Genomic DNA, 56,447 nt, shown 5'->3' on the forward strand with positions numbered 1-56,447 from the left:
TCCTGGGCATGTGGGTGTGGTACCGCGGCATGAGCGCGATCGGGGTCGCCCGGGCCAGCCAGCTGCAGCTGGCGCAGCCGCTGCTCACCCTGGTCTGGTCGGTGCTGCTGCTCGGCGAGCACCTGACCCCCGCCGCGCCGGTGGCCGCCGTGGCCGTGCTGGTGTGCATCGGGGTGACGCAGCGGGCGCGCGGCTGACCGGTGGCGCGGCGTTGCTCCACCTGGCCGAGGGGCGGGCCATATACCGCCGGTCACCGTAGACTTGGAAGCATCCCAGCACACCTCGAATATCGAACGGAACTCGAACAGAAGGGGCACCGTCGATGCATGCGAGCAAGGGTGACCGCTTGGTGGTTCACGGACGGACGGTCGGCCAGGAGGACCACGTCGTGGAGATCGTGGAGGTGCTGGGACCCAACGGCAATCCGCCGTACCGGGTCCGCGCCGACAACGGCCACGAGACGATCATGTCGCCGGGCCCCGACGCCGTCGTCGACCACCGCAAGGCCTCCGGCCAGGGTTAGCCGAACGGGCTCCCCCTCCCGCCGCCGCGGCGCCCGGCCACCGCGGCGGCCCGTCCGGGCCCCGGGTCACTTCGGCGGGCGCACCCGCGCCGGGTAGTGGTCCCTGACCACCCGCGCCATCGCCCCTATCGGGTCCGCCACCACCTGCTTCGCGGAGAAGTACACGTTCCCGAGCACCTCCGGGTACTCCCGGCACAGCGTGAGGTGGCGCGAGAGCTCGGCCGGGTCCTGCCAGGGGGCGGGCTGCGCGGGGTCGCCCGCCCGGTACAACGCCTCGCCGATGTACAGCTGTACGTCCGTGTCCCGGACGGTCTCCGCCCACCACGGCACGAGCTTCGCGTAGTCCGCCGCGGCGAAGCCGATGTGCCAGTACACCTGCGGCACGATGTAGTCGATCCACTCCTCGCGGACCCACTTGCGCGTATCCGCACCGAGGTCGTCGTAGGTCTGGACGCCCGCACGGGTGTCCGAGCCGAGCGGGTCGGCGGAGCGGTTGCGCCAGACCGCGAACGGGCTGATCCCGAACTGCACGTGCCGCTTGCGCCGCTTGATGCGCTCCCCCATCTCCCGCACCAGCAGGTCGATGTTGTCGCGCCGCCAGGCGGCCCGGTCCGGGAACCCCGAGCCGTAGCGGGCGTACGCGGTGTCGTCGTCGAAGCGCTGGCCGGCCACCGGGTACGGGTAGAAGTAGTCGTCGAAGTGCACGCCGTCCAGGTCGTAGCGGGAGACGGCGTCGAGCATGGCGTCCTGGACGAAGCGGCGCACCTCGGGCAGGCCGGGGTTGTAGTAGAGCTTCCCGCCGTAGGGGACGACCCACTCGGGGTGGATACGGGCGGGGTGCGTGGGGACGAGCCGCCCGAGGTCGGTGTGGTTGGCGATGCGGTAGGGGTTGAACCAGCCGTGCAGCTCGATCCTGCGCCGGTGGGCCTCGCGCACGGCGAAGGCCAGCGGGTCCCAGCCCGGATAGCGTCCTTGAGTGCCCGTCAGGTACTGCGACCACGGCTCGAACGGGGAGGGCCAGAAGGCGTCCGCGGTGGGCCGGATCTGCAGCATGACGGCGTTGAGCCGGCGCTCGACGGCCGCTTCGAGGAGGGTGATCAGCTCCTCCTGCTGCCGTTCGGGGCTCAGGCCCGGCTTGGACGGCCAGTCGACGTTGACGACGGTGGCGATCCACATCCCCCGGAACTCGCGCTTGCGCCGGCGCTCGGCTCCGCCACCGGCCCCGGCCGCCCGCGGAGTGGGCCACGCCTGCCCCGCCGCCGCCCCAGCCTCGCCGGACGCCAGCATGGCGGACATCATTCCTGCGGCGGCCACGGTGAACCCTCTTCGGGTCATACGCCCCATATGCGGGACCTCTCTTCGCCGTCTCGTCGGATCGGTCACACCGTTCGAGGCCAGCATGCCCGCCCCAGCCCCATCAGGACCGCAGGGCGCGGAGTAACGTCTGGAACGAGGCGACCGCCGCGGCGAGGACGCGGCGCCCCGCCGGACGACCAAGATCAGCGAAAGGCACGATGTTGACGGACACTGTGGCAGACGTAGCGCGTGTCGGGGTGGTGGGCTGCGGCCAGATGGGCGCGGGGATCGCGGAGGTGTGTGCCCGGGCCGGCCTGGACGTCATGGTCGCCGAGACCACCGGGGAAGCCCTGGAGATCGGCCGCACCCGCCTGACCAATTCCCTCGGCAAGGCCGCCGAGCGCGGCAAGATCTCCGAGGAGGAGCGCGACGCGACGCTCGCCCGGCTGAGCTTCACCACCGACCTCGGCGAGTTCGCCGACCGCGACCTGGTCATCGAGGCCGTCGTCGAGAACGAGCAGGTCAAGACCGAGATCTTCCAGGTCCTCGACCAGGTGGTCACCCGCCCCGACGCGATCCTGGCCTCCAACACCTCCTCGATCCCGCTGGTGAAGCTGGCCGTGGCCACCTCCCGGCCGGACCGCGTCATCGGCATCCACTTCTTCAACCCGGCCCCGGTGCAGAAGCTCGTCGAGCTCATCCCGGCGCTCACCACCAGCGAGGAAACGATCAAGCGCGCCGACGCGCTGGTCGTCAACGTGCTGGGCAAGCACGCCATCCGGGCCCAGGACCGCTCCGGCTTCGTCGTCAACGCCCTGCTGATCCCGTACCTGCTCTCGGCCATCCGGATGTTCGAGTCCGGCATCGCCAGCCGCGAGGACATCGACAACGGCATGGAGCTCGGCTGCGCCCACCCGATGGGCCCGCTCAAGCTCTCCGACCTGATCGGCCTGGACACGGTGGCCTCGGTCGCCGACAGCATGTACCAGGAGTACAAGGAGCCGCTGTACGCCGCTCCCCCGCTGCTCCAGCGCATGGTCGACGCCGGCCGCCTCGGCCGCAAGACCGGCTCGGGCTTCTACACGTACTGATACCCGTACGGGCGTCACGTACCGTCACCGCCGCACACCCGTGTTCGCACGGGGTGTGCGGCGGTGACTCGCATATACCCCCCGCACACGCTCCCGTTCCGCGCCGCTACGCGATTGACTCGGCTCGTCGGACACACAGGAGTCATTCCGGAAGGGGTACGGACCGTGACCATGCATCCCGAGCAGGCCACCAGAACGGCTGAGCTCGCGGAGCTCCGTCGTAGCCTCGATGTCGGCGTCGTCCGCATCGACGGCCACCTCGCCCTCCTCACCCAGCGCAGCGACCAGTCGGAACGCGAGATCACCGAGATGGCGGACCGGGTAAGGGCACTGGAGCACGGCAGGTGGCCCCTGCCCTCACTGGCCGCGCTCACCGGAGTCGCCGCCCTGGCACTGGCCGTCTGGCAGGCGACCGGCCGGTGAACGCGGGACGTGCCGCAGCCGGGTGCGGGGCCGCGCGCTAGCCGAGCCTGATGTGGTGGAGCAGAAGCAGCGCCGCCGCCATGTTCGCGGCCGGCACCTCACCCCGGCCGATCATGTCGGGCACCAGCTTCAGCGGCACCCACTCGCGCCGGTCGGACTCGAAGTCGTCCTCCGGGTCGCCGATGTACTCGGCCTCGTCCGACCAGTAGATGTGGTGCCGGGCGTCGGTGAGGCCGTTGGACGGCTCGACGGACATCAGGTGCCGCAGCGGGCCCGGCCGCCACCCGGTCTCCTCCTCCATTTCGCGGGCCGCCGCACCGGCGAGGTCCTCGCCGTCCTCGACCACGCCGGCGGCCAGCTCCCAGCCCCAGTTGTCGGTGATGAAGCGGTGCCGCCACAGCAGCAGGACCTCATTGGCCTCGTTGACCACCGTGGCCACGGCGACGGGCCGCAGCCTGATGACGAAGTGGTCGAGGTGGCGGCCGTCGGGGAGTTGAACGTCTGCGAGATTGACCCGGAACCAGCGGTTCCCATAGACCGTCCGCTCCCTGAGATTCTTCCAACGCACGTGTTGCCACCTTCCGCCGAGGTGGCCACCTCCCCGGGCGCTGTCCTCACAGGGGCACGCGCAACGCCCCGTCGATCATCTCGGCGGCCTCGGCAGTGGCCGCACACCCGCTTTCGATCAGGTGCTCGCGCACCGCCCGGAGCCGGTCCCGTAAGCGCTGCGATTCCATGCCTCTCGCCTGCTCGGTCATCTCCCGTGCGGTGGCCACCGCCTTGTCCGCGTCTCCTTGACGCAGCTCGATGTGCGTGAGCATGGCGAGCCGGTGGACACGTCCCCGGTCGTGGGCGGGGGTGTCGACGGCCCGGTCCGCGTGCTCACGGGCGGGTCCGAGGTCGCCGAGGCTGAGGAGCGCCTCCGCCACCTGCACGTTCACCAGACCGGGCTGCACATAGCCGGTCTCGGCGGGCTCCTGGCCACGGCGGATGCGCTCGGCGGCGGTCTCGGCGCGGCGGATACAGGCGAGCGCGCCGGCGCCGTCGCCGAGCCGTGCGTAGGCCTTGGCCTGCATGGCGTAGAGGTCGGCCGCGAGGGCCGGGGTCAGCTCCGTGCCCGCGGCCCGCAGCGCGGACTCGGCGAACGCCACGGCCTGCCGGTACTCGCGCATGAACAGCGACTGGTTGACGAGCAGGGCGATGACGTAGCCGCCGAGGCCGCGGTCGCCGCTGGCCTTGGCCAGCCGCAGCGCCTGGTGGAAGTAGCGCTGGGCCAGGCCGTGCGCGTCGGAGTCGTAGGCGCAGATGCCGGCGACGGCGACCAGCCCGCCGGTGGCGCGGTGCAGCTGACGGCCCGTCTCGTCGGTGTAGCTGCCGCGCAGCAGGGGGGCCGCCTCGGCGTTGAGGAAACCCACGACGCGGGCGCGCGTGGCGATCCCGCCCGCCTTGCGGTACATCTGCTCGTAGTGGGTGCGGGCCGCGCGCAGCATCTCGATGTCGTCCATGGAGACGCGGGTGAGGCCGCGCCGGGAGACGTCGGCGTCCTCGGGAGGGTTCTCCCACTCCCAGACCGGGATGACGGCGGGGGTCCCGGTGACGGCGGGAGCGGTGACGACGTGCTCGCGCTGCTGCTCGTCGGAGCGCCAGAGGGCGGTGGCGCGTTCGACGAAGCCGGAGAGCGGGGTGTTGGGCAGGCGCGGGCTGCCCGGGGTGCCGAGGCCGATGTCGTCCAGGGTCAGCGCGCGGTGCAGCCGCTCGCCGAGCACTTCGCAGATCAGATCCGGCACCTGGCCGCGGGGCCGCTGGCCCTTCAGCCAGCGGGCGACGGCCGTGTGTTCGTAACGCAGCGCCAGACCCCGGGCCCGGCCTGCCGCGTTGATGTGGGCGGCGAGGCCGGCGTGGGATATGCCCGCTTCGTCGAGGATGGCGTCAAGGAGAGTGTTGGGCTCCATCCTGCCCTCCGCATACGCTCGGTGGGGCCAGCGTAATGGAGATCCCTTCGCACGGGGTGTGAACCGGCCGTGGCTGTGCGTCGAACGGCAGCGGGCCGCGGAGAGACGGATTCCGCCGGCCGCGGCAGCGCGCGCGTCAGCGGCGGGGGCGGCCCGAGCGGGCCAGACAGGGGCGGGATCCGGGCCCCGGGGCGGGGCAGCGGTCGTTGCTCAGCACCAGCAGGGCGATGTCGTCGGAGAGCCGGCCGCCGGTGTGGCGCAGCAGGGCGGACTGGACGTGCTCGATGATCGCGGCGGGGACGACGGGCGCACGGTCGGCGGCGGCGTCGTCGAGAGCCCTCGCGAGCGGAAAGAAGGAACCGGCCGCATCGCGCGCATCCTCCGCGCCGTCCGTGTGGAGCACCAGGGCGTCCCCCGGCAGCAGCATGGTCAGGGGGACGACGGGCAGCTCGGGCGGCAGCGGGAACAGCCCGAGCGGCGGCAGCGGATCGCCCCGGCCCACGGCGGCCGCGCGGGCGCCCTCACCGGCGGTGCCGGAGAGGCGGTACGGCCAGGGGTGGCCGCAGTTGACCGCGGTGACCAGGCCGTCGGGGCGGATCTCCAGCAGCAGGACGGTCACGAACTCCTCGCCCAGGCCGCGCTCCTGCTCCGCCCCGGGCCTGGCCTGTGCCTCGGCGCGGGCGCGCTCGCACAGATGGCGCTGCAGGGCGCGGTCCAGGCGGCGCAGCACATCGGCCAGGGCGGGTTCGTCGTGGGCGGCCTCGCGGAAGCTGCCGAGGACGGCGGCGACGGTGCCGATGGCGGTGAGGCCGTGGCCGCGGACGTCTCCTATGACGATGCGCACGCCGTACGGGGTGGCCAGCGCCTCGTACAGATCGCCGCCGACCAGGGCGCCCTCGCTGACCGAGAGGTGGCCGCCGGCGAGGGTGATCCCGTCGAGCCGGGGCGGCAGGGGCCGCAGGAGCACGCGCTGGGCGGTGGCGGCGACCTCACGGGCGCGCTCCAGCTCGCGCAGGAGACGCCGGCGGCGGCCGGTGACGGCGCAGCCCGCGGCGGCGACGGCGACGATCGCACAGCAGGTGCCGACGCGGACTCCGCCGTCCACGCGGGCCGACCCCAGGGGGACGAGGGCGAACAGCGCGCAGGCCCCGGCGGCCGTCACGCACTGGCGGCGGCCGCTGCCCGCGCAGGCGATGGCGGGCGCGGCCGCGAGCAGCTGCACGGCCTCGCCGCGGGGGCTCACCAGCTCCCACGCGACCACTCCCAGTACCCACAGCCCGGGGAGAGCGAACACCACCCCCCGCCGCCAGCGCACCGCTCTTGTCCGGATCATGCCGTTGGCCCCCCTAGCAGCAATGACGCGCTCGATTCTCGCGAGCGATCAGCGCTAAGTAACGACCCGGACCTTCATTTCCACCCTATTGAGTGATATTCGGACACTCTTGAGTGAGGAAACGCGAGAGGGGCGCATCCGGTTCACCGGATGCGCCCCTCGTTCAGGCCGCGATGTCCTGCGTTTTCCCCGGCTTCTTCCAGCTGCTTCCAACTGTTTTCAGCCGCGGCCTTCCGCCCGGCAGGCGGTCACGCAGTGTCACGTGGTGTCACACGATGTCTGCGACGTCAGGCGCCGCGCAGCACCGCGCCCGTGCGCTCGACGGCCGCGGCCACGGCGGCGTCGCGCGCGCCCGAGGCCTCCTCGGCCGTCAGCGTGCGGTCGGCCGCGCGGAAGCGCAGCGCGTACGCGAGCGACTTCCTGCCCGCGCCGATCTGCTCGCCGGTGAAGACGTCGAACAGGCGCAGCGACTCGAGCAGCTCGCCCGCGCCGGACCGCAGCGCGGCCTCGACGTCGGCGGCCGCCACCGAGGCGTCCACGACGAGCGCGACGTCCTGCGTGGCCACCGGGAAGGAGGACACCTGCGGGGCCTCGACGGCACCGGCGCCGGCCTGCTGCAGGACATCGAGGTCGATCTCCATGGCGCAGGTGCGCTCCGGCAGGCCGAAGGCCTTCACGACGCGCGGGTGCAGCTCACCGGCGGAGCCGGCGAACACCTCGGCGCCGTCGACCACGGCGTAGAACGCGGCGCAGCGACCCGGGTGGAACGGCGCCCGCTGGTCCTGACGGACGATCAGCTCGGCGCCCGCCTCGCGCGCGACCGTACGGCCGGCCTCGACGGCGTCCGCCCAGCCGGCCGGACGGCCCTTGCCCCAGTAGCCGTCGAGCTCGCGGGCCCCGGCGAGGACGGCGGCGGCGCGGCGCGGCTGCCGGGGCAGCGCGGCGTTCAGGCCGGCGATCTCCTCGTCGGTGGGACGGCGGTCGACGGGCAGCCGGACCGGGGTGGTCTCCTCGCCGGTGGGCAGGAAGACGAGGCCGGTCTCGAAGAGGGCCAGGTCGTGCTCGCCACGGCTGTCGTTGCGGCGCAGGGCCGTGAACAGGCCCGGCAGCATCGTGGTGCGCAGCGCCGGCTCGGCCTCGGAGAGCGGGTTGACCAGGCGCACCGTGGTGCGGCGCGGGTCATCGGCCTCCAGGCCCAGGTGGTCGAGCGCCCAGTCCCCGACGAAGGGGTAGTTGAGCACCTCGACGTAGCCCGCGCCGGCCAGCGCCCGGCCGACGCGGCGGTGCAGCCGCTGCCGGTGGGTCAGGCCGCGGCCGGCGGGGGGCGCCGGCAGGGTGGCGGGCAGGTTCTCGTAGCCCTCGAGCCGGATGACCTCTTCGGCGAGGTCGTTCGGGTCGGTGAGGTCCGGGCGCCAGCTCGGGACGGTGACGATCAGCTCGTCCTGCCCGTAGACGTCGCAGCCGACCTCCTGGAGGTGGCGGACGACGGTCTCGCGGCCGTACTCGACACCGGCGACGCGGTCCGGGTGGTCCGCGCGCATGGCGATCGTGCGCGGGCCGCTGGGGGCGGCGAACTCCGTCACGCCGGCCTCGGCGGTGCCGCCCGCGAGCAGCACGAGGAGGTCGGCGGTGCGCTGGGCGGCCGCGGAGGCCGCCTGCGGGTCGACGCCGCGCTCGAAGCGCTTGGACGCCTCGGAGGGCAGCTTGTGGCGGCGGACGGCGCGGGCGATGACGACGGGGTCGAAGTGCGCCGCCTCGATCACGACCTCGGTGGTGCCCTCACCGGCCGCGTGGTCGCCGATCTCGGTCTCGGCGCCGCCCATGACGCCCGCGAGCCCGATCGGGCCGCGGTTGTCGGTGATGACCAGGTCCTCGGGGTCCAGGACGCGCTTGGTGCCGTCGAGGGTGGTCAGCTTCTCGCCGCGCTCGGCACGGCGGACGCCGATCGGGCCGTCGAGGCGCGAGCGGTCGTAGGCGTGCAGCGGCTGGCCGAGCTCCAGCATCACGTAGTTGGTGATGTCGACGGCCAGCGAGATCGGGCGCATGCCGGCCTTCTGCAGGCGGCGCTGGAGCCAGATCGGGGAGCGGGCCTCGGAGTCGATACCGGTGACCGTGCGGGCCGTGAAGCGGTCGCAGCCGGCCGGGTCGGCGACCTTGACGGGGTAGCCGAAGGCGTTGGGCGCGGGCACGTCCAGCAGGGCCGGGTCGCGCAGCGGCAGGCCGTAGGCGGTGGCGGCCTCGCGGGCGATGCCGCGCATCGACAGGCAGTAGCCGCGGTCGGGGGTGACCGCGATGTCGAGGACCTCGTCCACGAGCTGGAGCAGCTCGATGGCGTCGGTGCCGGGCTCGTACTCCTGCGGCAGCACGATGATGCCGTGCGTGCCGTCGTCGCCCATGCCCAGCTCCTCGCCGGAGCAGATCATGCCGTGCGAGGTCTTGCCGTAGGTCTTGCGGGCGGCGATGGCGAAGTCGCCGGGCAGGACGGCGCCGGGCAGCACGACGACGACCTTGTCGCCGACGGAGAAGTTGCGGGCGCCGCAGACGATCTCCTGCGGCTCACCGGTGCCGTTGGCCGTGCCGACGTCGACGGTGCAGAAGCGGATCGGCTTGCGGAAGCCCTCGAGCTCCTCGATGGTCAGCACCTGGCCGACCACCAGGGGGCCCTTGAGTCCGTCGCCGAGGCGCTCGACGCGCTCGACCTCGAGACCCGCGGCGATCAGCTTGGCCTGCACGTCGCGACCGGTCTCACCGGCCGGCAGGTCGACGTATTCCCGCAGCCAGGAAAGCGGGGCGCGCATCAGATCTCCATCCCGAACGGCCGGGTGAAGCGCACGTCACCTTCGACCATGTCTCGCATGTCCTCGACGTTGTGGCGGAACATCAGCAGTCGCTCGATGCCGAACCCGAAGGCGAAGCCGCTGTACTTCTGCGGGTCGATGCCCGCGGCGGTCAGCACACGGGGGTTGACCATGCCGCAGCCGCCCAGCTCGATCCAGCCCTCGCTGGAGCAGGTGCGGCAGGGGCGGTCGGGGTTGCCGGCCGACTCGCCGCGGCAGACATAGCACTGCATGTCCAGCTCGGCCGAGGGCTCGGTGAAGGGGAAGTAGTTCGGGCGCAGGCGCGTGGTCAGGCCCTCGCCGAACAGCGAGCGCACCATGTGCTCGATGGTGCCCTTGAGGTCGGCCATGGTCAGGCCCTCGTCGATGGCGAGGAGCTCGACCTGGGTGAAGACCGGCGTGTGCGTGGCGTCCAGCTCGTCCATGCGGTAGACGCGGCCGGGGCAGATCACGTAGACCGGCGGCTCGCGGTCGAGCATCGTGCGGACCTGCACCGGGGAGGTGTGGGTGCGCAGCACGACGCCGGACGCTGCTTCGTGCCTGGAGGCCTGGGCCTTCGTGCCCGGGGCCTGGACGAAGAGGGTGTCCTGCATGGCGCGGGCCGGGTGGTCCTGCGCGATGTTCAGGGCGTCGAAGTTGAACCACTCCGCCTCGACCTCGGGGCCCTCGGCGACCTCGTAGCCCATGGCCACGAAGACGTCCTCGATGCGCTCGCTGAGGGTCGTGATGGGGTGGCGGGCGCCGGCCGGGGTGCGGTCGTAGGCCAGGGTGACGTCCACCGCCTCCTCGACCAGCACGCGGGCGTCGCGCTCCGCCTCCAGCTCGGCCTGGCGGGCGGCGAAAGCCTTGTTCACGGCACCGCGGGCCATGCCCATGCGCTTGCCGGCCTCGGCCTTGGCGTGCGGCGGCAGGGCGCCGATCTCGCGGTTGGCGAGGGCGAGGGGCGAGCGGTCACCGGCGTGCGCGGCCTTGACCTCGCGCAGGGCGTCGAGGTCGGCGGCCGCGGCGACGGCGGCGAGCGCCTCGTCCCGCATGCGCTCGATCTCTTCCGGTTTCAGTGCCTCGACCTCGACAGGGTCATACGACTTATTGGGTGCGGACATCTCTTCCCGTGCTTCCGGTTCTGGATGGCTTCGCTTCGCTGCGCGGCTTTGCCCGACGGATGGGTGCCAAGGTCGTGCCAAAGGTGCCAAAGGTCGAGTCTAAGGGGCGCATGGGGGTCGGTGGGCCCGCGGGCCGCCCGCTCAGGCCTGTGAGAGAAAGGCCGGGGCGCCCACGGGCAACGTAAATCGGAACCGGGCGCCACCGCTGGCGGCCCGCTCCACGGTGATCGTGCCGCCGTGGGCCTCGACGATGCCCTTGACGATATAGAGGCCGAGGCCGGTGCCGCCGCGCTTGCTGCCCCGCCAGAAGCGGGTGAAGACGCGGCTCATCGACTCCTCCGGGATCCCGGGCCCCTCATCGCTCACGGTGACCGCCGTTCCCTCCGTGTCCTCCGCGCGTGCCTTCAGCAGCGCCGGCGCCACCTCTATCGTGACGCGTCCTTCGCCGTGGCGCACCGCGTTTTCCAGGAGGTTGCCGAGGACCTGGTCGACCTTGTCGGGATCGGCCCAGAGCGCGGGGAGCGGATCGGTGACCTTGACCTCGAAGCGGTCGGCGCGGTGGCCGGCCGTGGTGTACGCCTGGACGTGGCGGCGGACGGCGGCGACGATGTCGACGGGCTGGCGGCGCAGCTCCAGCCGGCCGGAGTCGATCCGGGAGATGTCGAGCAGCTCGGCGATCAGCCGGGTGACGCGGTCCGCATCGGCGTCGACGGTCTCCAGCATCAGCCGCTTCTGGTCGTCGGTGAAGCGCTCCCACTTGGCGAGCAGCGTGGCCGTGAAGCCCTTGACGGACGTCAGCGGAGAGCGCAGCTCGTGGGCGACGGTGGCGATCAGCTCGGCGTGGCTGCGCTCGGTGCGGCGGCGGGCATCGGTGCCGCGCAGCTGGATCACCAGGCGGCGGACGGGGCCGGTGGGCCGCTCGCGGACGAAGCGCGCGGAGACCAGGACCTCGCGGCCGCCGGGGAGCAGAAGATTCCGCTCGGGCTGGCCCACGCGGGTGGCCGGCCCGCCGTAGGGGTCGGTCAGCGGCCACCAGCGGCGGCCGTCCAGGTCCTCCAGGGGGAGGGCGCTCTCCAGGGGGCGGCCGATCGCCTCGTCGGGCCGGACCGCGGTGATGCGGGAGGCGGCGGCGTTGAAGCAGGTGACGCGGCCGTCCTCATCGGCGACGACGAGGCCGTCGGGGAGGTCGTCGGGGTGCAGGCAGAGCCCGGTGAGCCCCTGTACGAGGGGGTCGTCCGGCTCGTGGGACCCGTGCGGCGCACCGGCCGCCGCCGGAGTGGCGTCGGCCACGCTTCCGGAAGTCCTGACGTTCATCATCCGCACCCCCTCCCGACTCCCCCCGGGAGGCAACCCTACTAGCTGAAGGTCACGGAGCGGCACCCTCCGGCTGCACGCTGCGCACGGGCGGAGGCGTAGAGGCACACCGCGGCGGCGGTCGCGAGGTTCAGGCTCTCGGCTTTTCCGTGGATCGGCACGCGCACCACGGCGTCCGCCAGCGCCCGGGTCTCCTCGGGCAGGCCCCATGCCTCGTTGCCGAAGACCCAGGCCGTGGGGCCGCCCATGGTGCCGCGGTCCAGCTCGGCGTCCAGGTCGCGGTCGCCCGCGCCGTCGGCGGCGAGGATGCGGGCGCCGACGCCCTGCAGTCCGCTCACCACCTGCTCCACGGGGACGCCCACGGCGACCGGCAGGTGGAAGAGGGAGCCGACGGAGGCCCGTACGGCCTTGGGGTTGTAGAGGTCCACGGAGGCGTCGGTGAGCACGACGGCATCCGCGCCGGCGGCGTCCGCGCAGCGCAGGACCGTGCCGGCGTTGCCGGGGTCGCGCACGTGGGCGAGGACGGCGACCAGCCGGGGCCGGCCGGCCAGGATCTCCTCGAAGGGCGTGTCCAGGAAGCGGCACAGGCCGACGATGCCCTGCGGGGTGACGGTGTCGGACATCTCCGCGATGACCTCGTCCGTCGCGGTCAGCACGGGCACGCCGGCGGCGAGGGCGGCGGCGACGATGTCCGCGTGGCGCTCGGCGGCGTCCGGCGTCACATAGACCTCGATCAGGTGATCGACGGCCTCGCGGACGGACTGCGGCCCCTCGGCCAGGAAGCGGCGTTCCTTGGCGCGGAAGCTGCGCTTGGTCAGTCGGCGGGCCGCGACGACACGGTGAGATCGCAGGGAGGTCAGCTCGGGGGCCGCCATGGGCTCACTTTCGGTTGCGGGTGTGCGCGGTGCGGTGCCGGGCCCGTGGGGCGCCGGCGGGCGATCAAGGCCCGGACGCGAGCGGACCCGCAGGCCTGGGGCCTGCGGGTCCGCGTCGCTACAGCCTCGGGGCGCCGGTTCAGGCAGCGGCCTTCGGGGCGTTCACGTCGGCCGGCAGGGCCTTCTGGGCGACCTCGACGAGCGCGGCGAACGCGTTCATGTCGTTGACGGCCAGCTCGGCCAGGATCTTGCGGTCCACCTCGATGTTGGCGGCCTTCAGACCCTGGATCAGGCGGTTGTACGTCATGCCGTTCTGGCGGGCAGCGGCGTTGATGCGCTGGATCCACAGCTGACGGAAGTCGCCCTTGCGCTTCTTGCGGTCGTTGTAGTTGTAGACCAGGGAGTGGGTGACCTGCTCCTTGGCCTTGCGGTACAGACGCGACCGCTGGCCGCGGTAACCGCTGGCCGCCTCGAGGATCGCCCGACGCTTCTTGTGCGCGTTGACTGCGCGCTTGACGCGTGCCACTTGTTAACTCCTTGTAGCGGGGCCGTGGTGGATTCTCACACGACCCGAATTCGATTGGGTCCCGGTGTGGACGTGCGGCCGAAGCCGGAACGTCACTTGCCGAGAAGCTTCTTGATCTTCTTGGCGTCGGCCGGGGCCATCTCGGCGTTGCCGGTGAGGCGACGCGTCAGGCGGGACGACTTGTGCTCGAGCAGGTGGCGCTTGCCGGCGCGCTCGCGCAGGACCTTGCCGGAGCCGGTGACCTTGAAGCGCTTCTTGGCACCGCTGTGCGTCTTGTTCTTCGGCATAGCGCCGTTCTCTCCTCGTCGTGGCACTCCCCCCGCCGTATCAGGGCGTACAGGAGTGTCATCTGTTTCGGTGGTGTCCGGGGCGGATGCCCCGGGGGGTCATCCGGGGCGCGGGGCGCCCCCGGATCACGCCTCTGCGGGCTCCTCGGCGGCGTCCGCGGACGAGGCGCCGGAGCGCTCCGCCTTACGGGCGGCCTGTGCCTCGCGGGCTTCGGCCATCGCCTCGGTCTTCTTCTTGTGCGGACCGAGGACCATGATCATGTTGCGGCCGTCCTGCTTCGGGTTCGACTCGACGAAACCGAGGTCCTGGACGTCTTCCGCGAGACGCTGCAGCAGTCGGTAGCCGAGCTCCGGCCGGGACTGCTCGCGACCACGGAACATGATCGTGATCTTGACCTTGTCGCCCTGCTTGAGGAACCGGACGACGTGACCCTTCTTGGTGTCATAGTCGTGCGGGTCGATCTTCGGCCGGAGCTTCATCTCCTTGATGACCGTGTGCGCCTGGTTCTTGCGCGCCTCACGGGCCTTCATGGCCGACTCGTACTTGAACTTCCCGTAGTCCATGAGCTTGCAGACCGGCGGACGGGCGTTCGCCGCCACCTCGACGAGGTCGAGGTCGTACTCCTGCGCAAGCTCCAGTGCCTTGGCAAGCGGCACGATGCCGACCTGCTCGCCACTGGGACCGACAAGTCGCACCTCGGGGACTCGAATCCGGTCGTTGATGCGGGGCTCGGCGCTGATGGATCCTCCTCGGTAGCACCACGCGGCGGCCTGGCGGGCGGCCACGTAACGTCTTTTCGTAAGACCAACCGCGCCGGTGCAACAAAAATGCCCCGACGGGACACAGGCGGGGCTCCATAAAACCGGAACACCGCCACGGCATGCCGCGGGGCGCATCGGGCAGCTCCATCGTCCGTACGGAACGATGGGCGCCGCCTGACCGGAGACCTGCCGGCCTTCAGGCCGGGCGAGGTGGGAGAACGGAGCTCCACTTGTGGGCCGGGCACGGGAGTGTCCAGCCGGTCGATCCACAACTCTAGCAGCTGTGGAGCAGGCGTGCTAACCGGTGACAAACCGATTCGGCACCGGCACGCGGGGCGGCCGGTCGCGCCACGTATCGTGGGCGCCATGAGCGACGCGAACCCCGCCACCCCCGAGAACCCCGACTTCGACACCATGACCCGTGACATCGCGGACGTCCCCGCGGTCGAGGTGATCACCACGGTCGCGGTGCACCTGATGAGCTCGGCGGCGGTCAACCTCGGCCTGGCCGAGGAGGGCGAGCAGCACAAGGACCTCGACGAGGCCCGCAAGCTGATCACCGCGCTCGCCGGGCTCGTGACCGCGAGCGCCACCGAGATCAGCAACTTCCACGCCGGGCCGCTGCGCGACGGCCTGAAGTCGCTCCAGCTGGCCTTCCGCGAGGCGTCCGTCGTGGCGGACGAGCCGGGTCAGGGGCCCGGCGAGAAGTACACGGGCCCCGTCTTCGGCTGAGCCCCCCTCTTTAGCGCCCCGGTTTTCGGCGCCCCGGTCAGGCGATGCCCGACGGGCCCGGCCGACCGGGGCGCTCCCCGCCCTCCCCGCCCTCGTCCCCGTCGTCGCGGTCCTCCCGCGGCTCGGGGCGTTCCTCCGTCGGGTGCGCGGCCGTCGTCGGCCCCTTCGGGTAGTGCGGAAGCGCCAGGTCGTCCGCCAGGTTGGCCGGACCCAGCGGCGGATGGGTGAGCCGGTGCGCGCAGGCCGCCAGTGCGCCGCCGATCAGCGGCGCGATGATGAACAGCCACAGCTGCGAGAGCGCGCCCCCGCCCGCGAACAGCGCCGGGCCCAGGCTCCGCGCCGGGTTGACCGAGGTGCCCGTCAGCGGGATGCCCACCAGGTGGATCACCGCGAGGGCCAGGCCGATGGGCAGCCCGTCGAAGCCCACCAGGGCGATCTTGTGGGTCACCGCGAGCACGACGAAGACCAGCAGGAAGGTCAGGACGACCTCCGCGAGGAACGCGCCGCCCGTGTTCAGGTGCACGGCCGAGCGGTTGCCCCAGCCGTTGCTGCCGAACGCGCCGTGCGTCTTGAGCCCCGGCACCTGCTTGGCCAGCAGGAACAGCAGCGCCGCACCCACGATGCCGCCGAGCAGCTGCGCGACCCAGTACTCGATCGCCGTGCGGGCGGCGATCCGGCGCTCCAGCAGCATGCCGAGCGTCACCGCCGGATTGACGTGGCAGCCCGAGACCGGGCCCAGTGCGTAGCAGAGGGCCAGCAGGGTGAAGCCGAAGGCCAGGGCGATGCCGAGGACCCCGATGTAGTCGGCCGCGAGGACCGCGGAGCCGACGGCGAAGAAGACCAGCAGCAAAGTGCCGAGGAACTCGGCGGCGACGGTTCTCGTCTCCACGGAGTCGAGACTTGCGGCCCCCAGCTTCACGTCCATGGCGTCCTCCAGGGATCTCGTGGACCTCTTCGCATTGTCGGTCGATCCACGGCGGGGCGCCTGTCGGCTGGGGCTCGGCGAGCGGGCCTCGCCGAGCGGACTTGGGCTAGCGGACCTCGGCTAGCGGGTGAAGAGCGGCTCCCCGGGGACGGAGGCGCCGGCGGGCAGCAGGGCCAGGTCGAGGCCGCGGACGAGGCGGGCCCGCAGGACGTCGTCGGAGGCCAGTGCCTGCGCGATGCGCTGCACCGCGGCGGAGACCTCGGCGTCGTCCGCCAGGGCCAGCGCCAGCGTGCCGTCCGCGTCCTGCGAGGGGGCCAGGTGGGCGCGGCGCACGGCCTGCTCGGCCGCGAGGACGGCGCGCAGCGCCTCCGCGACCGCGGGGTCGGCCAGGGGGTCGGTGCTCTCGCGGCCCTCGGCCAGGGCCAGCAGGGCGGGGCCCGTCAGCTGGTACGGCACCGGGCCCGCCATGTCCAGGACGATCGTGTCGGCCTTCTCGTGGGCGGCCGCCTGCAGCGCCTGGTGCAGGGGTACGGCCACGGGCCGTGCGTCCGCGCGCCAGCGGGCCAGCGACTCGATGGACGTGAAGGCCGGCAGCGCCTTGCGGCCGTCCGGCGCCTGCAGCGTCGGCACGGCCATGTCGCTGGTCTTCTCCCGCTTCAGCCCGTCCGGCCCCGTCTCGACCTCGCCGAGCACGGCCACGACGGGAACGAGCAGGCGCGCACCGCGCAGCGCGGCGAGGACGCGCGGCTCGGCGCCACGGTCACCGGCCCACGCGGCCAGCGCGGCGGTCAGCTCCGCATCGGCGGAACCGTCGTCGTCGGAGAACCCGGGATCAGGAATGTTCTTGAGCGCCACCCCGAGAGTCTATGGGGCGCCCCATTCCGACGCGGGGCGCCCCATGGCTACGGACGGGCCTGCCGGCCGGGGGAGTCGATACGACCGGACCTGCCGTCCGGGGACGGCTAGCTGTCACGACGGGAGGCGTGTCCGGCACCGCCGGACTGCGCTGGGTGGGCTGAGCGCCGTCGCGGCGGGAGCAAGAATGCCCGGGCAGGCACCGCCCGGCCGCACCGCGGGCCGACTCGCCGTCGCGGCGGGGAGTGTGTCCGGCACCGCCGGACCGCACCGCGTGGGCTCCGTCGCGGCGGCGGAGAGTGGCGCGGCACCCGGCGGGTGCTGCCAGGCCACGGCCTGGCGAAGCTCCATGCCCTTGGGCCGGGCATTTGTTTCCGCCGCAGCGGGGCTCAGCCACGACGTTGGGATCCGGCGGTGCCGGACCGGCCCGCGGTGGCGTGAGGCGCCCGGGACGGGCAGAGGCCGGGAGCTTCCTGTCCCTACAGGATCCGCATCTTCGCTCCGCCGCCGCGGCGCGCAGCCACGACGATGCGATCCGGCGGTGCCGGACCGGCCGGAGGGCGTCCGGGGCGCCCCGGAGTCGCTGCCGAAGCGGAGCGCTCACGCTGTGCGGCGGCGGCCTCGCCACAGGGTGGCGGCTGTTGCTACCAGGAGGGCCCCCAGGGCGCCCGCCGCCGGGGCCGTGTAGTCCGGGGAGTCCGGCGTCTGCGCGGCGGACCGGGCCGACGGGTCGGTGCCGCCGAAGTACGGGCTGCCGTACTCGCGGGTGACGCGGGGGCCCGTGCCTTCGGGGGTCAGGGTCGCGCCGCGGGCGATCGCGGCGGCCGGGTCGACGACCCCGGCCCCGAGCGCATCGCTGCGCCCGCCCGGCGGCGCGTCGCGGGCCGTGTCCACGAGCAGCTTGCGGATCTGGGCGGGGCTCAGGCCGGGGTGCGCGGAGCGGACCAGGGCGACGGCGCCGGAGACGAAGGCGGCCGCGGCGCTCGTACCCCAGCCCTCGTAGTAGCGCCGGTCGGGGTCGGCGATGACGACGTCGACGCCGGGCGCGCTGACGGCCGCGTACCACCGGCGCGTGGAGAACGCGGCCCGGCTGCCGTAGCGGTCGACGGCGGTCACGGCGATGACGCCGGGGTAGGCGGCGGGGTAGGAGACGTGGTCGCCCTGCTCGCCGCCGTTCCCGGCGGAGGCGACGACGACGGCGCCCTTGCCCAGGGCGTACTGGACGGCGGCGTCCTCCTGCGGCTCGGGGTGGGCGGTCTCGCTGTCGTCGCCGAGGGAGAGGTTGATGACGCCGGCGCCGCGGTCGGCGGCCCAGCGGATGCCCTCGGCGAGGGCGCTCCCGCGCCCGCTGCGGGCCTTGGCCCGGGAGGGGTCGCCGTCCTCCAGGATCACCCGGACGGGAAGGATCTTCGCTTCGGGGGCGACGCCGAGCACGCCGTCCGCGCCGTCCGCGCCGTGCCCCCGGCCGGCGATGATCCCGGCCATGGCGGTGCCGTGCCGGGCCCAGGCGCGGTCGCCGGGGCCGGCGCCGAAGCCGATGAGGTCCTTGCCGGGCAGCACCTGCCCGGCGAGGTCGGGGTGGCCGTCGTCGACGCCGGTGTCGAGGACGGCGACGGTGACGCCCGCGCCCTTGGTGGTCTGCCAGGCCTCTTCGGTGTGGAGGGCGTCGAGGGCCCATTCCTGGACGCGTATGGAGTCGGCGTGCGCGCTCCCGGCGGCCGGCAGCACGGCGAGCGCGGCGGCGAGGACCGCCGCGGCCAGGGCTCGGGGGCGCCCGGGCGCGGTCATCGCGCGTCCTCCCGGCCGCTCCCGCGCAGGGCCCGCCGGAAGCCCGCCTCCACGCGCCCGGCGAGGGCGGCGGCCTCGTGGCCGAGGCCTGCCTGGGCGGGGGCGGTGGTGGCGCCGGGGCGGGTGGCGAGGGCGGCGGGCTGCGGGGGCGTGCCGGTGCGGCCGTCGGCGAAGCCGGTCACGGCGTAGACGACGGCGGGGGCGTCGGTGAGGACGCTGACGGACCAGCTGGCGCGCTGCGCCGCGCCGAAGCGCTCGGCGACGGTGCCGCGGGGCGCGTACGGGCGGGGCATCAGATCGGTGCGCTCGTCGAGCCGTTCGTCGGCGAAGCGCCGGCGCAGGTCGCGCATCCCCCGGCTGTCGGCGGATGTGACGAGCAGTCCGACGGTGGTGACGGCGGTGGAGGTGGCGTCGGTGTAGGTGGCACGCAGCAGCCGCGCGCAGCCGACGGGGGCGAGCGCCTTCTCCAGGAGGGGGTCGAAGGCCTCTTCGCACCCGCTGTCGGGGGCGACGCCGATCCGGGTCCACTGACGTTCGGCGCCGCCGGGGCCTGCGGCGTCGCCGCGCAGCGCGGGCGGGAAGAGCTCGTCGACGGGGACGGTCCGCCAGAGCGTGCCGCCGCGTGTGAAGGCGCGTTCGGCCGCGGTGCCGCCGCCGGTGCCGTCCGCGAGCCAACTCCCGGCGACGGCGCCGCCGATGAGCCCGAGGCCGAGCACGAGGCAGGCGGCGGCGGTCAGCGTGCGGGCGCTGCCGCCCCGGCCGCCGGCCGGCTGCGGCACGTGCGGAGGGCGGGGCGGCCGGGGCGGCAGGGGTGACTGCGGCGGCCGGGGCGGCTGGGGCGGCCGGGACGCGAAGTACGAGGAGGCCGGGAGGGGGCGGACGGGCAGCGCGGGAGCGGAGTCCGTTTCGGTGCTCACCCTGTGCTCCCCCTCGTGAGCCGATTCCCCGTGCCGTTTCCCCGTACCGTCCAGGGGCTCCCCCGGGCCCGTCCACCGTTCGGGACAGGCCGGTTCGTATCCGGACATCACGCCGCCGGGCTGCGGCCCACGGCGTGGGCGCCACTCTACGGGGCGGGCGGCGGGCGCTGCCATCTCGCCCGTGCAGGGCCCCTATCCAGCTCCGGACGCCTCTGGCAAGCTGCGCCCCATGCGCCTTCCCGCCGCACCTCCCGTCGCATGCGCAAGCGCCGAGCGGGCCCGTCTGGACCGGGCGACCGCCTCCTACGACGCGCCGCTGGCCGTGGTCGACCTGCAGGCGTTCGACGCCAACGCGGCGGATCTGGTGCGCCGGGCGCAGGGAAAGCCGGTGCGGGTGGCGAGCAAGTCCGTGCGGTGCCGGGCTCTGCTGGAGCGTGCGCTCGCCCGGGACGGCTTCACGGGTGTGATGAGCTTTTCGCTGGCCGAGTCGCTGTGGCTGGCGCGTTCGGGCATCGAGGACGTGTTGCTGGCGTACCCGTCGGCGGACCGGGCGGGGCTGGCGGAGCTGACCTCGGACCCGAAGCTGGCCCGGGCGGTCACGGTGACCGTGGACGACCCCGCGCAGCTGGCGCTGATCGACGCCGCCCGGGCGGGGCGCGAAGAGGTACGGGTGTGCCTGGAGTTGGACACCTCGCTGCGGCTGCTGGGCGGCAGGCTCCGGCTGGGGGCGCTGCGTTCCCCGGTGCACGATCCGGAGCGGCTGGCGGACCTCGCGCGGTCCGTCGTACGCCGCCCGGGGTTCCGGCTGGTGGGCCTGCTGGCCTACGAGGCGCATGTGGCGGGTGTGGGGGATGCGGTGGAAGGCCGGCCCCTGTACTCCCGTTCGGTCCGGCTGATGCAGGCCGCGGCCCGCAAGGAGCTGGCGGTGCGCAGGGCCGAGGCGGTGCGGGCCGTGCGCGCGGTGACGGAGCTGGAATTCGTCAACGGCGGCGGTACGGGCAGTGTGCAGCACACCGCCGCGGAGGACGCGGTGACGGAGGTGGCGGCCGGTTCGGGGCTGTTCGTGCCACGGCTGTTCGACCACTACAGATCGTTCCGCGGCCGTCCCGCGGCCCTGTTCGCGCTGCCGGTGGTGCGCCGCCCGGGGCCCGGCGTGGTGACCGCCCAGGGCGGCGGCTACCCGGCGTCGGGCGCGGCCGGCGCGGACCGGCTGCCGCAGCCGTACCTCCCGGCCGGCCTGCGGCTGGACCCCCGCGAGGGCGCGGGCGAGGTGCAGACGCCGCTGACCGGGCCGCCCGCCGACGACCTGCTGGTGGGCGACAAGGTGTGGTTCCGGCATGCCAAGGCGGGCGAGATGTGCGAGCGCTTCGAGGCGCTGCACCTGGTCGACGGCGACCGCGTGGTGGAGACCGTCCCGACGTACCGCGGCGAGGCCCGTACGTTCCTGTGAGCCCCGCACCCTGAATCCGAGTCCGGGTCGTGCGGCATGCTCCTGCGGCAGGAGGGGATACGGGGACCGGTGCGCCGTCGGCGGGCCGGTCCCCGTAGCACGCGAGGACCTCAGGAACGGCTCGGGGAGCCTCAGAAGGCCTTGTCGGCCTGGTCCGGGATCACGGAGCCGTCGGCGCGCCGGACGGGCGTCTTCGAGCCGTCCTCGGCAGTGGCGCCGGTCGTCGAGCACGGGTACGTGCCGGACTTGCGCGGCATCGGGTCGATGAACATGGGGTTGGCGACCCAGCGGCCGTCCGCGTCGTCGTAGGCGCGGCACATCAGCTCGGACTTGTTGCGGTTGATGGCGACGTGCGCACCGGTGGCGTCGTTGACGAACGTCACGTCGGTGTCGGCGTCGCCCGCGCCGAGGGCGATGCGGTGCTTGAAGTCCTGCTGCTGCCAGGCCTTGGCGCCCTTGATCTTGAAGATCTCCTGGTTGATCATGCAGCGCTTGCCGTCCATGTACGGCAGGGCGTCGCCGCGGCCGGTCTCGACACCGCCGCAGCCCTTGACGGCCGTGGTGAGGCGACCGTGCTTGGTGATGCTGCGGATGCCGATGGTGTGCTTGGCGTCCAGGCCCACGCCGCTCGACCAGGCCTCGGCGATCGGCTCGGAGGAGGCGGAGACGATGTAGACGTCGAAGCCGGCCGCCTTGAGCGTGCGGATGAGGTCCTTCTGCTGGTCGTAGTAGCGGACGTAGCCGGCGAGCGTGTGCGTGCCGACGGTCTGCTTGGTGCCGACGGGCGCCGCGAGCTGCTCGGCGCGCGCCTGCTTGGCGAAGGAGGTCAGGGCGGCGGGGGTGTGACCGGCGAACAGCTGGGGGATCCAGGCGTAGGCGGGCACGGTGCGGCGGTGGTTCCAGTCGCCGGCGAAGGCGGCCTCCCCGGCCATCGTCTGCGACTTCTCGCGGATCTCGAAGATCTCGTCGGCGCAGGCGGTGTTCTTGGAGGTGGGCAGCGGCCGGCCGGGGCGCACGGCCGTGCCGCACGCCTTGGCCAGGGCCTTGTCGGCGGCCGGGGTGAGCCAGGCGCTGGTGTCCTTCCAGCTCTTCGGCTGCAGGATCTTGTCGTGCTTGAGGGCCCAGGCGAGCGTGGCGTCGGTGATGTCGTTCTTGACGACGGTGTTGTCCCAGTCGAACGCGGCGACGGGGCGGGGGCCGTTCTTGCCCGAACAGGTGCCGCGCTCGTCGATCATCTTCTGGAGCCTGGCGCGGTTGTCGCCGGCCCACGGGAGCTTCTTGTCGAGCTGGGGGCAGTTGCGGCGGGGGGCGTCGTGCGTGGGGGCCGCGGTTGCGGGGACCGACGCGGCGAGGGCCGCGGCGGCAGCGAGGCCGACGACGATGGCGGACTTGGTGCGCATGTGCTCTCTTTGCGGTGCGTGCGTGCGTGTGGTGGCAGGAAAACCACCGCTGACAGGAATCCACTGCCGGCAGGGAATCCACGGCGGGACCGGCTCCGGGGTCTGCACCCGCAAGCCGGTCCTACCGTTTGATCATGGACCCTACAGCGGGGTCACATACGCGCCCGCGATGCCACCGTCGACGAGGAAGTCGGCGGCGTTGACGAAGGAGGAGTCGTCGCTGGCGAGGAAGGCGACGGCGGCCGCGATCTCCTCGGGCTCGGCGAACCGGCCGACGGGCACGTGCACGAGGCGGCGCGCGGCCCGCTCGGGGTCCTTGGCGAAGAGCTCCTTGAGCAGCGGGGTGTTCACCGGCCCCGGGCACAGGGCGTTGACCCGGATGCCCTCGCGGGCGAACTGCACGCCGAGCTCGCGGGACATCGCCAGCACGCCGCCCTTGGAGGCGGTGTAGCTGATCTGCGAGGTGGCGGCGCCCATGACGGCCACGAAGGAGGCGGTGTTGATGATGGAGCCCTTGCCCTGGCGCTGCATGTAGGGCAGGGCGGCCTTGCAGCACAGGTAGACGGAGGTGAGGTTGACCTCCTGGACGCGCTTCCAGGCGTCGAGCCCGGTGGTGAGGATGGAGTCGTCGTCGGGCGGGGAGATGCCGGCGTTGTTGAAGGCGATGTCGACCGAGCCGTAGGTGTCGTACGCGGTCTTGAAGAGCGCCTCGACCTCCTCGGGGCTGGTGACGTCGACCTTGACGAAGAGCCCGCCGGTCTCGGCGGCCGCGGCCTTGCCGGCGGTCTCGTCGATGTCCGCGCAGACGACGCGGGCGCCCTCGGAGGCGAGGCGGCGGGCGGTGGCCAGGCCGATGCCGCTGCCGGCTCCGGTCACGACGGCGGTGCGGCCGACGAGTCGGCGGCAGACGGGGGTCTGGTCGGTCACTGATTACTCCTCGGTGCTGATGAAGACGTTCTTGGTCTCGGTGAAGGCGGCCAGCGCCTCGGGGCCCAGTTCCCGGCCGAGGCCGGACTGGCCGAAGCCGCCGAACGGCGTCCAGTAGCGGACGCTGCTGTGGGAGTTGACGGAGAGGTTCCCGGCGGCGACGGCGCGGGAGACGCGCACGGCGCGGGAGACGTCACGGGTCCAGATCGAGCCGGAGAGCCCGTAGTCGGTGGCGTTGGCGATCCGTACCGCCTCCGCCTCGTCCTCGAAGGGGATGACGACGGCGACCGGGCCGAAGATCTCCTCGACGGCGGTACGGTCCTGCGGCCGGCCCTCCAGGACGGTGGCGGGGTACCAGAAGCCCTTGCCCGACGGGGCCTCGCCGCGGACGGCGGCGGGGGCGGACTCGGGGACGTAGGACCGTACGCGCTCGCGCTGCGCGGCCGAGATCAGCGGGCCCATCTGCGTGGCGGGATCCGCCGGGTCGCCGACGGTGAAGGACTTGACGGCCGGCTCCAGCAGCTCCATGAAGCGGTCGTACACGGAGCGCTGGACGAGGATGCGGCTGCGGGCGCAGCAGTCCTGGCCGGTGTTGTCGAGGAAGGAGCCGGGGGCGGCCGCGGCGGCCCGCTCGACGTCGGCGTCGGCGAAGACGATGTTGGGGCTCTTGCCGCCGAGTTCGAGCGTCACGCGCTTCACGCCCGCCGCGCACTTGGCCATGATCTGCTTGCCGACGGCGGTGGAGCCGGTGAAGACGACCTTGGCGACGCCGGGGTGCTCCACGAGGGCGTTGCCGGCGACGGGCCCGGCGCCGGGGAGGACCTGGAAGAGGCCCTCGGGCAGGCCCGCCTCCAGCGCCAGCGCCGCCAGGCGCAGGGCGGTCAGCGGGGTGGTCTCGGCCGGCTTGAGGAGCACGGCGTTGCCCGCGGCCAGGGCCGGGGCGAGGCCCCAGGCGGCGATGGGCATCGGGAAGTTCCACGGGGCGATGACGGCGACGACGCCCAGCGGCTCGTGGAAGGTGACGTTCAGGCCGCCGGCGACGGGGATCTGCGCACCGTTGAGCCGCTCCGCTCCCCCGGCGGCGTACTCCAGCAAGTCGCGGGCGTTGCCCGCCTCCCAGCGGGCGTTGCCGATCGGATGGCCGGCCTCGCGGACCTCCAGCTGTGCGAGTTCCTCCAGGTGTGCGTCGACTGCGTCGGCGAAGCGGCGCAGGTGGCGGGCGCGGTCGCCGGGGGCGAGGGCGGCCCAGCTGCGCTGGGCGTCGGCGGCGCGCTTGACGGCGGCGTCGACGTCTTGCGGCGTCGCCGCGGGAACGGTGGCGATGACCTCTTCGGTGGCCGGGTTGATGATCCGGTGCTCGTGCTGGTGCTCGTTCAAGGCGCGGTCCTTACATCCGCTCGAAGGAGCGGAACCGCTCCCAGTCCGTGACGGCCGTGTCGTACGCCTCCTGCTCGACACGCGCCATGTGCAGGTAGTGCTCGACGACTTCGTCGCCGAAGGCCTCCCGTGCGATGGGGCTCTTCTCCCACAGCGCCGCGGCCTCGCGCAGGGTGGCGGGGACGTGTTCGGCGTCGCCGGCGTAGGCGTTGCCGGTGCAGACCTCGGGCAGCTCCAGTTCGTGCTCGACGCCGTACAGCCCGGCGGCCACCATGCCCGCCACGGCGAGGTAGGGGTTGACGTCCCCGCCGGGCAGCCGGTTCTCGAAGCGGTGGGAGTGGCCGTGGCCGATGACGCGCAGGGCGCAGGTGCGGTTGTCGGGGCCCCAGGCGACGGCGGTGGGCGCGAAGGAGCCGGGCCGGAACCGCTTGTAGGAGTTGATGTTCGGCGCATAGAGGAGGGTGAAGTCGCGCAGCGCGGCCAGCTGTCCCGCGAGGAAGTGCCGCATCGTCTTCGACATGCCGTACGGGCCCTCGTCGTCGGCGAGGACGGGCCGCCCGGCCTCGTCGCGCAGCGAGAGGTGGATGTGGCAGGAGTTGCCTTCACGCGCGTCGTACTTGGCCATGAAGGTGAGCGCCATGCCCTCCTGGGAGGCGATCTCCTTCGCTCCGGTCTTGTAGACGGCGTGCTGGTCGCAGGTGGTGAGCGCCTCGTCGTAGCGGAAGGCGATCTCGTGCTGGCCGAGGTTGCACTCGCCCTTGGCGGACTCCACGGTCATCCCGGCGGTGCCCATCTCGTTGCGGATGCGGCGCAGGAGGGGTTCGACGCGGCCGGTGCCGAGGACGGAGTAGTCGCAGTTGTACTGGTTGGCGGGGGTCATGTCGCGGTAGCCGCGGCCCCAGGCCTCCTCATAGGTGTCCTTGAAGACGATGAACTCCAGCTCGGTGCCGGCGTACGCGCTCCAGCCGTGCTCGGCCAGGCGGTCGAGCTGGCGGCGCAGGATCTGCCGGGGCGAGGCGAGGACGGGCGAGCCGTCGTGCCAGGCGAGGTCGGCGGTGAGGAGTGCCGTGCCGGGGTTCCAGGGGGTGCGGCGCAGGGTGGAGAGGTCGCCGCGCATGGCGAAGTCCCCGTAGCCGCGCTCCCACGACGACATGGCGTAGCCGTCGACGGTGTTGAGGTCGACGTCCACGGCGAGGAGGTAGTTGCAGCCTTCGGTGCCGTGGTCGAGGACGTCGTCGAGGAAGAACCGGGCGGCGAACCGCTTCCCCTGGAGTCGTCCCTGCATGTCGGTGAAGGCGAGGACGACGGTGTCGATCTCCCCGGTGTCGACCAGCCTGCGCAGCTCCTCGACGGCGAGCGGGGGCGTGCGGTCTGCCACAGTGATGCCTCCTGTCGGTGCGACCGGAGGTCTTAAGGTAGGGCTGTAGACCATTAAAGGGAAGGGGTCAGATGAACGATCATGCGACGGACCGCCTGGCGCCGGTGCTGCGGCCGGTCCGCGCGGGCAACGGATTCGAGGAAGCGCTGGAGCAGATACTGCAGATCATGCGGCTGGGCCTGGTGGCCGAGGGGGAACGGCTGCCCGCCGAGCGCGAGCTGGCCGACCGCCTGCGGGTCAGCCGGGTGACGCTGCGCGAGGTGCTCAAGGTGCTGCAGGACCAGGGCCTGGTCGAGAGCCGGCGCGGCCGCTACGGCGGCACGTTCGTACTGGCGCGGCCGGCGACGGCGGGCGAGGAGGAGCTGCGGCGCCGGGTCGCCGACGTGGACGTGGAGGACACGCTGCGCTTCCGCGAGGTGCTGGAGGTGGGCGCGGCCGGGCTGTGCGCCGCGCACGGGCTTCCGGAGGGCGGGGCCGATCGGCTGCGCGCGGCGCTGGCCGCCACGCACGACGCGCCGCTGGCCGAATACCGGCGCATGGACACCCTGTTCCACCTGACGCTGGCCGAGCTGTCGGGCTCCCCGTCACTGGCCGCGCACTACGCGGCGGTGCGGGCGACGGTCAACGACCTGCTGGACTGCATTCCGCTGCTGGTGCGGAACCTTGAGCACTCCCAGCTGCAGCACACCGCGCTCGTGGAGGCGGTCCTGGACGGGGATGCGGAAGCGGCGCGCGAGGTGATGCGCGAGCACTGCTGCGGGACGGCGGCGCTGCTGCGGGGTTTTCTGTCGTAACGCCCGCCACGTAACCCGCAGGGACCTCTCTCGTAACCAGTGTTTTACGCAAGGGGGTTGCCGAATCAGCCACGCCGGGGCAAAGGTATGCCGCAAAACCTTTACCCCCCGAGGCAGGGAGCGGCAGCATGCCCGAACGCACGGAGACACCCACGGCACCGCCAAGCTCCCCGGGCCGGTCGGCGGAGCGCCCGGACTACCTGGAGAAGCGCACGCTGCGCCGCGGCAGCGCCGGCCCCCTGCTCCTCACCGGCCTCGGCGTCGCCTACGTCGTCTCCGGCGACTTCTCCGGCTGGAACTTCGGCCTCGCGCACGGCGGGTTCGGCGGGCTCGCCGTCGCCGCCGCCCTGATGGGGCTGATGTACACCTGTATGGTCTTCGCGCTCGCCGAGATGGCCGCCGTCCTGCCGACGGCGGGCGGAGGCTACGGCTTCGCGCGGCGTGCGCTCGGCCCGTGGGGCGGCTTCCTCACCGGCACCGCCATCCTCATCGAATACGTCCTCGCGCCCGCGGCCATCTCCCTCTTCATCGGCGACTACGTGGAGTCGCTCGGCCTGTTCGGGCTCACCTCGTCCTGGCCGGTGTACCTGGCCTGCTTCGTGATCTTCATCGGCATCCACCTGTGGGGCGTGGGTGAGGCCCTGCGCTTCAGCTTCGTCGTCACCGGCATCGCCGTCGCCGCGCTGCTCGTCTTCGCGGCGGGGGCGTTCACCGACTTCGACGCGGGCCGGCTGCACGACATCCCCGTCGACACCGGCGCCCTCGGGGCCTCCTCCTGGCTGCCGTTCGGGCTGCTCGGGATCTGGGCGTCCTTCCCGTTCGGGATGTGGTTCTTCCTCGGCGTCGAAGGGGTGCCGCTCGCGGCCGAGGAGACCAAGGACCCCGTGCGCTCGCTGCCCCGGGCCATGGCCACGTCCATGGGCATCCTGCTGGTCCTCGCGCTCCTGACCTTCCTCGCCTCGACGGGCGCGGGCGGTGCGGACGCCCTCAAGGACGCCGGGAACCCGCTCGTGGCCGCCGTCCAGCCGGACGGGCACCCCACCGTGCTCGGCCGCATCGTCAACTACGCGGGGCTCGCAGGCCTCGTGGCCTCCTTCTTCTCCCTCATCTACGCCGGGTCCCGGCAGCTCTTCGCCCTCTCGCGCGCCGGCTACCTCCCCCGCTTCCTCTCCCTCACCAGCCGCCGCAAGGCCCCCTGGCTGGGCCTGGTGGTGCCCGGCGCGCTCGGGTTCGGGCTCGCGGCGGCGACCGGGGACGGGGCGCGGATGCTCAACGTCGCCGTGTTCGGCGCCACCGTCTCCTACGCACTGATGTCCCTCTCCCACATCGTGCTGCGGCGCCGCGAGCCGGGGCTGGAGCGGCCCTACCGGACGCCCGGGGGCGTCGCGACCTCGGCGCTCGCCTTCGTCCTCGCCTGCGCGGCGCTGGTGGCGACCTTCCTGGTGGACGTCACCGCCGCGCTCGTCGCCCTCGGCGTCTACGCCGTCGCCGCCGTGTACTTCGCCTGCTGGAGCCGGCACCGGCTCGTGGCGGGGGCGCCCGAGGAGGAGTTCGCGGCGCTCGCCGCGGCGGAGGCGGAACTGAACCGCGACTGACCACGTGATCGACGTCGTAGCGTACGGAACCAGGTACGGAATCACGTACGGAATCGCGTACGGGATCACGTACGTACGGAAAGGACCCGCTCCATGCCCCGCCAGCCACTGATCGGCGTCACCACCTACCTCACCCGGGCCCGCTGGGGCGCCGCGTGGGACCTGCCGGCCGCACTCCTGCCCGCCTCCTACGCCCAGCACGTCCAGCGGGCCGGCGGCCTCGCCGTCCAGCTGCCGCCGGACGAGCCGGCCGCCGCGGGCGACATAGTGCGGCGGCTGGACGGCCTCGTCCTCGCCGGCGGCGAGGACCTCGACCCCGGCCTCTACGGCGAGCGGCCGCACCCGCGCGCGGGCGCGCCGGTCCCCGAACGCGACGCGTGGGAGCTGGCGCTGCTGGGCGCCGCGCTGGAGCGGGGCGTTCCGGTGCTCGGGATCTGCCGCGGCATGCAGCTGATGAACGTGCACGCCGGCGGCTCGCTGTGCCAGCACCTGCCGGACGAAGTGGGGCACGAGGAGCACAACCCCGTCGTCGGCGCCTTCACCGACCACCTGGTCAAGCCGGTCCCGGACAGCCGCCTGGGCCGTCTCCTGCCCGAACCGTGCGACGTCGCCACGCACCACCACCAGTCCGTCGCCCGCCTGGGCGACGGACTCGTCGCCACGGCCCACGCGGAGGACGGCACCATCGAGGCCCTGGAACGCCCGGGCGACCTCTTCGCGGTGGGCGTCCAGTGGCACCCGGAAGCGCGGGACGACTTGCGCCTGACGCGAGCCCTGGTCGAGGCGGCCACCGTCGGCTGAGCGCTTCCGGGTGCGCCCGGGTCGCCCCTCGGCTCGGCACCGGCCCGGGGTTCATGGGTGCCTGCACCCATGAATCCGCCGCGACGGCGCCCAGCCCCCGCGGCGGAGACCGGCGGTGCCGTACGTGCCTCAGGCAGGCGCGGCACCGCCGGGCACCTTGACAGTGGTTGCTCGCCACCGCGGCGGAAGGGGGTGCCCGCACCGGTCCGGGCAGGCGCACCGCTGCGGCCGGAAGGGGGTTGCCCGGCGAGGCCCCGCTAGGGGCCCTGAGTCAGGCTCAGGAGATCCCTCGCCGGGCCCGTGGGGCGGTGGCCCGTGGGCCAGACCGCGCGCAGGGACCGGTGCAGGTCGAGATCCTCGAAGGGGATCTCGACCAGGCGCCGGGACGCCAGTTCCTCCCCGATCGCCAGCTCGCTGAGCACGGACGGCCCCGCCCCGCCCACCGCCGCGGCCTTCGCCGCCGTCGTGGAGGCCAGTTCGAGCAGGGGCTCGGCGAGCCCCCCGTACGCGGCGAGGGCCGCGTCCAGGACCTGCCGCGTGCCCGAGCCGCGTTCACGGAGGATCAGCGGGGTGGCCGCCAGCTCCGCCGCGGCGATCGGGGCCCGGCGCCGGGCCCAGGGGTGGGCCGGGGCCGTGACGACCACGAGCCGGTCGCCGCCGACGACCGCGCCGTCCAGCCCGGCCGGGGCGGCGAGGCCCTCGACGAAGCCCAGGTCCGCCTCGCCCGCCCGCAGCCGCTCCGCGACGGCCGCCGAGTTCCCGGCGAGCAGCGTGACCGCCGTGCCGGGGCGCCGGGCGCGCAGGGCGACCAGCCAGCCCGGCAGCAGGTACTCGGCGATGGTCATGCTCGCGGCCACCCGCAGCCGCGAGTCCCGCTGCCCGCGCAGCGCCTGCGCCCCGGCGTCGAAGGCCTCGGCGGCCTCCACGATCCGCCGTGCCCAGTCGGTGACGAGCACTCCGGCGTCCGTCAGCCGCGACCCGCGCGGCGAGCGCTCGACGAGGCCGACGCCGAGCATCCGCTCCATGCTGCGGATCCGCCCGCTGGCGGCGGGCTGCGTGATGCCCGTCTCGCGCGCGGCCCGCCCCAGGCTGCCCAGCCGCGCCACGGCCAGCAGCAGCTCCAGCGCCGCGAGGTCGGGCACGCGGTGCGCGAGCGGGCCCCGCAGGCTGCCGCCGTCCTCGTTGCTCATAAATCCAGCTTATGCCCTCATAGAGACAAAGCCCCTGGTGGCAGGGGACCCCGCGGCCGACGCTGGACGCATGAGCACCTCCGGCACAGCCCCCCGCACCACCTCCCCCCTCCGCCAGCTCGGCCCGAACTGGTACGCCGCCGTCATGGGCACCGCGATCGTCGCGAGCGCAGGCGCGGCGCTGCCCGTACGGCCGCCGGGCCTGCGCGGGGCGTGCGAGGCGGTCTGGGCGCTGTCGGCGGTGGCGCTGGCCGTGCTGCTGGTGGCGCGGGCCGTGCACTGGGCCCGCCACCCCGACCAGGCGCGGCGCCACCTCGGCGACCCGGCCGTGGCACCGTTCTACGGCTGCGCGGCGATGGCGCTGCTGGCGGTCGGCGGGGCCACCCTCTCCGTGGGTTCGGCGGTGATCGGCACGGGCGCCGCCGTGGCCGCCGACGCCGTCCTGTGGACCGCCGGCACCGTGACCGGGCTGGCCGCCGCGGCCGGCATCCCGTACCTGATGGTGACCCGGCACCGGATAGAGCCGGGCCAGGCCTCCCCGGTCTGGCTGCTGCCCGTCGTGGCACCCATGGTCTCCGCGGCGCTGGGCCCGGCCCTCGTGCCGCACCTGCCGTCCGGCCAGTGGCAGGCGGCGATGGTGCTGGCCTGCTACGCCCTCTTCGGGATGAGCCTGCTGGCGACCCTGCTGATCCTGCCCGCGGTCTTCGCCCGGCTGATCCACCACGGCCCGCTGCCGCTCGCGCTCACCCCGGCCCTCTTCCTCGTCCTGGGCCCGCTCGGCCAGTCGACCACCGCGGTCGGCAACCTCGCCGACGCCGCGCAGGGCGCGCTGCCCGCCCCGTACGCGCACGCGGCGGCGCCGTTCGCCGTGCTGTACGGCACTCCTGTGATGGGCTTCGCACTGCTGTGGCTGGTACTGGCCGCGGCCATGGTGCTGCGGGCGTTCCGGCAGGGCATGGGCTTCGCGATGACCTGGTGGGCGTTCACCTTCCCCATAGGCACCTGCGTCACCGGCGCCGCGGCCCTGTCCCGCCACACCGGCCTGCACGCCCTGACCTGGCTGTCGGTGGGCCTGTACGCGCTGCTGGTGACGGCCTGGGCGGTGGCGGCCGCCCGCACCGCGCACGGCCTGGTCAGCGGCCGGCTGCTCGCAGCGCCGCGCCCAGCACCTCAGCCGCTTCCCGCAGTGAGGGTCCGTACCACGTGAGGTGACGCCCGCTGACGAGCGCGCACGGCAGCCCGGGGAAGGACTCCGGGCCGTCGTCGTGCGTGAAGCGGTAGGGCTCGTCGGGCAGGACGGCCAGCTCCGCACCGCACGCGTTCAGCTCGTCCAGGGGGATCCGCGGATAGCGCTCGCGGTGGTCCGCGTGGACGTTGGCGACGCCGAGCCGGGCGAGGACGTCACCGGCGAAGGTGTCCCGGCCGAGGACCATCCACGGCCGCCGCCACACCGGCACCACGGCCCGTACCGCCGGCCCGGCGGCCCGTACGTCCCGCCACGCGTCCTCCGCGTCGGCCAGCCACGCGGGCCTGGCCAGCCCGCAGCCGCGCACCAGGACCCGCTCCAGTTCGGCGAACGCCTGGGGCAGCGTACGTACTTCGGTGACCAGCACCTCCAGCCCGGCGGCGCGCAGCGCGCCGAGGTCGGGGGCGCGGTTCTCCTCCTCGTTGGCGAGGACGAGGTCGGGCGCGAGGGCGGCGATGCGCGCCGTGTCGGGGTTCTTCGTGCCGCCGATCCGGACGACGTCCAGGCCGGCCGGGTGGTCGCACCAGTCGGTGGCGCCGGCGAGCAGCCCGGGCTCGGTCGCGGCGACGGCCTCCGTCAAAGAGGGGACGAGGGAGACGACGCGGCGTACGGCGGGGCGGCTGCTCCTGGGCGGGACCACCGCCCCACCGTACGTCTGTTCGTCAGTGGCGGACAGGCGCCAGCTTGTCGGCCAGGCCCGGGTGGGCGTCCAGCCAGCGGCGGGCGGACTCCTTCTCCTTGCCCTTCCCGCCGTTCTGGATCTCGACCTCCAGGGAGGCGAGGTCCTTCTCGGAGAGCTTGAAGTCCTTCATCCAGGCCGTGACCTCGGGGAAGTCCTTGCCGAAGTCCTTCTTGCCGACGGCGTGGATCTCCTCGCCCTTGCCCCAGGCGCCCTTGGGGTCCTTGAGCTTCTTCAGCTGGTGCTTGCCGTAGGCCCAGTGCGGCGACCACAGGGTGGTGACGATGGGCTCCTTCTTCTTGATGGCCCGGTCGAGGTCGGCGAGCATCGAGGAGGTGGAGGAGGAGACGACCTTGTACTCGCCGTCCAGTCCGTACTCCTTGAGGACCTTGTCGTTGAGCGTGCCCATCATGCCCGCGCTGGACTCGATGCCGACGATCTTCCCGCCGAACTGGGCGCTCTTGCCCTTGAGGTCCTCCAGCGAGTCCACGCCCTTGACGTAGTCGGGCACGGACAGCTCCAGCGACGTGGGCCCGTACCAGGCGCCCAGGTCGGTGAGCTTGTCGCGGTAGCGGTCCATGTACTGCTTGTGGGTCGTCGGCAGCCAGGAGTCGAACTGCAGGTCCATCTGACCCTGCGCCAGCGCGGTGTAGAGCGGACCCGGGTCGAGCTGCTTGACGTCCGGCTTGTAGCCGCGGTCCTCAAGGATGTTCTGCCACAGGTAGGTGGTGGCGACGGCCTCGTCCCAGGGGAAGTAGCCGAGCTTGATGCCCCGGCCGTGCCCCACGTTCGCGCCCGCGGCCACGTTCTGCCCGTCGTCGCCGCTGCGCGCGAGGTTCATCCCGCCGGCGACCAGTGCGAGGACGACCACGCCGACGGTGGCGACGGCCGTGCCGGGCCGGTAGCGCAGGAAGGCGAACCCGCGGGCGGCGGAGGCGGCCTTGGCGGCGGCGCGGCGGCCGAGCGGGGAGACCCGCTGGTTGAGGGCGCCGGTCATCCGGTCCAGGTAGATGGCGAGGACGACGACGGCCAGGCCGCTCTCGACGCCGCCGCCGATGTCGACCTTGGTGACGGCCGCGTACACGGCCTCGCCGAGGCCGCCCGCGCCCGCCATGCCGGCGATGACGACCATGGACAGGGCCAGCATGATGACCTGGTTGACGCCCGCCATGATCGTGGGCAGGGCGAGCGGCAGCTGCACCCGGGTCAGGGTGTCGCGCGGCGTGGTGCCGAAGGCCGTCGCGGCCTCGACGAGCTCGCCGTCGACCTGCCGGATGCCCAGCTCGGTCATCCGGACGCCCGGCGGCATCGAGAAGACGACGGTCGCGATCAGGCCGGGGATCGGCCCGATCGAGAAGAACATGACGCCGGGGATCAGGTAGACGAAGGCGGGCATCGTCTGCATGACGTCCAGCGCGGGCCGCAGGACACCGCTGACCTTGCTGCTGCGCGCCGCCCAGATGCCGAGCGGCACGGCGACCAGCAGCGTGATCAGGCTCGCGACGAGGACGAGCGACAGCGTCGCCATCGCCGCCTCCCACAGGCCGAAGGAGTCGACCAGGGCGAAGCCGGCGAAGGTGAGCACGGCGGGCAGCAGCCCGCGCAGCCACCAGGCGACGACGGCCAGGATGCCGGCCATCAGCAGCGGATCGGGGGCGCCGAGGACGGCGTTCACCCCGTCGTACATACCGGTCAGGACCGTGTTGATGACGTCGAACAGCCAGCTCAGGTGGGTCTGCAGCCAGCTGACGGCGTTCTCGGCCCAGCTTCCGAAGTGGATCCTAGGCACGGGCGCTCACCTCCGCCTCGTCGGCGCGGGCAGGCGTGGCGGCCTCCGCGGGCTCGCCGGCTTCGGCGATCTCGCCGGTCTCCGGGGCCTCCCCGGTGCGCGGGGCGGGCACCCCCGGCTCCTCGCCGAGCGCGGCGAACAGCAGGTCGCGGGTGACGACGCCGGCCGGCTCGCCCCGCTCGTCGGTGACGGTGAGGGGGGCGGCGCTGCGGGCGAAGGAGGCGAACAGGTCGGCGAGCGGCGTCGCGGCGGGGACGGTGGCCGCCCCGTCGGCGCCGGAGGCCCGGCCGGTCCGGTCCATGATCGAGCCGGCGGTCAGCACCCGGCTGCGGTCGACGTCCTGGATGAAGGAGGCCACGTAGTCGTTGGCCGGGCGCACGAGGATGTCCTCCGCGGTGCCGTTCTGCACGATCCGGCCGTCGCGCATGACGGCGATCCGGTCGCCGAGGCGCATGGCCTCGTTGAGGTCGTGGGTGATGAAGACGATGGTCTTCTTCAGCCGCGTCTGCAGGTCCAGCAGCTGGTCCTGCATGTCGCGGCGGATCAGCGGGTCGAGGGCGCTGAAGGACTCGTCCATCAGCAGCAGGTCCGCATCGGTGGCCAGCGCCCGGGCGAGCCCGACGCGCTGCTGCATGCCGCCCGAGAGCTCGTCGGGCCAGGAGGTCTCCCAGCCCCCCAGGCCTGCGAGCTCCAGCGCCTCGGCGGCGCGCTTCTCGCGCTCCGCGCGCGCCACGCCCTGCACCTCCAGGCCGTAGGCCGCGTTCTCCAGCACGCTGCGGTGCGGGAAGAGCGCGAAGTGCTGGAAGACCATGCTGATCTTCCGGGAGCGCACCGTGCGCAGGTCGCGCGGGGACAGGGCGGTCAGGTCCTCCCCGTCGAAGAGGACGCGGCCGGCCGTCGGTTCCAGCAGGCCGTTGAGCATCCGCAGGAGGGTGGACTTGCCGGATCCCGACAGACCCATCACCACGAAGATCTGGCCGGCCTCCACCTCGAACGAGGCGTCGATGACCGCTGCGGTGGTGCCGTCGGCACGCAGCTCGTCGCGGTCGGCGCCGCCTTCGAGCCGTTGGACGGCGGCTTCGGGTCGTCTCCCGAACACCTTGTACAGATGCTCGGCCTGGAGCCTGGACACATACACCTCTCGGGTAGAACTCACGACGGCCCTGCCTCCCCCTGTGGCAGGGCCGTGGAGCGGTGCGGCATCGGTCCGCGTGCCCGCTTCCGGCACACGTGCCGAGGACGGGGTCCGCTCCGGTGCCGCGCCTGCCCCCGATCAATCCGGGCAAACGGAACAGTGACCCGGTTCACATCGGCGGGGTGGGCCTGCGGGGGCGGTGTCAGTGGTCTGCGGCATGATCGGACCGTGACGCGACGCCTGATGCTCCTCGACACCGCTTCCCTGTACTTCCGCGCCTATTTCGGGGTGCCCGACTCCGTCCGCGCCCCCGACGGCACCCCGGTGAACGCCGTGCGCGGCCTGCTCGACTTCATCGCCCGCCTCGTCCAGGACCACCACCCCGACGACCTGGTGGCCTGCATGGACTTCGACTGGCGGCCCCACTGGCGGGTCGAGCTCATCCCCTCGTACAAGGCGCACCGCGTGGCCGAGGAGACGGAGACCGGGCCCGATGAGGAGGAGGTGCCCGACACCCTCTCCCCGCAGGTCCCGGTGATCGAGGCCGTGCTCGACGCGATCGGCATCGCCCGGGTCGGCGCCGCGGGGTACGAGGCCGATGACGTGATCGGTACGCTCGCGGGGCGCGCCGAGGGCCCGGTCGACATCGTCACGGGCGACCGCGACCTCTACCAGCTGGTGGACGACCGGCGCGGGGTGCGGGTGCTGTATCCGGTCAAGGGCGTGGGCACGCTGCAGGCGGTCGACGAAGCGCTGCTGCGCGAGAAGTACGGGGTGGACGGATCCGGGTACGCCGACCTGGCGCTGCTCCGCGGCGACCCCAGCGACGGGCTCCCGGGGGTGCCGGGCATCGGCGAGAAGACGGCCGCGAAGCTGCTGGCCGCCTTCGGCGACCTGGCGGGGATCCTGGCCGCCGTGGACGACCCGGCGGCGAAGCTCACCCCGGTGCAGCGCACGCGCCTGGCGGAGGCCGGGCCGTATCTGGCGGTGGCCCCGAAGGTCGTACGGGTGGCGTCGGACGTCCCGCTGGCGCCGTTCGATCCGGCGCTCCCGGTGCGGCCGCGGGACCCTCAGGCGCTCGACGCCCTGGCCGGGCGGTGGGGGCTCGGCGGCTCGCTGCAGCGCCTGCTGGACGTTCTCGGCAGCTGAGCTGTTAGGTTAGGTAGACCTAACTTTTCAGGATCAGGGGATCAGGGGAGACACCATGGCAGAGCGTCCCGTCCGGCAGAGGCCGAAGCTCAACCGGGCCCGTGTGGTGCGCACCGAGCGGCTCACGCCGCACATGGTGCGCGTGGTGCTCGGCGGCGAGGGCCTCGCGGACTTCGGCGCGGGCGAGCACACCGACCACTACGTGAAGCTCCTCTTCCCCGTGCCCGGTGTCACCTACCCCGAGTCGTTCGACATGGAGATCATCCGCCGGGAGCTGCCCCACGAGCACTGGCCGAAGACCCGTACGTACACGGTGCGCTCCTTCGACCGCGAGGCGCGCGAGCTGGCCATCGACTTCGTCGTCCATGGCGACGAGGGCCTGGCCGGCCCGTGGGCGGCCTCGGTCCGGCCGGGCGCCGAGGTGATCTTCCGCGGCCCCGGCGGCGCCTACTCCCCCGACCCGGCCGCCGGCTGGCACCTCCTGGCGGGCGACGAGAGCGCGCTGCCGGCGATCGCCGCGTCCCTGGAGCGGATCCCGGCCGGCGCGCGCGTGCACGCCTTCGTCGAGATCCCCGGCCCGGAGGACGAGCAGAAGCTGGAGCTGGCCGAGGGCGTCGAGGTCACGTGGCTGCACCGCGGCGCCGCGCCCGTCGGCGAGGCCCTGGTCGCGGCCGTCCGCGGGCTCGACTTCCCGTCCGCCGACGTCCAGGCCTTCGTGCACGGCGAAGCGGGCTTCGTGAAGGAGCTGCGCCGGTACCTGCGCGTGGAGCGGGAGGTGCCGCGCGAGCGGCTGTCGGTGTCGGGCTACTGGCGCCGCGGCCACGACGAGGACGGCTGGCAGGCGTCCAAGCGCGAGTGGAACCAGCAGGTCGAGGTCGAACAGGAAGGTGCGGCTGCGGCGTAGGCCTGGCCGGGGCCGGCGCCGACGGCCACGCTGTGACCGTCGGCGCCGGGCGCCTCAGCCCACCGACGAGTACGCCACGACACCCCGCAGCAAGCCGTCCACCGCACGCCGCGCATTGCGCGCCACCGTACTGCCGTCCTGCGGCGCCGCAGCCGCGATCTGCCCCAGTACGTCGATCAGCTGCTTGCACCACCGCACGAAGTCACCGGCCGGCATCTCGACCTCCCGCAGGACCTCGTCCAGCCCGTGCCCGGACGCCCAGCGGTACGCCGCCCAGGCGAAGCCGAGGTCCGGCTCGCGCTGGCCGACCCCCTCCGCCTGGTTGATCTTGTGCTGCTCCTCCAGGGCGTCGAGCCGGCCCCAGATGCGCACCATCTCGCCGAGGGCCTCCTTCGCCGGGCCCGTGGGCAGCTTCGGGGGCGCCGCGTCGTCGGCCATGCGCGCCTCGAAGACCAGCGCCGAGGCGCACGCCGCGAGCTCGGCCGGCTTCAGCCCCTCCCACACGCCGTCGCGCAGGCACTCGGAGGCCAGCAGGTCCAGCTCGCCGTAGAGGCGCGCGAGCCGCCTGCCGTTCTCGGTGACCTCGGTCCCCCGCAGGTAGTCCAGCTCGGTGAGGAGCGCGCAGATCCGGTCGAAGGTGCGGGCGATGGTGTTCGTACGCCCCTCGATGCGCCGCTCCAGCTGGCGGGTGTCCCGCAGCAGCCGCTGGTAGCGCTCGGCCCAGCGGGCGTGGTCCTCGCGGTCGGAGCAGCCGTGGCAGGGGTGCGCGCGCAGGGCCGCGCGCAGCCGGGCGATCTCGGTGTCGTCGGCGCCCGCCGCGCGGGACTTGCGGTGCCGGTCGGGCACGATGTGCCCCGCCTTGGTGCGCAGCGCGGAGGCGAGGTCGCGCCGCGACTGCGGGGAGCGCGGGTTGAAGGACTTGGGGATCCGCATCCGCTCCAGCGCCTCCACCGGCACCGGGAAGTCCATCGGGGCGAGGCGCTTGACCTGCCGCTCGGCGGTGAGCACCAGCGGGCGCGGGCCGTCGTGGGCGTCGAAGCCGCGGTGGCGGTCGGCGCGGGCGGGCGGCAGGCCGGGGTCCAGCACGAGGGCCAGGCCCGCGTACTTGCCGGTGGGAACGTGGATGACGTCACCGGGCTTGAGCCGCTCCAGGGCCGTCGCCGCGGCGGCGCGGCGCTGCACCGCGCCCTGCTTGGCCAGGTCGGTCTCACGGTCCTTCAGCTCACGGCGCAGCCTGGCGTACTCCTCGAAGTCGCCCAGGTGGCAGGTGACGGCCTCGCGGTAACCCGCCAGGCCCTCCTCGTTCTTCTGCACCTGCCGGGAGATGCCGACGACCGACTTGTCGGCCTGGAACTGCGCGAACGACGTCTCCAGCAGCTCGCGCGAGCGGTGCCGCCCGAACTGCGAGACGAGGTTGACCGCCATGTTGTACGACGGCTTGAAGCTGGAGCGCAGCGGATACGTGCGGGTGCCCGCGAGACCGGCGAGCGCGGCCGGGTCCATGGCGCGCTGCCACAGCACGACGGCGTGCCCCTCGACGTCGATGCCGCGCCGCCCGGCGCGGCCGGTCAGCTGGGTGTACTCGCCGGGCGTGATGTCCGCGTGGGTCTCGCCGTTCCACTTGACGAGCTTCTCCAGCACCACCGTGCGGGCCGGCATGTTGATGCCGAGGGCCAGCGTCTCGGTGGCGAAGACGGCCTTGACCAGGCCCTTGACGAAGAGCTCCTCCACGACCTCCTTGAAGGTCGGCAGCATGCCCGCGTGGTGGGCGGCGATGCCGCGCTCCAGGCCCTCCAGCCACTCGAAGTAGCCGAGGACGTGCAGGTCCTCGTCGGGGATGGCGGCCGTGCGCTCCTCGACGATCTCGCGGACCTTCGCGCGCGCCGCGTCGTCGTTGAGCCGCAGGCCGGCGTACAGGCACTGGTTGACGGCGGCCTCGCAGCCCGCGCGGCTGAAGATGAAGGTGATCGCGGGCAGCAGGCCCTCGGCGTCGAGGCGCTCGATGACCTCCGGGCGGCCGGGCGTCCAGATCCGGCTGCGCTGGCGGCGCTCGCGCTCGCGGTCGGCCTCGCGCACCATCTTGCCGCGGCGGCGCTCGCGCGGGTTGTAGGTGCGGCTGTTCTCCATGCGGGCCATGCGCAGCAGGTCGGGGTTGACCTCGCGCCGGGCGGCGCCGCGGCCGCCGTGGTCCGTCTCCTCCTCGAAGAGGTCGTACATCCGCCGGCCGGCGAGCACGTGCTGCCACAGCGGGACGGGCCGCTCCTCGGAGACGATCACCTCGGTGTCGCCGCGCACGGTGTCCAGCCAGTCGCCGAACTCCTCGGCGTTGGAGACGGTGGCCGACAGGGAGACGAGGGTCACCGACTCCGGGAGGTGGATGATGACCTCCTCCCAGACGGCGCCGCGGAAGCGGTCGGAGAGGTAGTGCACCTCGTCCATGACCACGTAGCCCAGGCCGGTGAGGGCCTGGGAGTTGGCATAGAGCATGTTGCGCAGGACCTCGGTGGTCATCACGAGCACCGGGGCATCGGCGTTGATGCTGTTGTCGCCGGTCAGCAGGCCGACCTTGGCGGCGCCGTAGCGCCTGACGAGATCGCTGTACTTCTGGTTCGACAGCGCCTTGATGGGCGTGGTGTAGAAGCACTTGCGGCCCTGGAGGAGGGCCAGGTGGACGGCGAACTCGCCCACGATGGTCTTGCCCGAACCGGTCGGCGCGGCGACCAGGACACCCTTCCCGGCCTCCAGGGCCTTGCAGGCGTCTATCTGGAAGGGGTCCAGCTCGAATTCGTACATCTCGCGGAACGGTGCGAGCGCGGTGGCCTGCTCGGCAGCGCGCACCCGTGACAGGGCGTAGCGCTCAGCAGGGGACATGTCGTCGGTCATCTTGTCTACGAGCCTACCGGTGACCTCCGACAGCGCACCCGATCTTTTATGCAGCCTTTTCCGCAGCTCCGAGCAGGCGCACGGCTCCGGGCACGGTCTCGGCTTCCAGCGGCAGCGGGCCGAGCGGCTCGCCGTCCGCCCAGCCGGTGACCCCGGCTGCGGACAGTGACACCTTGGCGACGCGGTGCACGGTGACCTTCGGGTGGCCGAGGTGGGTGCCGCGGTAGACCCGGGGGAAGACCTTCAGCAGGGTGGAGCGGCTGCACGGGCCGACGACGGTGATGTCGAACAGCCCGTCGTCCATGCGGGCTCCCGCGCAGATGCGCATGCCCCCGCCGTAGGAGGAGCTGTTGCCGACGGCGACGAGGGTCGCCTCGATCTCCTGCTCCGGGCCGTCGTCCAGCCGGATCCGGTACGCAACGGGGCGCAGCGCGGCCAGTTCGGCGATCATCGCCAGGTCGTAGCGCAGGCGGCCGGAGGGGAAGCGCATCCGGTTGCCGCGGTCGTTGACGCGCGAGTCGAAGCCGGAGGCGAGCACCGTCGCGAAGTACGTCCCGCCGGCCCGGCCGAGGTCCACAGGGCGGCCGCCGTCGCCCTTGAGGGACTCGGCGATGAGGCGGCCGGCCGCCGCGGGGTCGCGGACCGGCAGCCCGGCCTCGCGGGCGAAGTCGTTGCCGGTGCCGACGGCCACCACGCCGAGCGGGGTGGGCGTTCCGGCGACGGCCTGGAGGGCCAGCGAGGTCATGCCGTCGCCGCCGACGGCGATCAGCGCTCCGGTGCCGCCCGCGACGGCCTCGCGGGCCCGGCGCAGAGCGTCGGCGGCGTTCTCGCCGAGGACGGTGCGGACGGAGAACCCGGCGGCGCGCAGCGCCCGGGCGGCCGGCTGGGCGGCGGCCGCCCCGCGCCCGCGGCCTGCCGTCGGGTTGACGAAGAGCGTGATGTCGCTGGTCACCCGCCGGACCCTATCGGGTCGGGATGCGCCGAGGGGCGGCCGCTGTGTCAGCGGCCGCCCCTCGGCGGTGCCTGGACGATGCGCTCCTCGGAGCGCGCCGCCTCAGCTCACGTCACGTCGTCGTAGCTGTTGCGGGCCGCGTGGCTGCGGCCGTCCTCGGATCGCTCGCTCAGGGCCGGCATCGGCTCGGAGTCGCCGGTGGACTGCGGGGTCAGGTCCAGGGGGGCCGCCTCGTCGTCCGACAGCAGCCGGTCGGGGTTGCGCAGCGCACGGCGCTTGTCGTTCAGCATCGAGAAGCCGACCGCACCGAAGTACAGGATGATGATCGGCACCGCCAGGATGCACATGCCGAACGGGTCGGTGCTCGGGGTCGCGACCGCGCCGAAGACGAAGACGCCCATCACGACGCCGCGCCACCACTTGACCATGGTCTTGCCCGTGACCATGCCGGCGATGTTCATCATCACCAGGAGCAGGGGCAGCTCGAAGGCGAGGCCGAAGACGAGGATCATCCGGACGGTGAAGTCGAGGATGTCGTCGAGGTTGAGGGTGTTGGCCGCGGAATCGGGTGTGATCTGGAGCAGCACCCGCATGCTCATCGGCATGATCTCGTAGGCCAGCCAGGCGCCCGCGACGAAGAGCGGGGCCGCCGTCGCCACGAAGGCGATCGTGTACTTCTTCTCGCTCTTGTGCAGGCCGGGGGCGAGGAACGCCCACAGCTGGTAGAGCCAGATCGGCGAGGAGACCGTCACGCCCGCCAGGAGGCAGATCTTGACGATCGTCGTGAACGGCGACGACAGGCTGTTGAAGACGACGATCGCGCAGTTGCCGCCGTGGCTCTGGGCGAGATCGCGCCCGGGGCACTTGGGAACGGGGCTCGAGAGGAAGTCCGTGAGCTGCTTCTGGTAGAAGGCAGCGACGATCGCGACCACGATGATCGCGAGGACCGCCTTGGCCAGCCGGTTGCGCAACTCACGCAGGTGCTCCGCGAGCGGCATCCGCCCCTCGGGGTCCTTCTCCTTCTTGCGGGCAGACTTGGGCAACCCACGTCCCTATCTCGTGCGGCAGACGGACACCCCGCGGGCGGCCGCCTCGATCGTCCCTGAAAAAGTGCTGCTCAGCGCCTGTCCGGCGCTGCTCAGTGCTACGCGGAGCGGTCGCTCGGCTCGGTGACCGGACGCGCGCCGGCCACATCGCCGGGAGCCGCCTTGATCGTACGCGGGGCCTGGCCGGCGGGCGGGTCGGCCGGGGCGGAGGCGTTGTCCTGGCCCTCCGACTTCATGGCCTTCGCCTCGCTCTTGAGGATGCGGGCGGACTTGCCCAGGGAACGCGCCATGTCCGGGAGCTTCTTCGCACCGAACAGCAGGACGATGACGACGAGAATGAGGATGATCTCGGGGGCGCCGAGCCTACCGAACATTTGCGTTTACCTTCTCACCGAGGCGGCATGGGGTGGGGTACTGCCGACCGATCGGACATTTGTCCATCAGCCGTACGGCAGCGATCGTAACGCGCAGGGGTAAACGCTGGGCAATCCCCTTGCGTACTCCCGGATGCGACCCCCCGCCTCGTCGCCGGGGCCACCGAAACAGCGTACCGCCCGGTCGGTGAACCCAGGAGAGAGCGGGAGCGACGTTGTCAGAACCGCTCATTCCTGGCGCAAAGTGTGCACGGCCTGTGCGCCCGCCGCGGCGAGCGGCGTCGCGGCCCGCTCCAGGTCCTCCGCGGCCCGGCTGATCCGCTGCGAGCTCTCCGAGACCTGACGCGCCAGCCGCCGCACTTCGACCAGCACCCGGGCGGCCAGCACCCCGAGGACGGCGATCCCCAGGAAGGAGAGGGCGACGGCGAGCATGGGCCAGAACATGGGGCGAACCTATCGGGATGTCGGAATGGCTCAAAACAGCTGTTTATCGGAGTGTTTCGTACGGACTGTGTTCGTACGCACCGGGCCCGGCAGCGGGCCGGGGCTCACACCGTCGAGTGCAACCGCAGCGTACGCACCCCGCCGCCCGTCAGCAGCTCGACGATCCGCTCCCCCGCCGGCTTGCGCACCGCGGAACCGCAGTCCGGGCAGGTGAAGGAGTAGAAGGTGGTCCGCCGGCTGCCGCCGATCGCCAGCCGCAGCGCGCTCGCGGCCAGCTCGAAACGGCCGCGGCAGTCGGGGCAGGCCGCCTTGAACATCGCGGCTCCCGGCACTCTCCCGTCCATCGCGTCCACCCTCACTCCCCGTACGCCGCAAGGGCCTCGCGGGCGGCGTCCCGCGCACTGACCGCCAGCGCCGCCGGCGAGACGATCCGCCCGTCGCCGCCGAGCCGCAGCGCGAGCCGGCGCAGCGAGGCCGGGTCCGGCGTGCGCAGCGTGATCCGCAGGCCGCCGTCGGGCCGCTCCTCGGCGCTGTCGTGCGGGTAGTACTCGGCGACCCAGCGGCCGCCGGGGCCCACCTCGATCACGACCTCCGGATCCTCCGCGGCCGGCTGCACCAGCCCCTCGGAGAGGTCGCGCAGCTCGACCGGCGGCGGGTCGGAGGGCTCGTCGAGCAGCCTGATTTCGGCCACCCGGTCCAGGCGGAAGGTGCGCCGCGCCTCCGAGAGCCGGCACCACGCCTCCATATAGGTGTGGCCCACGACGAACAGCCGGACGGGGTCGACCTCGCGCTCGGTGAGCTCGTCGCGCGCGGGCGAGTAGTACTTGATCCAGACGCGGCGGCGCTCGGCGATCGCCCGGTCGACGTCGGCGAAGACGCCGCCCTCGGACTCGAAGGTCACCGACAGCCGCGAGCTCGCGCCCGCGGCCTCGCCGGCCGCGGCCTCGATCTTCGCGGTGGCCCGCACCAGCGCCTGCCGGTCGCTCTCGCGCAGGCCCGGCAGCGTCGCCACCGCGCGCGCGGCCACCAGCAGGGCCGTGGCCTCGTCCGCGGCGAGCCGCAGCGGCTCGCCCGTGCTGCTGCCCGAGGCGTCCGGGTTGTGCCACCAGATGCGGTCGCCGTCGGTGTCGATGTCCAGCAGGTCACCGCCGCGGAAGCTGGTGCCGCACATCGGCAGGACGTCGAGGTCGCCGATCAGCTCGTCCTCGGTGATCCCGAAGGCGCGCGCCACGTCGGTGACCCGGGCGCCGGGGCGCTCCCGCAGATAGGTGACCAGCGACAGCATCCGCCGCGTCTGATCAATGGCGTTTCCGGCCATCAGAAGTCGGTCCGTTCCTCTCAGCCCTCGTCGCGGGCCCTTCGGCCCGTATCCGCTGTCTCAGCCCTTGGCCACGGCGCGCAGCCGGTCGAGCACCTCGGCCCGCAGCTCCGCCGGTTCCAGCACCACCACGTCCGGGCCGAACTCCACCAGCCAGGCGTCCAGCCCGTGCCCGTAGGGGATCTCCAGCTCGTCCCAGCCGTCGCCCAGCTCGCGCGTGGCCAGGGCCCGCGCCCGCAGCGGATACCCGTGGTCCGCGCGCACCTTGATCAGGGCCGTGCCCGTCGCCGTCTCGCCGGCCCAGCGCTCGACCGTCTCGCGGACCGTCACGTGATCGGGCACCGGCGCGGTGAAGGGGATGCCCCGCGAGCGCACCTTGCCGGTGATCCGGGACAGCCGGAAGACGCGCTCCGCCTTGCGGTCGCGGTCCCAGCCCGCCAGGTACCAGTGGCCGCGCCAGCACTCCAGCTGCCACGGCTCGACGTGCCGCTGCTCGGGGCGGGCCGAGTTCGCCTTGCGGTAGTCGAAGACCACCGGGCGCCGGTCGCGCGCGGCCAGCATCAGCGGCTCGAAGGCGGCCTCGTGGACCGGGATCCGCGTCTCCAGGGCGCTGTGGCTGCCGTAGACCTCTTCCGCGAGCGGCATTCCGGCGGCCCGCAGCTTCTGCAGTGCGCCGCTGGCCGCGGCGGCCAGGCGGGCCTGCTGCCAGACGCTGGCGGCCAGGCCCAAGGCGGCGGCCTCCTCGACGTCCAGCGTGACGGGGGGCAGGCGGTTGCTGTCGCGGCGGGCCAGATAGCCGGTCTCGCCGTCGACGCTCTCCACCGTCTCGATGATCAGGCCGAGCTCGCGCAGGTCGTCCTTGTCGCGCTCGAACATGCGGTTGAAGGCGTCATCGCTGCCCGTGGCGTTGTCCGGGGCCCCGGAGGCCGCACCGGGCCCCGACCCGGAGGCGACACCGCTTCCCGGGCCAAAGGCTTCGAGGTAAGCCTCGATGGACCCCCGCAGCTCCCGCTTGCTGAGCGGACGGCGCGTCCCCAGCAGGCACAGCGCCAGGTTCATCAGCCGCTCGGCCTTGGCAATCGCCATCGACGCCCTCTCTACTTGTGCTCTCAACCGTTGACCGTACCGCTCCGGTCTTCCTGCGCAAAAGCCGAGGGCCCATGCCCCTGGGGGACATGGACCCTCGGCCCGCCGACAGGTCGGCGTCAGACCGCGATCAGGTCGCAGACGAAGATCAGCGTCTCGCCCGGGGCGATCACGCCGCCACCGGCGCCACGGTCGCCGTAGCCGAGGTGGGCGGGGATGACCAGCTTGCGGCGGCCACCGACCTTCATGCCCTGGATGCCCTTGTCCCAGCCCTCGATGACCTGGCCGGCGCCCAGCTTGAACTCCAGCGGGTTGCCACGGTTCCAGCTCGCGTCGAACTCCTCGCCGGTGGAGAAGGCCACGCCCACGTAGTGGACCTTGACGAAGTCGCCGGCCTTGGCGACGGCGCCGTCGCCCTCCCAGATCTCGGTGATCTCCAGGTCAGAGGGCACCGGGCCCTCGGGGAAGTCGATCTCGGGCTTGTCGATGCTCACGAAAGTGCTCCTACGAAAGAATCTTGTAGACAACCGTGCAAGTCTGGCAGATCCCGATCGGAAATCAGACCTTGCCCACGATGTCCACGACGAAGACCAGCGTGTTCTTCTCCAGGCCGTTGCCGGTCTGGCCCTCGTAACCCAGCTTCGGCGGGATCACCAGCTCGACCCGGTCCCCGACGTGCTTGCCGACCAGGCCCTTGTCCCAGCCCTGGACGACGGAGCCCGTGCCGATCTGGAAGCTCGTCGCGCCCGAGTGGTCCCAGGAGGAGTCGAACTTCTTGCCGTCCTCCCACTTCACGCCGGTGTACTGGGCGATCAGCCCCTCGCCCGCCTTGATCTCCGGGCCGGTGCCCTTGATCAGCACCTGCTCCTTGAGGTCGGAGGGCGCCTTGGTGTCCTTGGGGATCGTGATCTCCGCGGCCTTCTGCGGCAGCACCTTCACCTCGGGCATGCCCTCGTCCGGCTTCGCCTGGTCGCCCTTGACCTCGCTCTTCGGGTCGACCTTCTGGCCGCCGACGACGTCGACGACCCAGACCAGGCCGTCCTCGGGGTCCAGGCCCAGCTGCGGGTTGACCTGCTCGCCGATGGTGTCCTTCACCGTGCCCACGACCTCGACCCGGCTGCCGGCCCGCTGGCCGATCACGGCGTCCGCCACCTTCGCGGGCACCTGCTGGCCCGGCTGACCCGCGGCGAAGACGTCCTGGCGGCGCACGTCCTTGTTGCCCGGGATCTGCCCCTGGCTCGACCAGGAACCTCCCAGCGGCTTGTCGTCCTTCATGCTCTGCACCGCGAAGTCGAGCCGCACGAACGTGCCCTTCTCGACCTTGTCGCCCTTGCCCTCCGACAGCGTCTTGACGGTGAGCTCGCCGCCCGGCTTCGCATCCTTCTCCACGGAGATCTCGGGCTTCTGGCCGAAGTCCCCCTTCACCGAGACCTTCGCCTCGGACGAGCCTTTGCCGTCACCGCACGCGGCGGCGGAGAACAGCAGGACAGGCACGGCAAGCGCCGCGGCCAGGCGACGCGTGTTCATCGTGAGGTTCATCAGTCCAACTCGGGCTAGGGGGGTGGCTGAGCAGTGCCCGCCACTCTACGGCCTGATCCTGTGCGATCAACCCTGCCCGACACGGCACTGCGCCGGGCCCCACGGCCCGGCGCAGCCCCACCCGCTCACATCCCGGCGATCAGCTTCTCCACCCGGTCGTCCACGGACCGGAAGGGGTCCTTGCACAGCACCGTCCGCTGCGCCTGGTCATTGAGCTTCAGGTGCACCCAGTCGACCGTGAAGTCGCGCCGCTGCTCCTGTGCGCGGCGGATGAAGTCGCCCCGCAGCCGGGCCCGCGTCGTCTGCGGGGGCACGGACTTGCCCTCGAAGATCTTGAGGTCGTTGCACACCCGGGCCGCCCGGCCGCGCTTCTCCAGCAGGTAGTACAGCCCGCGGCGGCGGTGGATGTCGTGGTACGCGAGGTCTATCTGCGCGACCCTCGGGTGCGACATGGTGATGTTGTTCTTCGCCCGGTACTGCTCGATGAGCTGGTACTTCATCACCCAGTCGATCTCCGTGGAGATACGGTCCAGGTCCTCGTCCCGGACGGCCTCCAGGGTGCGGCCCCACAGCTCCAGGACGCGCTCCACCGTGCCCGTGCGGATGCCGCGGCGCTCGCAGAAGTCCACGGCCTTCTCGTAGTACTCCTGCTGGACCTCCAGGGCGGAGGCCTCGCGCCCGCTCGCGAGCCGGACCTTCCGCCGGCCCGTGATGTCGTGGCTGACCTCGCGGATGGCCCGGATGGGATTCTCCAGCGTGAGGTCGCGCATGACCGTGCCCGCCTCGATCATGCGCAGCACCAGATCCGTCGCGCCGACCTTCAGCAGCATCGTCGTCTCGGACATGTTGGAGTCGCCGACGATGACGTGCAGGCGGCGGTAGCGCTCGGCGTCGGCGTGCGGCTCGTCACGGGTGTTGATGATCGGGCGGGAGCGGGTGGTCGCCGAGCTGACGCCCTCCCAGATGTGCTCCGCGCGCTGGCTGACGCAGTAGACCGCGCCGCGGGGCGTCTGCAGGACCTTCCCCGCCCCGCACAGCAGCTGCCGCGTCACCAGGAAGGGGATGAGGATGTCCGCAAGACGCGAGAACTCCCCGTGCCGCGCGACGAGATAGTTCTCGTGGCAGCCGTAGGAGTTCCCGGCGGAGTCGGTGTTGTTCTTGAAGAGATAGACGTCGCCCGCGATCCCCTCCTCGTGCAGGCGCCGCTCGGCATCGACGAGCAGGCCCTCGAGAATGCGCTCTCCGGCCTTGTCGTGGGTGACCAGCTCGACCACGCTGTCGCACTCCGGCGTTGCATATTCGGGGTGCGAGCCCACATCCAGGTAGAGACGCGCTCCGTTGCGCAGGAAGACATTGCTGCTGCGGCCCCAGGAAACGACACGGCGGAAGAGGTAGCGCGCCACTTCGTCAGGCGACAGCCGGCGCTGTCCCCTGAAGGTGCACGTGACGCCGTACTCGTTCTCCAGCCCGAAAATGCGGCGGTCCATGCCTGAACATTACGCCTGATGCCCTGCGCTGAAACCGGGTTCGACCGCACCGTTCCGATCATTTTCCGACCGGGCCACGACGGGCGACGGGGTCGCGGGGGCCTGCAGCCACCGGCGGGCCGCCACCATGACGAGCAGCGCCGCCGCGCCGCCGCCCACGGCGACCAGGTACCCCGCCCGTGCACCGCCGCTCTGGACCGCCGGGCCGACCACGCCGGAGCCGATGGCGGCGCCCACGCCGAAGGAGGTCACCAGCCAGGAGAAGGCCTCCGTGACCGTACCGCGCGGCGCGTGCCGGTCCACGACGACGAAGGCACAGGCCAGACACGGCGCCAGGAAGAGACCGGCCACACCGGCGAGCACCGTCATCATCACGGTGCCCGGGACCAGCAGCAGCGGCAGGTAGCAGACCGCGAGACCGGCCACGAGCAGCCGCAGGCGCTGCTCCGGCGTGCCCGGCCACTGGCGGTGGCCGTAGACCGTGCCGCCGATGAGGGCGCCCACGCCGATCGCGGAGAGGATGTACCCGGCGGTGGCGTCGTTCCCGGCGTCCTTGCCGTAGGCGATCGCCGCCACGGCGATCGAGCCCAGCGCGGTGCCGATGAAGAAGAACGTGCCGAGGACGACGCGCAGCCCGGGCGAGCGCAGCGCGCCCAGCCAGTGCGCCTCGCGCGGCGCACTGCGCCACTCCCGCGAGGGCCGCGAGGTGACGACGGCGAGCGCGCCCAGGGCGCCGAGGGCGTTGATCACGAACAGTGCTGCGGCCGGGGACCACACGGCGACCATGCCGGAGATGATCAGCGGGCCGACGACGTACATCAGCTCCTGGGCGATGGCGTCCAGGGAGTACGCGGCGTGAATCCGCTCCTCGCTCTTGAGGACCGAGGGCCACAGCGCCCGCAGGCCGCCCTCCAGCGGCGGGGTGAAGAATCCGGACACCACCATGGCCGCGTACGCTAGGAAGGCCGGCTCCGGGCCGGTGACGGCGAAGACCGCCATGCCGAGCGCGGCCATCAGGGCCGAGGGAAGCATGACGCGGGGCTGGCCGTAGAGGTCGACGGCCCGGCCCAGCAGGGGCTGGCCGACGGCGTTCGCCACACCGTAGACGGCGGACAGCGCTCCGGCGAATGCGAAGCTGCCGCCCTCCGCGAGGACGAAGAGCGGGATCGCGAGCGCGGCCGTGGCGTTCGGCAGGCGACCCACCAGCGTGCCTGTGAGCAGGCGTGCGGCGTGCCGCGTTCTGAGCATTTCGCCGTAGCCGGCCGCCATCGGTGACTTCCTCTCTTCCCCGAGCCTCGGGTTTTACGTATAACTAGAAGCGTCATACGTATCATGGCCGCAGCCCGCGGGTCCAACCGCCGCAGGCTGGGGCATAGGGGAGGCACCGACAGTGACCAGCGGTGAAGAGACCGGGCAGCGCCGCGACGAGCGGTGGCCCACGGCCCGCGGCCCCCGCGCCGGAGCCCGTGCCACCAGCCGCGACGTCGCCCGGGCCGCAGGCGTCTCGCAGGCCACGGTCTCCCTCGTGATGGGCGAGAAGTGGCGCGGGCGGGTCTCCGAGCGCACCGCCGAGGCCGTCCGCTCCGCCGCCCGGAGCCTGGGCTACCGCCCCAACCTCGCCGCCCGCGACCTCCGCCTCGGGCGCACCCGCACGGTCCTCCTCGTCGTCCCGGCGCTCACCAACGAATTCTTCGCCCGGGTCCACACCGGAGTCGTCCGCGTGGCCCGCGAGCACGGCCTCGGCGTCGTCCTCTACCTCTCCCCCGAGGGCACCGGCCCGGCCCCCGACCCGTTCGCCTCCGCCAGCTCCACCCTCGACGGCGTCCTCGCCTCCTCGATGGCCGCCGAGGCCGTCGGCGCCATCCGGGGCGGCGGCCTCCCGCTCGTCATGCTCGACAGCGACCCGGGCCACGAAGGCGCCTCCGCCACCGTCAACCCCGACATCGCCGACGGCATGCGCCAGGTCGCGGAGCACCTGCTGGGCCTCGGGCACCGGCGCTTCCTCCACCTCGCCTCGGACATCGACACCTGGACCTTCCGGGTCCGCGCCGACGCCCTCGCCGGCGCCTTGCGCGAGGCGGCCGGCGTGACGCTGCGGACGGAGCGGGCGCCCCTCACCGTCGCCGACGGGCTGCGCGCCACCGAGAAGGCCCTGGCCGAGCCCGGCCACCGCCCCACCGCGATCATCTGCGACGACGACGTCCTCGCCGCGGGCGCGTGCAAGGCCGCCCGCCGGCTGGGCCTGCAGGTGCCCACCGACCTCTCCGTCACCGGCTTCACCGACCTGGCCCTCGCCACGGCCGTCGAGCCGGAGCTCACCACCGTGCAGCTGCCGGCCGAGGCCGTCGGCGAGGCCGGCATGCGTGCCCTCGTGGCCGTCCTCGACGGGCGGCCGCCGGCCCCCGAGGCCCTCCCGGTCCGGCTCGTCACCCGCGGCACCACGGCCTACGCCCGCCCCTAGCGCCCGCGTCCTCCGGACGGCGAAAGCCGTGCGCCCCGCCGGGATGACCCGACGGGGCGCACGGTGTTTCGGCAAGCAGAGAAATCAGCTCTCGGACGAGGCCGCTCCGCCCTCCTCGGACGAACCCTCCGGCTCCGCACCGGACTCGGTCGCACCGGACTCGGCCGCGCCGGTGGGCGTGTCCTCCAGCAGACGCGACAGCTGACGGCCCAGCAGCCGCTTGAACTTCCGCTGCTGCGGCCGCGTCCGGTCGAGGACGGCGACCTCCAGCTGCTCGGCGGTCAGCGTGCGCTCGCCGCCGTTGTTGTCGCGGGTGAGGGACTCGACCGCGAGCTTCAGCGCCTCGGAAAGGGTCATTCCGTCGCGGTGCCGCTGATCGAGGTAGGTGCTGATCTGATCGGCATTGCCACCGATAGCGACCGAACCGTGCTCATCCACGATCGAACCGTCATGCGGCAGCCGGTAGATCTGGTCGTCCTCGGGGCCCGCGCCGACCTCGGCGACGATCAGCTCGACCTCGTAGGGCTTCTCGGCCGCGCTGGAGAAGATCCCGCCCAGCGTCTGGGCGTAGACATTGGCCAGGCCACGGGCCGTGACGTCGTCCCGGTCGTAGGTGTAACCCCGCAGATCCGCGTAGCGCACACCGCCGATCCGCAGATTCTCGAATTCGTTGTACTTGCCGACCGCCGCGAAAGCGATCCGGTCATAGATCTCGCTGACCTTGTGCAGGGCCCGGGACGGGTTCTCGGCAACGAAGACAACGCCATCGGTGTACTGGAGCACCACGACACTGCGGCCGCGCGCAATGCCCTTGCGGGCGTACTCGGCGCGGTCGGCCATGGCCTGCTGAGGTGATACATAGAACGGCGTCGACACCGGTTATCCGTCCCTTTCTGTCAATGAGGGGTACATTCCGAAAGCCTCGGATCAGAGGAGGGCGGCCCGGGGGCCGTCCGGCTCCTGGAGCCGCCGTTCGTGGATCGCCCGGACGATCTCGGAGCACTCCGCCTCGGTGAGCTTTCGGAATCCCTCCTCGGTGATGACGGTGACGATCGGATAGATACGCCGTGCAAGATCCGGGCCGCCGGTCGCGGAGTCGTCGTCGGCGGCGTCGTAGAGCGCCTGGACGACGAGCGTGAGGGCCTGGCTCTCCGTCAGATCCTCACGGAAGAGCTTCTTCAGCGACCCCCGGGCGAAGACCGAGCCCGAGCCGGTCGCGGCGAAGCCGTGCTCCTCCGAGCGCCCGCCGGTCACGTCGTAGGAGAAGATCCGGCCCTTCTGGCGGTCCACGTCCCAGCCGGCGAACAGCGGCACCACGGCCAGGCCCTGCATGGCCATGCCGAGGTTGCCACGGATCATCGTCGACAGCCGGTTCGCCTTGCCCTCCAGCGAGAGCTGAACCCCTTCGACCTTCTCGAAGTGCTCCAGCTCCAGCTGGAAGAGCTTGACCATCTCCACGGCCAGACCGGCCGTGCCGGCGATGCCCACCGCCGAGTACTCGTCGGCCGGGAAGACCTTCTCGATGTCGCGCTGGGCGATGACGTTGCCCATCGTGGCCCGCCGGTCACCGGCCAGCACCACACCGCCCGGGAACGACGCCCCGACGATCGTCGTCCCATGGGGGATCTCGATCGCGCCCTTCACCGCCGGGAGCGGCCGGTTGCCCGGGAGCAGCCCAGGGGAGTGCGAGGCCAGGAAATCCATGAACGACGAGGAGCCGGGGGTCAGGAAGGCAGCCGGCAGACGCCCGGTGCTACGAGTGTTGGCTTCCACACGTTTCCTTCCACGTATGCAGCGGCCCGCCCCATGACGTCCGCTCGATCCTTGAACCGCCCCAGGGCCGCGTCGGAGCTGGGGCGCAGTACGCCACGGACCTTACCGGTCCCATGATCATGTTCGACAGGCGCCGGCAGCCGCCTACTCGCCGCCCTTCTGGACGAAGGAGCGCACGAAGTCCTCGGCGTTCTCCTCGAGGACGTCGTCGATCTCGTCCAGCACGGAGTCGACGTCGTCCGACAGCTTCTCCTGCCGTTCCTTGAGGTCCTCCGAGACCTGCGCATCCTGCGCCTGCTCCTCGACGTCCTCTGTGGATCGCGTGGCCTTCTGCTGACCGCCGCCGGTGTCCTTGGTCGCCATATCCCTCACCCCGCTCGGTTCGACGTACAAGATCGGACGTACTCAGGTCCCTACTCGGCCCTTGATCAGACCCTACAAGCAGGGTCCGGCATCGGCCCTGCACTTGCTACAACGTCCCGGAACCACCGTGATGATTCCCTGAACGCCGTCCTCTCAGACCTGCTCAGCCCCCGGAGAGCACCCGGACCAGCTCCTCCGCGGTGCGGCAGCGGTCCAGGAGCTCCTTGACGTGGTTGCGCGTGCCGCGCAGCGGCTCCAGGGTGGGCACCCGCTGCAGGGAGTCACGGCCCGGGAGGTCGAAGATCACCGAGTCCCAGGAGGCCGCGGCCACGTCGTCCGCGTACTGCTCCAGGCAGCGGCCGCGGAAGTAGGCCCGCGTGTCCTCGGGCGGGACCGTGCGGGCGCGCTCCACCTCGGTCTCGTCCAGCAGCCGCTTCATCTTGCCGCGGGCCGCGAGACGGTTGTACAGGCCCTTGTCGGCCCGGACGTCGGCGTACTGCAGGTCCACCAGGTGCAGGCGGGCGGCGTCCCAGCCCAGGCCGTCGCGGCGGCGGTAGCCCTCCAGGAGCTCCCGCTTGGCCACCCAGTCCAGCTCGCCGGCGAGGCTCATCGGATCGTGCTCCAGCCGGTTCAGCACGTCCTCCCAGCGGCCGAGCACGTCCTTGGTCTGCTCGTCGGCATCCGCCCCGAAGCGGTTCTCGACGTACTTGCGGGCCAGCTCGTAGTACTCCATCTGGAGCTGGACGGCGGTGAGCGTGCGGCCGCTGCGGAGCGTGATCAGTCGTTGCAGGGTGGGGTCGTGGCTGACCTGGTGGAGGGTGCGCACGGGCTGGTCGACCGCGAGGTCGGAGACGATGAAGCCGTCCTCGATCATGGACAGGACCAGCGCCGTGGTGCCCAGCTTGAGGTAGGTCGAGATCTCCGAGAGGTTCGCGTCACCGATGATCACATGGAGCCGGCGGTACTTCTCGGCGTCGGCGTGCGGCTCGTCGCGGGTGTTGATGATCGGCCGCTTGAGGGTGGTCTCCAGGCCCACCTCGACCTCGAAGTAGTCCGCGCGCTGGCTGAGCTGGAAGCCGTGCTCGTGGCCGTCCTGGCCGATGCCGACGCGGCCCGCGCCGGTGACGACCTGGCGGGAGACGAAGAAGGGCGTCAGGTGGCGCACGATGTCCGAGAAGGGGGTCTCCCGCTTCATCAGGTAGTTCTCGTGGGTGCCGTAGGACGCGCCCTTGTTGTCGGTGTTGTTCTTGTAGAGGTGGATCGGCTGGGCTCCGGGCAGCTGGGCGGCGCGCTCGGCGGCCTCGGCCATGATCCGTTCGCCGGCCTTGTCCCACAGGACGGCGTCCCGGGGGTTGGTGATCTCCGGCGAGCTGTACTCGGGGTGGGCGTGGTCGACGTAGAGTCGCGCGCCGTTGGTCAGGATGACGTTGGCGAGGCCGATGTCCTCGTCGGTGAGCTGGCTGGAGTCCGCGGCTTCGCGGGCGAGGTCGAAGCCCCGGGCGTCCCGCAGCGGGTTCTCCTCCTCGAAGTCCCAGCGGGCACGTCGCGCCCGGTGCATCGCCGCGGCGTAGGCGTTGACGATCTGGGACGAGGTGAGCATGGCATTGGCGTTCGGGTGACCGGGGACGGAGATCCCGTACTCCGTCTCAATGCCCATTACTCGCCGTACGGTCATGCGGCCCTCCTTGCCCGGCGGCGCCCCCTGGTGGGGTCGGCGCTCAAGTACCGCTGCGCATCCGGTCCGTGTCCGGCCCTCGATCCCCCATCGCGCTGTGCGGCGGTATCGAAGAGCCTAGAACGGCTTTGCGGCGGTGGGGAGATCATTACAGTCATTGCTCCGCTTCGTGGCGTACCCGGGCCATGGACGCTCCCCGTGGCGCGATCCCGGCGGGAAACCTGGCGGGAACGGCGCACACCCCGGGAAAAAACACATCCGGCTGCGGTTGTCCCGGGGTGTGCCCCCGCCAGGGCGGGGGCGGGACATCCGCAGCCGGACGGCCGTACTACAGGTACTGGCCGGTATTGGCCACCGTGTCGATCGAGCGGCCGGTGTCGGCGCCCTGCTTCCCGGTGACGAGGGTGCGGATGAAGACGATCCGCTCGCCCTTCTTGCCGGAGATCCGGGCCCAGTCGTCCGGGTTGGTGGTGTTGGGCAGGTCCTCGTTCTCCTTGAACTCGTCGACGCAGGCGGCGAGCAGGTGGGAGACGCGCAGACCCTTCTGGTTGTGGTCGAGGAAGGCCTTGATCGCCATCTTCTTCGCCCGGTCCACGATGTTCTGGATCATGGCGCCGGAGTTGAAGTCCTTGAAGTAGAGGACTTCCTTGTCGCCGTTGGCGTAGGTGACCTCGAGGAAGCGGTTCTCCTCGGACTCGGCGTACATCTGCTCGACGACCGACTGGATCATGCCCGCCACGGCGGCCCTGGAGTCGCCCCCGTGCTCGGTGAGGTCGTCCGCGTGGATGGGCAGGGTCTCGGTCAGGTACTTCGAGAAGATGTCCTTGGCGGCCTCCGCGTCCGGGCGCTCGATCTTGATCTTCACATCGAGGCGGCCGGGGCGCAGGATCGCCGGGTCGATCATGTCCTCCCGGTTGGAGGCGCCGATCACGATCACGTTCTCCAGGCCCTCGACGCCGTCGATCTCCGAGAGGAGCTGGGGGACGATGGTGTTCTCGACGTCCGAGCTGACCCCGGATCCGCGGGTGCGGAAGAGGGAGTCCATCTCGTCGAAGAAGACGATGACCGGGGTGCCCTCGCTCGCCTTCTCCCGGGCGCGCTGGAAGATCAGCCGGATGTGCCGCTCGGTCTCCCCGACGTACTTGTTGAGGAGCTCGGGGCCCTTGATGTTGAGGAAGAAGCTCTTCCCCGCGGGCTTGCCGGTGACCTCGGCGACCTTCTTGGCAAGGGAGTTGGCGACGGCCTTGGCGATGAGCGTCTTGCCGCAGCCGGGCGGACCGTAGAGCAGCACGCCCTTGGGCGGGCGCAGTTCGTGCTCCTTGAAGAGGTCGGGGTAGAGGTAGGGGAGCTCGACCGCATCGCGGATCAGCTCGATCTGGTTTCCCAGACCGCCGATCTTGGTGTAGTCGATGTCCGGGACCTCTTCGAGGACCAGCTCCTCGACCTCGCTCTTCGGGATGATCTCGTAGACGTAGCCGGATCGGGGTTCGAGGAGCAGGGCGTCCCCGGGGCGGATGGTGATGTCCAGCAGCGGCTCGGCGAGCCTCACCACCCGCTCCTCGTCGGTGTGCCCGATGACCAGGGCACGCTCGCCGTCCTCAAGGATCTCCTTGAGGGTGACGATGTCCCCGGCTCGTTCGAACTCCATGGCTTCGACCACGTTGAGCGCTTCGTTGAGCATGACCTCCTGGCC

Annotated in this window: 53 protein-coding genes and 1 pseudogene (2 of these 54 only partly in view); 13 read left to right on the forward strand and 41 right to left on the reverse strand. The window is 72.3% G+C overall.

What is annotated here, in order from left to right; genetic code table 11:
* On the forward strand, window positions 1–197 hold the 3' portion of the coding sequence (locus IE241_RS25660) for a DMT family transporter (RefSeq protein WP_190024198.1). 769 nt of this gene lie to the left of the window's left edge; only the last 197 of its 966 coding nucleotides appear in the window; its start codon lies off the left edge, out of view; it ends in the stop codon at window positions 195–197.
* Window positions 198–322: 125 nt separating this feature from the next.
* Window positions 323–523, forward strand: a complete 201-nt coding sequence (locus tag IE241_RS25665) for a DUF1918 domain-containing protein (RefSeq protein ID WP_190024199.1) — start codon at window positions 323–325, stop codon at window positions 521–523.
* Window positions 524–589: 66 nt separating this feature from the next.
* Here the strand turns inward: IE241_RS25665 and IE241_RS25670 are convergent, their stop codons facing one another.
* Window positions 590–1,867, reverse strand: coding sequence for a glycoside hydrolase family 10-like protein (locus IE241_RS25670; protein ID WP_190024200.1), 1,278 nt, complete (start codon window positions 1,865–1,867; stop codon window positions 590–592).
* Between the two features lie 185 nt (window positions 1,868–2,052).
* Between IE241_RS25670 and IE241_RS25675 the strand changes: the two genes are divergently transcribed.
* Together IE241_RS25675 and IE241_RS25680 are read left to right on the forward strand one after the other, a co-directional pair.
* Entirely contained in the window at window positions 2,053–2,910 is an 858-nt protein-coding gene (locus IE241_RS25675; protein WP_190024201.1) for a 3-hydroxybutyryl-CoA dehydrogenase, read from the forward strand.
* Window positions 2,911–3,075: 165 nt separating this feature from the next.
* Window positions 3,076–3,333 (forward strand): hypothetical protein, encoded by a 258-nt coding sequence (locus tag IE241_RS25680; protein WP_373300757.1) that lies wholly within the window; start codon window positions 3,076–3,078, stop codon window positions 3,331–3,333.
* A gap of 37 nt (window positions 3,334–3,370) precedes the next feature.
* On the opposite strand, the gene IE241_RS25685 is transcribed toward IE241_RS25680, so the two are convergent.
* The 10 genes from IE241_RS25685 to infC form a co-directional block, all read right to left on the reverse strand.
* Window positions 3,371–3,901: an NUDIX hydrolase gene (locus tag IE241_RS25685; RefSeq protein ID WP_190024202.1), complete on the reverse strand. Its 531-nt coding sequence runs from the start codon at window positions 3,899–3,901 to the stop codon at window positions 3,371–3,373.
* 46 nt (window positions 3,902–3,947) lie between these two features.
* Window positions 3,948–5,285 (reverse strand): tetratricopeptide repeat protein, encoded by a 1,338-nt coding sequence (locus tag IE241_RS25690; RefSeq protein ID WP_190024203.1) that lies wholly within the window; start codon window positions 5,283–5,285, stop codon window positions 3,948–3,950.
* Window positions 5,286–5,421: 136 nt separating this feature from the next.
* Window positions 5,422–6,618 (reverse strand): PP2C family protein-serine/threonine phosphatase, encoded by a 1,197-nt coding sequence (locus tag IE241_RS25695; protein ID WP_190024204.1) that lies wholly within the window; start codon window positions 6,616–6,618, stop codon window positions 5,422–5,424.
* A gap of 287 nt (window positions 6,619–6,905) precedes the next feature.
* The gene (gene pheT, locus IE241_RS25700; RefSeq protein WP_190024205.1) at window positions 6,906–9,416 is read right to left on the reverse strand and encodes a phenylalanine--tRNA ligase subunit beta; all 2,511 of its coding nucleotides are present in this window, start codon (window positions 9,414–9,416) and stop codon (window positions 6,906–6,908) included.
* A complete protein-coding gene (gene pheS / locus IE241_RS25705) occupies window positions 9,416–10,558 on the reverse strand; it encodes a phenylalanine--tRNA ligase subunit alpha (protein ID WP_190024206.1) in 1,143 nt (380 codons plus the stop codon). The genes pheT and pheS overlap by 1 nt, the downstream gene beginning before the upstream one ends.
* A gap of 141 nt (window positions 10,559–10,699) precedes the next feature.
* Window positions 10,700–11,872, reverse strand: coding sequence for a sensor histidine kinase (locus tag IE241_RS25710; protein WP_190024207.1), 1,173 nt, complete (start codon window positions 11,870–11,872; stop codon window positions 10,700–10,702).
* Between the two features lie 41 nt (window positions 11,873–11,913).
* The gene (locus IE241_RS25715) at window positions 11,914–12,747 is read right to left on the reverse strand and encodes a TrmH family RNA methyltransferase (protein WP_190024208.1); all 834 of its coding nucleotides are present in this window, start codon (window positions 12,745–12,747) and stop codon (window positions 11,914–11,916) included.
* 139 nt (window positions 12,748–12,886) lie between these two features.
* The gene (gene rplT, locus IE241_RS25720) at window positions 12,887–13,273 is read right to left on the reverse strand and encodes a 50S ribosomal protein L20 (RefSeq protein ID WP_071964710.1); all 387 of its coding nucleotides are present in this window, start codon (window positions 13,271–13,273) and stop codon (window positions 12,887–12,889) included.
* 92 nt (window positions 13,274–13,365) lie between these two features.
* On the reverse strand, window positions 13,366–13,560 hold the full coding sequence (rpmI, locus tag IE241_RS25725) for a 50S ribosomal protein L35 (RefSeq protein WP_030369870.1): 195 nt from the start codon (window positions 13,558–13,560) through the stop codon (window positions 13,366–13,368).
* A 126-nt stretch (window positions 13,561–13,686) separates the two neighbouring features.
* Window positions 13,687–14,346, reverse strand: a complete 660-nt coding sequence (gene infC / locus IE241_RS25730) for a translation initiation factor IF-3 (RefSeq protein WP_106675931.1) — start codon at window positions 14,344–14,346, stop codon at window positions 13,687–13,689.
* A 342-nt stretch (window positions 14,347–14,688) separates the two neighbouring features.
* Between infC and IE241_RS25735 the strand changes: the two genes are divergently transcribed.
* The gene (locus tag IE241_RS25735; RefSeq protein ID WP_190024209.1) at window positions 14,689–15,054 is read left to right on the forward strand and encodes a DUF1844 domain-containing protein; all 366 of its coding nucleotides are present in this window, start codon (window positions 14,689–14,691) and stop codon (window positions 15,052–15,054) included.
* Window positions 15,055–15,091: 37 nt separating this feature from the next.
* On the opposite strand, the gene IE241_RS25740 is transcribed toward IE241_RS25735, so the two are convergent.
* The 4 genes from IE241_RS25740 to IE241_RS25755 form a co-directional block, all read right to left on the reverse strand.
* Window positions 15,092–15,943, reverse strand: a complete 852-nt coding sequence (locus IE241_RS25740) for an MIP family channel protein (RefSeq protein ID WP_229899835.1) — start codon at window positions 15,941–15,943, stop codon at window positions 15,092–15,094.
* 156 nt (window positions 15,944–16,099) lie between these two features.
* The gene (locus tag IE241_RS25745) at window positions 16,100–16,834 is read right to left on the reverse strand and encodes an SseB family protein (protein ID WP_190024211.1); all 735 of its coding nucleotides are present in this window, start codon (window positions 16,832–16,834) and stop codon (window positions 16,100–16,102) included.
* Between the two features lie 600 nt (window positions 16,835–17,434).
* Window positions 17,435–18,622, reverse strand: coding sequence for a type VII secretion-associated serine protease mycosin (gene mycP / locus IE241_RS25750; RefSeq protein WP_190024212.1), 1,188 nt, complete (start codon window positions 18,620–18,622; stop codon window positions 17,435–17,437).
* Entirely contained in the window at window positions 18,619–19,539 is a 921-nt protein-coding gene (locus tag IE241_RS25755; RefSeq protein WP_229899801.1) for a hypothetical protein, read from the reverse strand. The genes mycP and IE241_RS25755 overlap by 4 nt, the downstream gene beginning before the upstream one ends.
* Window positions 19,540–19,768: 229 nt before the next feature.
* Between IE241_RS25755 and IE241_RS25760 the strand changes: the two genes are divergently transcribed.
* On the forward strand, window positions 19,769–20,989 hold the full coding sequence (locus tag IE241_RS25760; protein WP_190024213.1) for an amino acid deaminase/aldolase: 1,221 nt from the start codon (window positions 19,769–19,771) through the stop codon (window positions 20,987–20,989).
* A gap of 131 nt (window positions 20,990–21,120) precedes the next feature.
* Here IE241_RS25760 and IE241_RS25765 read toward each other — a convergent pair whose 3' ends face one another.
* From IE241_RS25765 to IE241_RS25780, 4 genes are all read right to left on the reverse strand, one after another.
* Window positions 21,121–22,389: an HAD family hydrolase gene (locus tag IE241_RS25765; RefSeq protein WP_190024214.1), complete on the reverse strand. Its 1,269-nt coding sequence runs from the start codon at window positions 22,387–22,389 to the stop codon at window positions 21,121–21,123.
* Window positions 22,390–22,530: 141 nt separating this feature from the next.
* Entirely contained in the window at window positions 22,531–23,316 is a 786-nt protein-coding gene (locus tag IE241_RS25770) for a 3-oxoacyl-ACP reductase (protein WP_190024215.1), read from the reverse strand.
* Window positions 23,317–23,319: 3 nt separating this feature from the next.
* Entirely contained in the window at window positions 23,320–24,693 is a 1,374-nt protein-coding gene (locus tag IE241_RS25775; RefSeq protein ID WP_190024216.1) for an aldehyde dehydrogenase family protein, read from the reverse strand.
* Window positions 24,694–24,703: 10 nt separating this feature from the next.
* Complete coding sequence (locus IE241_RS25780; RefSeq protein WP_190024217.1) at window positions 24,704–26,071, reverse strand: glutamine synthetase family protein; 1,368 nt, start codon at window positions 26,069–26,071, stop codon at window positions 24,704–24,706.
* Window positions 26,072–26,142: 71 nt separating this feature from the next.
* Between IE241_RS25780 and IE241_RS25785 the strand changes: the two genes are divergently transcribed.
* The 3 genes from IE241_RS25785 to IE241_RS25795 all read left to right on the forward strand — a co-directional run bounded on the left by IE241_RS25785 (window position 26,143) and on the right by IE241_RS25795 (window position 29,261).
* Window positions 26,143–26,865, forward strand: a complete 723-nt coding sequence (locus IE241_RS25785) for a FadR/GntR family transcriptional regulator (RefSeq protein WP_190024218.1) — start codon at window positions 26,143–26,145, stop codon at window positions 26,863–26,865.
* 128 nt (window positions 26,866–26,993) lie between these two features.
* Window positions 26,994–28,460, forward strand: a complete 1,467-nt coding sequence (eat, locus tag IE241_RS25790; protein ID WP_190024219.1) for an ethanolamine permease — start codon at window positions 26,994–26,996, stop codon at window positions 28,458–28,460.
* Between the two features lie 93 nt (window positions 28,461–28,553).
* Complete coding sequence (locus tag IE241_RS25795; RefSeq protein WP_190024220.1) at window positions 28,554–29,261, forward strand: gamma-glutamyl-gamma-aminobutyrate hydrolase family protein; 708 nt, start codon at window positions 28,554–28,556, stop codon at window positions 29,259–29,261.
* Window positions 29,262–29,518: 257 nt separating this feature from the next.
* On the opposite strand, the gene IE241_RS25800 is transcribed toward IE241_RS25795, so the two are convergent.
* Window positions 29,519–30,451, reverse strand: a complete 933-nt coding sequence (locus IE241_RS25800) for a LysR family transcriptional regulator (RefSeq protein ID WP_190024221.1) — start codon at window positions 30,449–30,451, stop codon at window positions 29,519–29,521.
* Window positions 30,452–30,521: 70 nt separating this feature from the next.
* Here IE241_RS25800 and IE241_RS25805 point away from each other — a divergent pair, with 70 nt between their 5' ends.
* Window positions 30,522–31,658: a TDT family transporter gene (locus IE241_RS25805; protein ID WP_190024222.1), complete on the forward strand. Its 1,137-nt coding sequence runs from the start codon at window positions 30,522–30,524 to the stop codon at window positions 31,656–31,658.
* Here the strand turns inward: IE241_RS25805 and IE241_RS25810 are convergent.
* The 3 genes and pseudogenes from IE241_RS25810 to IE241_RS25820 all read right to left on the reverse strand — a co-directional run bounded on the left by IE241_RS25810 (window position 31,585) and on the right by IE241_RS25820 (window position 35,297).
* Window positions 31,585–32,337: a helical backbone metal receptor gene (locus IE241_RS25810; RefSeq protein ID WP_190024223.1), complete on the reverse strand. Its 753-nt coding sequence runs from the start codon at window positions 32,335–32,337 to the stop codon at window positions 31,585–31,587. The genes IE241_RS25805 and IE241_RS25810 overlap by 74 nt on opposite strands.
* A 31-nt stretch (window positions 32,338–32,368) precedes the next feature.
* Window positions 32,369–34,165: pseudogene (locus IE241_RS25815) on the reverse strand (ABC transporter permease/substrate binding protein); the annotation flags it as partial.
* The gene (locus IE241_RS25820; protein ID WP_190024353.1) at window positions 34,158–35,297 is read right to left on the reverse strand and encodes a quaternary amine ABC transporter ATP-binding protein; all 1,140 of its coding nucleotides are present in this window, start codon (window positions 35,295–35,297) and stop codon (window positions 34,158–34,160) included. The pseudogene IE241_RS25815 and the gene IE241_RS25820, both read right to left, overlap by 8 nt.
* Before the next feature lie 246 nt (window positions 35,298–35,543).
* Here IE241_RS25820 and IE241_RS25825 point away from each other — a divergent pair, with 246 nt between their 5' ends.
* A complete protein-coding gene (locus IE241_RS25825; RefSeq protein WP_190024354.1) occupies window positions 35,544–36,449 on the forward strand; it encodes a 5'-3' exonuclease in 906 nt (301 codons plus the stop codon).
* 55 nt (window positions 36,450–36,504) lie between these two features.
* Window positions 36,505–37,353, forward strand: coding sequence for a siderophore-interacting protein (locus IE241_RS25830; RefSeq protein WP_190024225.1), 849 nt, complete (start codon window positions 36,505–36,507; stop codon window positions 37,351–37,353).
* Window positions 37,354–37,407: 54 nt separating this feature from the next.
* Here the strand turns inward: IE241_RS25830 and IE241_RS25835 are convergent, their stop codons facing one another.
* From IE241_RS25835 to IE241_RS25890, 12 genes are all read right to left on the reverse strand, one after another.
* Window positions 37,408–40,236, reverse strand: a complete 2,829-nt coding sequence (locus IE241_RS25835; RefSeq protein WP_190024226.1) for a DEAD/DEAH box helicase — start codon at window positions 40,234–40,236, stop codon at window positions 37,408–37,410.
* A gap of 46 nt (window positions 40,237–40,282) precedes the next feature.
* A complete protein-coding gene (locus tag IE241_RS25840) occupies window positions 40,283–41,188 on the reverse strand; it encodes a diacylglycerol kinase (RefSeq protein WP_190024227.1) in 906 nt (301 codons plus the stop codon).
* A gap of 107 nt (window positions 41,189–41,295) precedes the next feature.
* Window positions 41,296–42,186 (reverse strand): twin-arginine translocase subunit TatC, encoded by an 891-nt coding sequence (gene tatC / locus IE241_RS25845; RefSeq protein ID WP_190024355.1) that lies wholly within the window; start codon window positions 42,184–42,186, stop codon window positions 41,296–41,298.
* Between the two features lie 146 nt (window positions 42,187–42,332).
* Complete coding sequence (gene tatA / locus IE241_RS25850) at window positions 42,333–42,608, reverse strand: Sec-independent protein translocase subunit TatA (RefSeq protein WP_190024228.1); 276 nt, start codon at window positions 42,606–42,608, stop codon at window positions 42,333–42,335.
* 228 nt (window positions 42,609–42,836) lie between these two features.
* Window positions 42,837–43,052, reverse strand: coding sequence for a hypothetical protein (locus IE241_RS25855; protein ID WP_190024229.1), 216 nt, complete (start codon window positions 43,050–43,052; stop codon window positions 42,837–42,839).
* A 104-nt stretch (window positions 43,053–43,156) separates the two neighbouring features.
* Complete coding sequence (locus tag IE241_RS25860; protein WP_190024230.1) at window positions 43,157–43,396, reverse strand: hypothetical protein; 240 nt, start codon at window positions 43,394–43,396, stop codon at window positions 43,157–43,159.
* Between the two features lie 11 nt (window positions 43,397–43,407).
* Window positions 43,408–44,370 carry a helix-turn-helix transcriptional regulator gene (locus IE241_RS25865; protein WP_190024231.1) on the reverse strand — a complete coding sequence of 321 codons (963 nt, stop codon included), beginning with the start codon at window positions 44,368–44,370 and terminating at the stop codon, window positions 43,408–43,410.
* A gap of 60 nt (window positions 44,371–44,430) precedes the next feature.
* Window positions 44,431–45,456 carry a helix-turn-helix transcriptional regulator gene (locus IE241_RS25870; RefSeq protein WP_190024232.1) on the reverse strand — a complete coding sequence of 342 codons (1,026 nt, stop codon included), beginning with the start codon at window positions 45,454–45,456 and terminating at the stop codon, window positions 44,431–44,433.
* Between the two features lie 119 nt (window positions 45,457–45,575).
* Window positions 45,576–45,950 (reverse strand): FKBP-type peptidyl-prolyl cis-trans isomerase, encoded by a 375-nt coding sequence (locus tag IE241_RS25875; RefSeq protein ID WP_190024233.1) that lies wholly within the window; start codon window positions 45,948–45,950, stop codon window positions 45,576–45,578.
* 64 nt (window positions 45,951–46,014) lie between these two features.
* On the reverse strand, window positions 46,015–46,983 hold the full coding sequence (locus tag IE241_RS25880; protein ID WP_229899803.1) for an FKBP-type peptidyl-prolyl cis-trans isomerase: 969 nt from the start codon (window positions 46,981–46,983) through the stop codon (window positions 46,015–46,017).
* Window positions 46,984–47,120: 137 nt separating this feature from the next.
* Window positions 47,121–48,482 carry a Pup--protein ligase gene (gene pafA, locus IE241_RS25885; RefSeq protein WP_168094223.1) on the reverse strand — a complete coding sequence of 454 codons (1,362 nt, stop codon included), beginning with the start codon at window positions 48,480–48,482 and terminating at the stop codon, window positions 47,121–47,123.
* 9 nt (window positions 48,483–48,491) lie between these two features.
* Window positions 48,492–49,751: an MFS transporter gene (locus tag IE241_RS25890; RefSeq protein ID WP_190024235.1), complete on the reverse strand. Its 1,260-nt coding sequence runs from the start codon at window positions 49,749–49,751 to the stop codon at window positions 48,492–48,494.
* A gap of 121 nt (window positions 49,752–49,872) precedes the next feature.
* Between IE241_RS25890 and IE241_RS25895 the strand changes: the two genes are divergently transcribed.
* Window positions 49,873–50,943, forward strand: a complete 1,071-nt coding sequence (locus IE241_RS25895; protein WP_229899805.1) for a LacI family DNA-binding transcriptional regulator — start codon at window positions 49,873–49,875, stop codon at window positions 50,941–50,943.
* A gap of 84 nt (window positions 50,944–51,027) precedes the next feature.
* Here the strand turns inward: IE241_RS25895 and prcA are convergent, their stop codons facing one another.
* The 6 genes from prcA to arc all read right to left on the reverse strand — a co-directional run.
* Window positions 51,028–51,819, reverse strand: a complete 792-nt coding sequence (gene prcA / locus IE241_RS25900) for a proteasome subunit alpha (RefSeq protein ID WP_190024236.1) — start codon at window positions 51,817–51,819, stop codon at window positions 51,028–51,030.
* A gap of 51 nt (window positions 51,820–51,870) precedes the next feature.
* The gene (gene prcB / locus IE241_RS25905; RefSeq protein ID WP_190024237.1) at window positions 51,871–52,716 is read right to left on the reverse strand and encodes a proteasome subunit beta; all 846 of its coding nucleotides are present in this window, start codon (window positions 52,714–52,716) and stop codon (window positions 51,871–51,873) included.
* On the reverse strand, window positions 52,668–52,856 hold the full coding sequence (locus IE241_RS25910) for an endonuclease domain-containing protein (RefSeq protein ID WP_190024356.1): 189 nt from the start codon (window positions 52,854–52,856) through the stop codon (window positions 52,668–52,670). Before IE241_RS25910 ends, prcB begins: the two co-directional genes overlap by 49 nt.
* Window positions 52,857–52,860: 4 nt before the next feature.
* On the reverse strand, window positions 52,861–53,079 hold the full coding sequence (locus tag IE241_RS25915; protein WP_058045164.1) for a ubiquitin-like protein Pup: 219 nt from the start codon (window positions 53,077–53,079) through the stop codon (window positions 52,861–52,863).
* Between the two features lie 163 nt (window positions 53,080–53,242).
* Complete coding sequence (gene dop / locus IE241_RS25920) at window positions 53,243–54,754, reverse strand: depupylase/deamidase Dop (RefSeq protein ID WP_373300760.1); 1,512 nt, start codon at window positions 54,752–54,754, stop codon at window positions 53,243–53,245.
* A gap of 328 nt (window positions 54,755–55,082) precedes the next feature.
* On the reverse strand, window positions 55,083–56,447 hold the 3' portion of the coding sequence (gene arc / locus IE241_RS25925) for a proteasome ATPase (RefSeq protein WP_190024238.1). 402 nt of this gene lie beyond the right edge of the window; 1,365 of the gene's 1,767 nt are visible here — the last part of the coding sequence; the start codon falls outside the window, past its right edge; its stop codon occupies window positions 55,083–55,085.

Origin of the sequence: Streptomyces hiroshimensis (assembly GCF_014650335.1) — a bacterium.
Lineage (GTDB): Bacteria > Actinomycetota > Actinomycetes > Streptomycetales > Streptomycetaceae > Streptomyces > Streptomyces hiroshimensis.

Bases quoted from the DNA above. Each gene is read 5' to 3' on its own strand.
- IE241_RS25855 (WP_190024229.1), bottom strand. From the start codon at position 43,052: ATGTTCTGGCCCATGCTCGCCGTCGCCCTCTCCTTCCTGGGGATCGCC.
- IE241_RS25865 (WP_190024231.1), bottom strand. From the start codon at position 44,370: ATGGCCGGAAACGCCATTGATCAGACGCGGCGGATGCTGTCGCTGGTC.
- IE241_RS25915 (WP_058045164.1), bottom strand. From the start codon at position 53,079: ATGGCGACCAAGGACACCGGCGGCGGTCAGCAGAAGGCCACGCGATCC.
- mycP (WP_190024212.1), bottom strand. From the start codon at position 18,622: ATGACCGCGCCCGGGCGCCCCCGAGCCCTGGCCGCGGCGGTCCTCGCC.
- IE241_RS25695 (WP_190024204.1), bottom strand. From the start codon at position 6,618: ATGATCCGGACAAGAGCGGTGCGCTGGCGGCGGGGGGTGGTGTTCGCT.
- IE241_RS25715 (WP_190024208.1), bottom strand. From the start codon at position 12,747: ATGGCGGCCCCCGAGCTGACCTCCCTGCGATCTCACCGTGTCGTCGCG.
- IE241_RS25765 (WP_190024214.1), bottom strand. From the start codon at position 22,389: ATGCGCACCAAGTCCGCCATCGTCGTCGGCCTCGCTGCCGCCGCGGCC.
- rpmI (WP_030369870.1), bottom strand. From the start codon at position 13,560: ATGCCGAAGAACAAGACGCACAGCGGTGCCAAGAAGCGCTTCAAGGTC.
- IE241_RS25890 (WP_190024235.1), bottom strand. From the start codon at position 49,751: ATGGCGGCCGGCTACGGCGAAATGCTCAGAACGCGGCACGCCGCACGC.
- dop (WP_373300760.1), bottom strand. From the start codon at position 54,754: ATGACCGTACGGCGAGTAATGGGCATTGAGACGGAGTACGGGATCTCC.
- pheS (WP_190024206.1), bottom strand. From the start codon at position 10,558: ATGTCCGCACCCAATAAGTCGTATGACCCTGTCGAGGTCGAGGCACTG.
- IE241_RS25710 (WP_190024207.1), bottom strand. From the start codon at position 11,872: ATGAACGTCAGGACTTCCGGAAGCGTGGCCGACGCCACTCCGGCGGCG.
- IE241_RS25805 (WP_190024222.1), top strand. From the start codon at position 30,522: ATGAGCACCTCCGGCACAGCCCCCCGCACCACCTCCCCCCTCCGCCAG.
- IE241_RS25760 (WP_190024213.1), top strand. From the start codon at position 19,769: ATGCGCCTTCCCGCCGCACCTCCCGTCGCATGCGCAAGCGCCGAGCGG.
- IE241_RS25870 (WP_190024232.1), bottom strand. From the start codon at position 45,456: ATGGCGATTGCCAAGGCCGAGCGGCTGATGAACCTGGCGCTGTGCCTG.
- eat (WP_190024219.1), top strand. From the start codon at position 26,994: ATGCCCGAACGCACGGAGACACCCACGGCACCGCCAAGCTCCCCGGGC.
- tatC (WP_190024355.1), bottom strand. From the start codon at position 42,186: ATGCCGCTCGCGGAGCACCTGCGTGAGTTGCGCAACCGGCTGGCCAAG.
- IE241_RS25785 (WP_190024218.1), top strand. From the start codon at position 26,143: ATGAACGATCATGCGACGGACCGCCTGGCGCCGGTGCTGCGGCCGGTC.
- IE241_RS25795 (WP_190024220.1), top strand. From the start codon at position 28,554: ATGCCCCGCCAGCCACTGATCGGCGTCACCACCTACCTCACCCGGGCC.
- IE241_RS25800 (WP_190024221.1), bottom strand. From the start codon at position 30,451: ATGAGCAACGAGGACGGCGGCAGCCTGCGGGGCCCGCTCGCGCACCGC.
- IE241_RS25825 (WP_190024354.1), top strand. From the start codon at position 35,544: ATGCTCCTCGACACCGCTTCCCTGTACTTCCGCGCCTATTTCGGGGTG.
- tatA (WP_190024228.1), bottom strand. From the start codon at position 42,608: ATGTTCGGTAGGCTCGGCGCCCCCGAGATCATCCTCATTCTCGTCGTC.
- IE241_RS25830 (WP_190024225.1), top strand. From the start codon at position 36,505: ATGGCAGAGCGTCCCGTCCGGCAGAGGCCGAAGCTCAACCGGGCCCGT.
- pafA (WP_168094223.1), bottom strand. From the start codon at position 48,482: ATGGACCGCCGCATTTTCGGGCTGGAGAACGAGTACGGCGTCACGTGC.
- pheT (WP_190024205.1), bottom strand. From the start codon at position 9,416: ATGCGCGCCCCGCTTTCCTGGCTGCGGGAATACGTCGACCTGCCGGCC.
- IE241_RS25880 (WP_229899803.1), bottom strand. From the start codon at position 46,983: ATGAACACGCGTCGCCTGGCCGCGGCGCTTGCCGTGCCTGTCCTGCTG.
- IE241_RS25735 (WP_190024209.1), top strand. From the start codon at position 14,689: ATGAGCGACGCGAACCCCGCCACCCCCGAGAACCCCGACTTCGACACC.
- IE241_RS25835 (WP_190024226.1), bottom strand. From the start codon at position 40,236: ATGACCGACGACATGTCCCCTGCTGAGCGCTACGCCCTGTCACGGGTG.
- IE241_RS25665 (WP_190024199.1), top strand. From the start codon at position 323: ATGCATGCGAGCAAGGGTGACCGCTTGGTGGTTCACGGACGGACGGTC.
- IE241_RS25690 (WP_190024203.1), bottom strand. From the start codon at position 5,285: ATGGAGCCCAACACTCTCCTTGACGCCATCCTCGACGAAGCGGGCATA.
- IE241_RS25860 (WP_190024230.1), bottom strand. From the start codon at position 43,396: ATGGACGGGAGAGTGCCGGGAGCCGCGATGTTCAAGGCGGCCTGCCCC.
- IE241_RS25670 (WP_190024200.1), bottom strand. From the start codon at position 1,867: ATGGGGCGTATGACCCGAAGAGGGTTCACCGTGGCCGCCGCAGGAATG.